The organism is Pseudoalteromonas sp. SANK 73390, assembly GCF_054966645.1.
On the sequence record NZ_ARPN01000035.1, the window covers coordinates 173015 to 230685 of the forward strand.

Consider the following 57671-nt stretch of genomic DNA (forward strand, 5'->3'; position numbering starts at 1 on the left):
TACTCACCGTTAAACGATGCACACTATTTTGGTAATGTTGTATTTGACATGTACAACGATTGGATTGGGTCGCCTCCACTTTCGTTCCAGTTGAAAATGCGTGTTCACTACAGTAATAACTATGAGAATGCATTTTGGGATGGCAGTGCAATGACTTTTGGTGACGGTAAAGATAGATTTTACCCGTTAGTAAGTCTTGACGTCTCTGCACATGAAGTGAGTCATGGTTTCACTGAGCAAAACTCTGGATTAATTTACAGTGGAAAATCAGGAGGACTCAACGAAGCTTTTTCAGATATGTCAGGTGAGGCAGCTGAATTTTATATGAAAAATTCAAATGATTGGTTAGTTGGCCAAGATATATTTAAGTCTCAAGGTGCGCTTCGTTACATGAATAACCCAACGCAAGATGGGCGCTCTATCGATCACCAATCTGACTATACCTCTGGTATGGATGTGCACCACAGCTCAGGCGTATTTAATAAAGCGTTTTATAACCTAGCTACGACTGCGGGCTGGGATACTAAAAAAGCGTTTTTAGTTATGGCTAAAGCCAACCAAGAATATTGGACAGCAAGTACTAATTGGGATTTAGCGGGTAACGGCGCTATTGATGCAGCATGTGATCTTGGTTTTGATACCGATGATGTTAAAGCTGCTTTAGCGGCGGTTGGTGTTACTTCAAGCGCAAGCCCTGGTGGTAATTGTGGTGGCCCAATCACAGATGAAGAAATTTTCAACGGTGTGCCTCGTTCTGGTATCTCAGGTGCAGCAAAAGTGCAGCAGTTCTTTGTACTGAATGTTCCTGCCGGTGCCACTAACTTGAATTTTGCAACTACTGGTGGCACGGGAGACGCAGATCTGTATGTACAGTTTGGTTCAAGACCCTCACTTGAAACATTTGATTGTAAAAGCACTAGTTCGTCATCAACTGAAAGCTGCGCGATTAACAGTGTGCAAGCTGGCACTTACTTTGTAATGGTAGAAGCTTGGAATCAAATTTCCGCAGTGACGTTAACCGGTAGTTTTTCTACTGATACGGGCGGCCCAACTCCAGTTGACCGCACAGAAGCGAATATCTCAGTTGCACGCAATGACTGGGCGCGTTTTACTCAAGAATTAACCGCAGGTTATTCTTCATTAGATGTCACTATTTCAGGTGGAACGGGGGATGCGGACTTATATGTTAACTTTGGTTCTGCATCAACTACGACCAGTTATGAATGTCGTCCGTATAGAAGTGGCAATAGCGAAACTTGCACGATTGCTAACCCGCAAGCAGGCACTTGGCACATAGACTTACGTGGCTACAATGCAGCAAGTGGCGTAACGCTTAATATTAAAGCAAATTAATCTGCGTTTAAGGGAGCATTTGCTCCCTTTTTTATGCAACAGTAAAGGATAATACAACATGAACATAGCAATAACATTGCCCTTAGTGGGAGTAAGTTTACTTGCAAGCTTTGTGGTGACGGCGAATGTGCCAACAGATGAAAAAATTTGGGTAACCATTGACCCTCATGCAGCAAAACACTATCAATTAAAAAATATGATGAGCGGAGTATCGGTAAATACACAAACCAGTGCTCAAGAAAATGCCAGTCTAATGCAAGTTGATGAGGGGATGGTGGAGAAGCTGAGTGCATTTATGCATGATAATTACCATCGCTGTGGTGGCTTTGTGGCGCACAGCTCTTATCAAGAAGCTCAGCAATATTTGGCGCAGCTTGCTGATGTGCAAAAGGGAGATATTAGCCCACAACTCGTTGCTTATACAATTGATAACCCTGAGCGAGTTAACAGTTTGCTAGGTTACATTTCAGCCAACAATTTAACTAATACGGTTAATACACTAAGTGCTTTTCATAACCGTTACTATACGCAGCAAACAGGCGTTGACGCGGCGCAATGGATAAAAGGCCACTGGCAGCAGCTAAGCGCGTCTCGCAGTGACATTAGCGTTGATTATTATAATCATAGTTGGTCGCAGTCATCAGTTGTAGTGACTATTGCTGGAAGTGAAAAAGCGAATGAAATAGTTGTTATTGGCGGTCATTTGGATTCAATCAATTCGTCAAACCCAAGTGCAGGAAGGGCCCCTGGAGCAGATGATAATGCATCAGGTATTGCTGTGTTAACTGAGGCATTGCGTGCAGTTGTAGCCAGTGATTTTAAGCCTAAGCGTACCATTCAAATTATGGGTTATGCGGCTGAAGAAGTCGGACTTCGAGGTTCAAAGGCTATCGCTCAAGCATATAAATCGCAGAATAAAAACGTGGTTGGTATGGTGCAGTTTGATATGTCGGGAAGAAATGGCAGTACACAAGATATTGTGATGATGACTGATTACACTAATGGCGCGCAAAACCAATTTTTAGGTCAGCTTATTGATACTTATTTACCGTCGATAAGCTATGGCTATGATCAATGTGGGTATGGCTGCTCTGATCATGCATCTTGGTATCAGCAAGGTTATGCGGCATCTATGCCATTTGAATCAGCGATGTCTGATGTTAATAGAAAAATTCATACCGTCAATGATACTGAATTTGATGCTAATCATTCTAGTAAATTTGCAAAGTTGGCCGTCACTTACTTGGCAGAGCTTGCAAAAGACGCTGGCACAATTGACCCTGTACCAGATAATAAACTAGAGAATGGCGTTGCCAAATCGGGCATTTCAGGTACGCCTAAACAACAATTGTTTTACACGCTAGAAGTACCTGTAAATAGTTCAGGGCTTAATTTTACAACTGCAGGTGGAACAGGTGATGCAGATTTGTATGTTAAACTTGGCTCTAAGCCTACTCTCGATATGTATGATTGTAAAAGTACCACGTCAACAAGTAATGAGCGCTGCGATATCGCAAATGCCCAAGTCGGTACTTATCATGTGATGGTTGAAGCGTGGAATCAGATAAGCGGTGTGAGTTTAACTGGAAGTTATCAAACTGCAGGGCAAGGTCCGACACCCATTAACCGCCAAGAAAGTAACTTGAACGTAAGTCGTGGTGATTGGATTCGCTTTGAACAGGGTTTAGATGCCGGATACGCAAATTTAACAGTGGCGATATCTGGTGGTACAGGCGATGTCGACCTGTATGTGAAGCATGCAAGCGACGTATCAGACACAATACATGATTGTCGCCCTTATAAAAATGGCAACGTAGAGTCTTGTAGTTTTGACTCTCCTGAGTCAGGCACTTGGTATATTGGCCTTAAAGGTTATAGTAATAGTAGTGGTGTTACACTGACTATTAATGCGCAATAGTGACTAAGTAGCAATTAAGTAAAGCTGGAACTTGCGTCGTTCTGGCTTTACTTAACGATTTATTCACTTTTATCCTTGTTGTTAGCGAAACACTCCTTCATACTCTTTGCAAAATGTTCTAATAAACTTGTGCCATTAACTGTCTTTTGGCTATCTATATGAAAGAAAATAATAACTCTAATACAAATCACTTTTTGCTGTTCTTAGCACCTAGCATATTTTTACTCACGTGTTTAACACAAGCGCCGACTGACTTAAGCCCGCAAGCATGGCGTACCGCTGGCTTGGCAATTTGGCTTGCGATTTGGTGGGTTAGTGAGGTTGTTCCTATTCCTGTTACTTCATTAGTACCATTACTCGCAATACCACTAGCGGGTATTAATGATATTAAATCTGCTTCAAGCTTATATGCCCACCCATTGATATTTTTGTTTCTTGGCGGCTTTTTGATTTCGATTGCTATGGAAAAGTGGCAGTTACACAAACGGATTGCATTACATACTATGCTGCGCTGTGGTAACAATGCGCGCATACAGATTTTAGCCATGATGTTGGTAAGTGGTTTTTTATCTATGTGGATTAACAACACAGCAACGACGCTGATGATGTTGCCGATTGCACTTTCTGTGATCCATGTTTTACAGGAAAACAAAAGCAACTGCGACAACTATGGCAAAGCGTTACTTTTAGCAATCGCTTATAGTGCAAGTATTGGAGGGGTTGGCACTATTATAGGCACTGCACCAAATGCTTTAATGGCTGCCTACTTATGGGAAAATCACCAGATTAAGATTGGTTTTGCACAGTGGATGGTATTGGCTGTGCCTTTTAGTATGCTCATGATTATACTGAGTTGGGTGTGGTTAACGCGCTTTGCGTTTAAGGTTAAAACAACCTCTAGTGAAGTAGATTTAGCCGCGCTTTTTGCCAATCAGCTTAATTCATTGGGAAAAATGTCCTTAGCGGAGAAAAATGTCTTTGTGGTATTTTTGTTTGCCGCGGTAAGTTGGATATTAAGGCCATATTTAGCATTGTGGTCTGGACTTGATATTACCGATACGGGGATTGCTATCGCTGCATCTATACTGTTATTTGTATTACCATCGGGTAAGCCACATCAGCGTATTATGGATTGGCAATCTGCTAACCAGTTACCTTGGGGAATACTACTATTATTTGGCGGTGGATTAACGTTAGCCTCTCAAATTAAAGGCTCAGGATTGGCCGATTATATTGCTAATTCACTCTCTGGTGCGTCATTAGTGCCTATTGTGGTTGGTGTCTTGCTTGTTGCAGCATTAATTTGCTTTTTGACTGAGCTTACCAGCAACACCGCTACAGCAGCTGGTTTTTTGCCTTTACTTGGGCCAATAGCCGAACAAGTGGCAGGTACACCATTAATTTGGGTGATACCAGCCGCTATAGCTGCCAGTTGTGCATTTATGATGCCTGTGGCAACGCCACCTAACGCCATTGTGTTTGGTTCTGGAGAGCTAAAAATTAAAGATATGATTAAAGCGGGTTTTGCTATGAACATCATTGCGATATTATTGATAACAATGCTAACGATGACTGTGGGTGGTTGGCTATTTGGCTTCTGAGAAGCCAAGATATGATTGTGCTTCTTACCTAGTTGCTTTATCGAGTGCCCTAATAACGAAAAAGGATATCTAAACTTATGCAAGTTGAATCAATTTCAGAACTGAATAAGCAGCTGATGGCGATGCAATTGGCTTTTACACAGCATCCTTATATGGATTTATCTTCTCGGCGCGATTTGCTGAACACGCTCAAACATGCTTTGATTGAGCACCAAGCTGATCTCGTTGCTGCAGCTGATAGAGACTTTAATGGTCGAACCGAGTTTGACTCTGTGTTTGGGGATATTATACCTACCATTAGTGCATTAGATTACATGCAAGCGCAACTAAAATCGTGGATGAAGCCGCAAAAAAGAGCATCAGGTCTGCTGTTATGGCCCTCTAAAGCGAGTGTTCAGTACACTCCAAAAGGGGTTGTTGGCGTAATTGCGCCTTGGAACTATCCAATACAACTTGCCTTGTTACCCGTTGCTACTGCATTTGCAGCAGGTAATAAGGTCATGCTAAAACTCAGTGAGTTTACCCCTGAAGTGAATCAGGTGATTAAAAAGGTATTTGCTCATTTGCTTGAGCATTGTACGATTGTTGAAGGAGATCACCACGTAGCTAGCGCATTTTCACAGTTGAAGTTCGATCATCTGTTCTTTACTGGGGCGACTGAAGTCGGCAAAAAAGTAATGGCCAGTGCCGCGCAAAATTTAGTACCTGTAACACTGGAGCTTGGTGGGAAATCTCCTGTTCTCGTCGCAGACGATGCTGATTTAACGCATGCGGCAAAGAGTATTTTATTTGGCAAGTTGCTAAATTGTGGCCAAATATGCGTGGCGCCTGACTATGTGTTAGTCACTAAAGCTCAATCGGAAGCCCTAGTTAAACAATTAAAAGCACAATATACAGCAACTTATAAACTGCAAGAAAATGATAAAAAGTTATCGAGTATCATCAATCAAAAACAGTTTTCACGATTACTAGAAGCATTAACGGATGCGAAAAGTAACGGGGCTACAATATGGCCATTGATGAAAGATGATTACTCAGACCAGCGAATGGGTTTGCACCTAGTTATAAACCCAAGTGCTTCTATGCAAGTAATGCAAAATGAAATTTTTGGTCCCATTTTACCTATTGTTGTGGTTGATAATATTGACGAGGCACTTCAACATATTGAGCTGCATGAAAGGCCGTTAGCAACTTATTTATTCAGTAATGATAAGACCTTAATTGACAGAGTAAGTACGACATTACGTACCGGAACCCTAGCGATTAATGAGACCGTGTTGCAGGTAACCGTCGAAGATTTACCGTTCGGTGGGGTAGGTCATTCAGGTATAGGGCAGTATCATGGCAAAGAAGGCTTTATAACGTTTAGTCACGCAAAGAGTATTCTACACAGCAATGGTAAAACTAAGTTGCGTACCCACATGATGTTTAAGCAATCTAGCCTATTGATTAAGTTGGTTAAAAAGTTGTTCTTTTAAGGAAGCGGCCTTATCTACTTTAGCTGCGGCCAATGCCACTTCAGTTTTAAATTCAAGAGAGTGGTTTCTACGTTTTCTAGTCGTCATCTGTTCCAGTAATTTTGGTTACTATAAAAACGGAATAACCACTTAAAGTGAAGTCAAAAATTGGGGCCAGCTTTTCTATCGGTGACCCTTAAAAGTGCAGGATGCTGTAGTTTTGCTTGGGTAATCATGCTGAAGCTTCTTTTATAATCTCAGCCGTATAACTTTTTACTTTTCTTTTTGTTACTTTACACGTCAATAATTGGACTATTTTTCATTATTAAAGTGCCCAGTCTAGTCAAATCAGTTCAGTTATTAAAAGAGCGATGAATTGAATAGCCCTCAAATTTAAGGGCTATATGTGTGTAGTGATAAGGTTAAAATACTGCAGTACGAGGTCTTATCTCAGGAATGTACTCACGAGCTTGTATTTTGTAGTAAATTGCCGTGGCCCTTTCAGTTGCGCGTTCAATTTGTGAAGGAGAAAGGTGTTTTTCGTCTAAGGCACGGCTTTTAGATGCGGCTTGATTGCCGTTGTATTCTGCAATACTATTCCAAATGTATGACTTTTCAATATTTTTAGTAACACCCAGCCCTTGGTAATACATCAGCGCCATATTAAACTGTGCTAAAGTATAATTACTGGCCGCAGCTTTCTCGTACCAATCCATAGCAGTGTAGTAATCTTTGATCACACCATCGCCATTTGTGTACATGACACCCAAATTAAATTGTGCTGCTGCCAAGTTTTTTTTAGCAGCTCTGGTATACAACTCAACAGCCTTTTGTTTATCTTGCTTAACACCTTGGCCTTGTTCATGCATAACGGCCAAAGAAAACATAGCATCTGCTACGCCTGTGTTTACGGCATCTTGAAAAAGCTGTGCAGCTTTTCGCAAGTTTTTAGGCACCCCATGACCGCCTTGGTACATTTTAGCTAGTTCGTATATTCCGGGGCCGTAACCCATATCAGCTAAATATCTAAATTCTTTTAAAGCGACTTCAAACTGGCCGGCATTTGCCGCTTCAATACCTGATTCTAAGCTTGCATTACTGGGTAATGCCCATGTCAACATACCAACACATAGGGCAATTCTTACTTTTTTATGCCACATGTTACACCTCCTATAATTTGACAATGTCAGTTATGGTGATCAAACGCTTTATAAAGTATCTATCAGATACGCAAACGTTCGCTCACTACGCATTAATGATATGTATTGGACCATTAATAGTGAACTAAGTGCAAGAAAAGAATCCAGCGATGGTTAACTATCAGGTCAGTTTAGGCGAACTAGGTATGACATTTTAATTAAGTCAAAGCTGGTTATTTAAAGGCCGGTCTATTTTTTCATCACAGTGACAGCAATGGTATGTACTGGAACTTCAGGCTTTGCATAACTTAATCGTGTGAGCGCTGTTGTTGTATGATACCTGTCAAGGCCGCTGACCGCGACAGTATTGATACGCTCTAAGTCTAAAAAGCCATCTTGGCAATAGGCACTATCGTCTTCAAGGTAAATATCTGTTATCTGACCTATAACTAGTTCGGTCTGATTCAGTTCAATCGTTTGTGAACTCTTAAACTCGACGGCTATTTTTAATTTGCTCTCTTTTACAAAAGGAGCGATAGAATTTGGCTTGTACTGTGGGTTTAAGCCAACAGCTAAAAACTCAGAGATGTCTTTATCATATCGTGCGGATGTTTGGTGTGCTTGTTCAACGATTTCATCGTTCACATGGTTAATTGTATACTGGCCTGTTTGTAATATATTTTCGAGCGTATGCCTTGGTACACTATGAGGGCGCATTATCATGCCAATTAAAGGAGGGTTTGCACCTAAATGAAAGATTGAACTGACAATTGATAAATTTTCTTTGCCTTGTGCGTCAACGGTACCAATTAAGTTGGCACTTTTAAAACCCGATAATGAGTTAATAAGATGAACACGCGTTTGTTGGTCTAGGTTATTTATATCAGTGGTTGCGAAATGCATCGTAAACCCTTTTTAGTCTGTGTGATTTTTACCAGTTGATTGTTTTGCCTTGCCAATCAATGTAGTCAACTTGCCCGTTAATGTCTCGAGTAGTGATTAACGTACTTAGTTGCTGTGCAACAAAGTTGGGAGTAAATAATTTCCCTTCAGGAACGTTCTTTTGAAAGGGTTTTGATAAATTGGTATCGGTTGTGCCAGGGTGAAATAATACGCACTTGCAGTATTTGGCTCGCCTCGCTAACTCTATCGATGCCGTTTTAACTGCCATATTAAGGGCTGCTTTACTTGCTCTATATGCGTACCATCCACCGAGTTCGTTGTCGTCAATGCTAGCAACACGAGCACTTAAAAAAGTAATAACACAGCGACTCTGTGGCCCAAGCCTCTGGCCTATATATTTTAGCCATAACATAGGTGTAATAGTGTTTGCTTTAAGTATCCAGCTTAAATAATGCTCATTGATATCTTCAAGGCGTTTTTCTGGCGAGAACGCTTCATTATGCAGCTGACCATTAAATACTGTAATACTTTGTGCGGTCTTAATGACTGTACTGAGCGATTGAGTGACTGTCTGTATCTGTTGCTCTGAATTGTCACACTGAAAGTGCTGATGGTTATCAGCTATTGTGTCGTGCACATTCCGGCTAATAGTAATTAAATTATGCGCTGGAAAGAGTTTTTGCTGCTCACGTAAAAATGCATTTGCAATGGAGCCTCCAGCGCCGATGATAATAATTGTATTACCGATCATTTGTTTTACAACCCGATTTATTGCATTGATTAGGCATTAGTAATTTTGAGACTACCATACGATTGTTTGCAAATAACATATAGCAGCCATCAGCCAACCAGCGAATAGGTACTATACGAATGAGTTTGAGCCAGCGATGTTTACCTACGGTTTTCCAAGCTTGATATGTTGCATCAAGGCCTAGCCAAATTTTACCTTGTGAGTCTTTAAAGTGCAGTATTGTTAGTGCCCGGTTTTTATCTATGTCTGGGTTGTTTAAGCTAAAATTTTCTTCATGTAAGTCGATTAACGCTATTTGGTTGTTTTTATCATGAAGCTTTAATTTGTTCATTTCTGCCACACATAAAGGGCAATGGCTATCATAAAATATTTTCATGTCACGCCTGATAATAACTTTGATACAGTAGTTTACGGTCAACAGACAAAAATAGATCGCTCGTAAATCGATTTAATCTCGGTATAGTGAGTAGTATAAAATTTCGACAAAGGATGCATTATGACTGAGCAATATCAAATGTTACGCACTAACGTTAGCATGTTGGGTGAGCTGTTAGGAAAAACAATAAAGCAAGCCCAAGGTCAAAAAGTACTCGATAAAGTAGAACAAATTCGCAAGCTGTCTAAGTCATCACGCAGTGGTAATGAACAAGACAGAGCGTTACTAATCGATACACTTCATGGATTAACAGACGAAGAGTTATTGCCTGTAGCACGTGCCTTTAATCACTTTTTAAATTTAGCAAATGTAGCAGAGCAATTTCATACCATATCAAAACAAGGAGCACCGGATGGTTCGTTAAGTGCATTAAAAAGCACGCTAACGGCGCTTAAGTCACATGTAAGTAGTGGGCAAATAAACTTAAATCAGGCAGCCCAAGTCATCGCTAATTTAAAAATGGATTTAGTACTAACTGCGCATCCAACAGAAGTAACCAGACGTACTATTATCAGCAAGCATGTTGAACTCAGTGAGTGTTTAAAAGCGCTTGAATTACATGAGTTAGATGATCACCAGAGTGAATACTTATTAGATAGAATTGAGCAATTAATTTGCCAAGCTTGGCATACCAATGACATTCGCGATAAACGGCCAACACCACTTGATGAAGCTAAGTGGGGGTTCGCTGTGATAGAGAATAGCCTATGGCATGCAGTCCCAGAGTTTGTAAGGCAATTTCATAGTTATAGTGAAGAGTTACTCGCGCTTAAACTGCCAGAGGATTTCTCTCCCATTACGTTTACTTCTTGGATGGGAGGAGATAGAGACGGTAACCCATTTGTAACAGCACAAGTTACACAAACCGTGTTGGATCATGGCCGTTGGATGGCGCTTGATTTGTATTATCGAGATTTAGATAAACTCAGTGCTGAACTATCAATGCATTGCGCCAGTGCTGAGCTTAAGGAACAAGTTGGTTCACAAAGTGAACCTTATCGTTACTTATTAAAATTGTTGAAGTCGCAAGTGAGTGAAACCATATTTGCGCTTGAGCATAAAATCAAAAATGAACCCTCTAAAAAACAAGACAAAATAACGCATGTTGCGCAATTAAAAGCACCTTTGGAGCTGATTTACCGCTCCCTTTGCGAAGTTAATATGGGTGTAATTGCCAATGGCTTACTCATAGATGTCATCCGCCGGCTAAACTGCTTTGGTGTTAACTTGTGTAAGCTAGATATTCGTCAAGACTCAGCGCGCCATACTGAGGTGTTTAGCGAGTTAACCGGCTACTTGGGGCTTGGCAAATATGCCGATTGGTCTGAACAAGATAAACAAGCATTTTTACTCGCTGAGCTAAACTCACGTCGACCGCTAATTCCAAAACACTGGCAGCCAAGTAGTAATGTGCAAGAGGTGCTAGATACCTTTGCGGTTATAGCCAACCAAGATCAACATGCGTTGGGTATTTATATTATTTCAATGGCACAAAATGCGTCAGATGTTTTGGCTGTAGAGTTGTTACTTCAAGAAAGTGGCTGCAGATTTAAGCTACCTGTCGCACCACTGTTTGAAACGCTTGATGATCTTAATCGCAGCGCACATGTTATGACGGAGTTGTTTGCACAATCTTGGTATAGACAGCACATCAACCGCAAGCAATTTGTTATGATCGGCTACTCAGATTCTGCCAAAGATGCGGGTATGATGGCAGCAGGTTGGGCACAATATAGCGCAATGGAAAAACTGGTCGATATTTGTGAGCAACAGGAAATAGAACTTATTTTATTCCATGGACGTGGCGGTACAATTGGTCGAGGTGGGGCACCTGCTGCCCAAGCGCTGCACTCGCAACCACCAGGGTCACTTAAAAATGGTTTGCGTGTGACAGAGCAAGGTGAAATGATCCGTTTTAAGTTTGGTTTGCCTAAAGTTGCAGTGCAAAGCTTAGCCATTTATAGCAGCGCGATTATTGAAAGTAATTTACTGCCACCGCCGCAGCCGCAAAGCAGTTGGCAAGAAGTAATGGCACTTATCAGTAATGCATCATGTGAGCACTATCGAAGCATCGTACGTGAAAATTCACAATTTGTACCATACTTTAGAATGGCGACGCCCGAAGTTGAATTAGCAAAACTGCCCCTAGGCTCTCGCCCTGCTAAGCGCAACCCCAATGGGGGCGTTGAAAGTCTTCGAGCAATTCCTTGGATTTTTGCATGGAGTCAAAACCGTTTAATGCTACCTGCATGGTTAGGTGCTTTACAGGGCTTACAAGCTGCCGTAGATACTTACTCAGAGCAAACGTTAAAAGACATGAGTGAGCACTGGCCATTTTTTAGAACGCGTTTAGAGATGTTAGAAATGGTGTTCTGTAAAGCGGATAGCTGGTTGAGTGAACATTATGAGCAAGGACTTGTTGAGGATAGCCTCAAACCCTTAGGTAATCAGCTGAGAAATGAACTTGCACAAGCGCGAGACTTGGTACAGCGACTTGCTCCTGATTCAACACTATTATCAGCTCAACCATGGATTAAAGAATCAATTGCCTTGCGAAACCCTTACACTGATCCCCTTAATATGTTGCAGGTTGAATTATTAAATCGGGCACGCTCTGGACAAAGTAATGATATTGATAATGCTTTAATGATTACAATGACAGGGATTGCAGCGGGTATGCGCAATACTGGGTGATGTGATTCTTACTATTAAGTTGCCCCCGTTAGAACCGGGGGCAACCTTAATTGAGAAATACTTCCAAGGTATATACGGCGAAAAGGCGGTGCAATATGTACCTAGAAAGCAATAAAAAGTAGTCCTTTTTACTGGTTTTTGTGTGTAAACACCATCGCTTTGGATTAAAATTGTTGACATTGGTTCTCATTTACATAAAATCGACAGACTGGTTATACCAGATAGTTTTGTACACGCAGACGAAATGAGCTTTCGTTTGTTATTTTTATGTTTGAGGTCCCATGACAACACTCTCTACAAGTATCACATACGACGATACGACATCACTAATTATGATGACGTTGCGCGGTTGCGTAAGTGCAAAGGATGTCGTACATGTGTATCAAATTGCAAATGATTATGCCAAAGCACATAACAGCTCAAAAATTCTAATTGATTTAAGTGACGTTGAGCATCGTTTTGCTGCTATCGATATTGTGGATTTTATGCCAAAAGTAGCACATTGTTTACGGGATTTTACTGTAGCTAGAGTGGTCGGCTTTGAAGGCTACATGCATGACCTATTTTTGCAAAAGGCCAAACGTTACAACGTCAATGCTGAAAATTTTGAGAATTTTAAATCTGCAAAGCAATGGTTGTGTAATTTATAGATTCTGCTTAAACTGTGCTGCCATTAATCAATAATGTTTTAGCGATGGCAGTATTTAATCCGCAGCAATTACAACAACTACAAGAGCAAGCAAAGCGCACTTGCGGTTATTTTTCAAAAGCCCAATTGAGTGAGTTGCAATCTCAATTAAATTGTAGCTTAGACTCTTTACTCAAAGCACTACTTCCTGTTGCAGCTAGCTTCTCTCAAGCGCCAATTTCGCACTTTAATGTCGGCGCAGTGGCTTATGATGAAATTACGCAAAACGCGTATTTGGGCGCTAATCTTGAGTTTTCTCATCAAGCATTAAGTTTAGTCGTTCACGCAGAGCAGTCAGCAATCAATAACGCATGGCTCAATGGGGCTAAAGAAATAAGCTTTATCGCAATAACTGATGCACCCTGCGGCTACTGTAGACAGTTTATGAATGAGCTATCAACTTCAAAGAGGTTGAGTATTATGTTGCCGACTCTGGATACTAAGCTAACTGAGTTACTGCCCAGCTCATTTGGACCACAGGAATTAGACAACCCTGAACGATTACTTGCAAGTAATATAGTGGCAATAAAAAGCTTCTCTAGTGATATAAGCAGCAAGTTACAATCTCACCTTCAACATGCTTATGCACCATATTCAAAGAATTTCGCTGCTGTAGAAATATGCACTCAAACGCATGGCGTATTTTATGGTCGTTATGCAGAAAATGCAGCTTATAACCCAAGCTTGTCTCCGATGCAAAGTGCATTAAGTCAGCTTGCATTGGCTGGGTTGACGATAGAGCATGCAAATGTGGTTGAGGTTACTTTGGTACAAAGTGAAGGGTTTGAAAATCAACAAGCTGTTACAGAGGCGGTATTGGCAAGTTATAACGCAAATATTAAACCTAAATATGTAACCGCAAAGCTTGCTTAATTATAAGCACCATCATATGGCCTCTAAATAAGAGGCCATAAATTCGAGTTTATTTAAGTAGTAGTTCAGCAGCTTTAATAACAACAGCTACTGAGTCATGCTCAACCTTGTCGTGATCAACTGTTGGGATCTCTTGCCTAGTTCTATTAACCAGTACACCCGCAACGCAAGCTGCTTTTAGCCCTAAAGATGCGCACATAGTAAATAATGTGGCAGATTCCATCTCATAGTTCATCACGTTTAGCTTTTGCCACTCTTCGCAGCTACCTTGATACGCTTTGCTGACATAACCAGAGTAGGTATCGTATCGCTCTTGCCCCGGATAAAAGGTGTCACTAGAGGCTGTGATACCCACGTGGTGTGCTATATCTAGTTCTAAACAGGCACTAACCATAGCTTGAGTACAATGAAAGTCTGAAACAGCAGGGTAACTTAGGGGGGCAAAATGTTGGCTGGCACCATCTAGTCGCACAGATGCGGTGCTCACGAGTACATCACCTTCGTTTATATGAGGCTGAATAGCACCCGTTGTACCAATACGTAAGAATGTACGTACACCCAATTGTGCAAGTTCCTCAACAGCAATTGAGGTTGATGGGCCGCCAATGCCAGTTGAGCAAATTACAACAGATTGATTGTTAAGTGTTGCTCTGTAAACATGAAACTCACGAGTTTGCGCTAAACAGATAGGGTCGCTTAGTTTATGAGCTATGCGTTTTGCACGTTCAGGATCGCCCGGTACAATCGCCAGAGTTGCACCGTTAAGTGCTTTTTTATCTAGCCCTAAATGAAATACCTTATCCATAGTAAACCTTATTTTTATCTAAAGCGTAATGTTTGTTATTACTGGCCTTAAAGTACAGGACAGATGTCCGATTTAAGGCTCATAACTGTTTGTCTACTTGCATCTTTTGCTGTGATCTTCTAAACCTAAAGTGTAGCAATATAAGAGGACTTATTATGCCAGCATCTCCACCTATCGATAAAAATAATGAATTTGCACGTTGTTTTGAAAGTAACAAAATTGACACCTTCGCCGCCTTCCATTGGCTGGCACTGGCCTTCAAAGATATGGCCAGGGCTCCAATGTTAAGCCTAATATACGGTTTAGTCTTTACCATCATTCCTGCCACTATAATGTGGTTTGTGTATCAATCTGGAACCCATTTAGTGATTTTACCCGCTGTTGTTGCGTTTGCGCTAATAGGACCTGCTTTTGCGGCGGGACTGTACGATGTTGCTTGGGAGTTAGAAAAAGGCCACAAACCCACTCTGCGCCATAGCTTAAAATCGATGTTTCGCAACCCAGCAGGAGAGTGGGGTTTTGCCATTTTGTTGATGGTAATTATGATAGTTTGGATGCGTTTGGCAGCACTTATTCATGCACTTTACCCTAATGTAGCAAATCCAACTTTTGAACAACTGTCCGCTTTTTTAACATTGGGTAGTATAGTTGGCCTAATAGTCATGGCTGCGGTGTTTGCCATATCTGCATTTACACCACAGATCATGATGGAGAGAAGAGTTGATATTATGACTGCGGTAATAAGTTCAATACACGCAGTTAAAACAAACGTCAGCGCAATGATGGTATGGTGTATGCTCATTGTACTGCTGGTATTAATCGGGTTTTTAACAGGCACAGCTGGGTTTATTATTATTATGCCTTTATTAAGTTATGCCAGTTGGCATGGGTATATTGCAATTATCAAAACTAAAAAGCCAAGAGAGTATGAGTAATCTGTAACTATTCATTTGTCGTGAATATAAAACCACGGCGCTAAAATGCTCTAACAGCGTCGTGGTTGACTTTATGAACGACCATGTTATACCTCCTGAAAGTTCATGTTTATCACTGCGCGACTCATTTGTATTAATCGTTATTATTTAAATAACCTTATGTTTTTAAATAACTTATTTTTACTTGAACGATTTAGTTTGCCAATGCTTGATTTGATATAGCAAGTGCAAATATTGCTTTCTTACTTTGGTTAAAAAATTTAGTCAGCGCATGATTATGCAAGAGTCGTTATCTTTGGAGGTTTAAATGGCAATTACAAAACAACAATTTATACACAAACTTGAGCACTGCTTATGTCCTCCAGGGGATGGCGTATTTACTGTTAATACAGCAAAAGAACGAAAAGACGCCTTGAGAACCAAATTGTATGGTCAAACTGAAGGCGTCGATGCGCTTTGGAAAACGTCTTTAACAGATATTGAGCAAAGTGAACATAAAGCAGTTATTTTGGGGATCAGTTCAGATTGTGGTGGTGGTATTTTAAGAGGTGCGAATTGGGGACCCTTGTTCCTGCGCTCTACGCTGATAGAGCAGCATCCTCAGGTAAATGCCTTTGATCTTGGTGATGTGCGTGTTATTCCGCATTTGTTACATGATAAATACTTAAACGACGCCACAATAAGTAATTGCCAAAAAGCACTTTACCAAAATAGTAACAGCGATTATTACGTATCGCCGTTATCTATTACTGAAGATGTGTGTGATGGTTTTTATCAGCAACACCCAAATAAAGGCATCTTTGGTATTGGTGGTGATCACTCTATAAGCTACCCACTTACAAAGTCCTACCTTAAAGCTAAGCGAGATGAAGGTAAACGTACTGCTATTATTCATTTTGATGCCCACACTGACCTGCTTGTGGAACGGTTAGGAATTGATTTGTGTTTTGGTTCATGGTGTACACATATCTTGGAGTTTTTACCGGCCCCTCACCACCTGATCCAGTTTGGTATTCGTTCAAGTGGTAAAGATAAATCTCATTGGGAGTCAACGTTTGGTGTTAAGCAACATTGGGCCCATGAAATTCGTGAACAAGGTGCAGATGCGATTGTAAAACAAGTAATAGCGCAACTCAAAACAGACAATGTCGATGAGCTTTATGTGAGCTTTGATATTGATGCGTTAGATGAAGAGTTTGCTTCTGCAACTGGCACACCTGAGGGCAATGGTATGACACCAGATGAAGCACTAACCATTCTTCGAGCACTGCGTGAGGAATTTCCAATTACAGGCGCAGATATGATGGAGATAGCGCCGTTTACTGATAGCTCTTTAGTCGGGCAGACAAGCTCAGAAACAACGTTGCGTGAAGGTGCAAAGATATCTGCATTTTTAATTGATGCTATGAATAACGCGTAATCGTAACTTATTACGCATAAAACGGCAGCGAGATCACGCTGCCGTTTTTGTATAAATACTGTGCTAATCATAGCAAATAAGCTATATTTTCTTTTAGTTCACATGGTTACAGGTAGTTATTGAATGCGAGTATGGTTTATGGTTTTGAGCTTTGTTTGTGTTGCTACACAGGCCAATACGCTTAATATCATGACAGAGGAGTTTCCTGATTTTCAATATACCAATAAAGATGGTAAGTTTATTGGTTCGGCAGTTGAAAAGGTTAAAGCTGTTTTAGACAAAGCAGAAATTGACTATGTCTTTAGCATTAATCAATGGTCAGTAACTTACAATGCGGTACAGCGTAATTCTAATAGCTGTATTTTTTCTATTGCTCGCTCTGAGCCTAGAGAAGCGCTATTTGACTGGGTATTTCCTATCAGTCGCTTTACTACGTCATTTTATGGGCTAAGATCTCGCTCTTATGCAATTAATAAGTTAGATGATGTTAAACAGTATAAGACAGCAGTAATAAGGCAAAATTTTAGTCACTTATATCTAAATGATCATGGTTTTGAGGAAGACCAACATCTCATTATGATTTCCAGTTTTGATAAAGTTTTTGAATTACTCACAACTAGAAAAGGCTTAGTTGATTTAGTGATCCTAAGCGATGTTCAATTTGATCACAAAAGTAAAACTCAAAGTGCGACACTTCTTTTAGAAAAAAAATATACGTTATCAAATTTTGGTGCGCAGCTTTACTTTGCATGTAACAAAAAACTAGCACCAAAAGTAAAAGAAAAAATTATTGACGCATACAACGCGCTTTACAAATAAATAGATGGGCTGCTTATGCTACTTTTTTAAAGTGGGCCAAACAAAACTATGAAATGTATCTAGATAAAGCTGTTCTACCTTTTCTCTTGCCCACGGGGTTTTTCGAAGAAACCTTAAGCTTGATTTAACACTGGGATCATGTGTAAAACAGCGAACGTTGATTATTTCTCCCATTGCTTGGAAGCCAAGTTCTTGCTCTAGCTTTATGATAATGTCTTCTAGTTTTACACCATGTAGTGGGTTGTTTGGCTGTTGTGTCATGAAATTACTCAAACGCAAAAGCGTTATTTTACCCTGATTGTCTTTACTGGGTCTAGCCTGATGGGTCGTCCTTGTTCATTTGCTCTTTGCCAAACTAATTGGCTTTGTGGCTGATTTTCATATTTGTGACTACAAATAAAAAGCAGATCGAACTGCTTGATAAGTGCGCCCTCGCTGTATTGTGCACCTTGATACCAACACACCCTTTGTGGAGTTTCTAATAAAGTCACTTTTTCATGATGCGAATCAACTGCAAAGGTGCAAGTTGCTGTTAAAAATAAAGCAGTTAAGTATATATAAACAAGTGATTTCATGGCATAACTCCCAGAGTTGGCTAATCTATAAAATAACGCAGCTTTAATTGCGCTATGTAAACACTATATCGGTAACTATAACAAGATTAAAAGAAAATAAGGGGATCGCAATGGCGTTTGATCAAGATATGATGGCTGAGCTTACTTTGTTGGCCAAATTTCCAAGAACGAGTATGCATCAAGGCATAAAAATACACAGCAGTGCGGAGCAAAATTTACGAGATGCGGCGCAAAGGCTTTTTGATAAAGGTATCATTGATAGCCCAGATGGTGGGTATCTCACCGATCTGGGATTAGACTTGATTTCACATTTAGATCAAGTTCATTGTGCTTTACAATAACTCTACTGTGCGTCAGGTTGGTTTTCTGGTGCGGCATCTTTGAATGCCGCTAATTCATTGCAGCGTTCATAAATAGCAGCTATTTTTGGATATGCTGTCATATCTACTTTAAATCTAATTGCATTGAATACTTGGGGCACTAAACATGCATCGGCTAGAGTCGGTGTATTACCAAAACAAAACTTACTATCACCTAACATAAGCTCAAGTTTTTTAAATCCTTCAATAACCCAATGGCGATACCAAGTGTTTTTTTGCTCATCATCTACACTCAATTCTTGACTTAAATATTTTAAGACACGAAGGTTATCGATTGGGTGAATGTCACAAGCTATGGCATAACAAAAGTTGCGTACCTGTGCTTTTTGCCAAGGATCGCTTGGTAAAAGTGGTGTGTCTGTATGTGTTTCTTCTAACCACTCTAAAATAGCCAAAGATTGTGCTAACACGCCTTGCTCGGTTTCAAGTGCTGGTAATAGCCCTTGTGGATTTTTGCTATTGTAGCTTTCGCTTTGTTGTTCAGACTTTAATAAGTTAACACCGATTAATTCGTGCGAGATATTTTTTAGGTTTAGCGCGATACGCACACGGTACGCCGCAGACGAGCGAAAATAAGTATATAATTTCATTTTGTTATTCCTTAATCACGACAAAAGGCACCCCATAGAGTGCCTTATATAAGTTACGTTTTTACAGCTTACGCGCCTTTATAGTATTTTTTAATACCTTTCCAGCAATCTAAATAGTTTGGTTGACGCTCTTTACCTTCAAGTGCGTACTTAGTTGGCGAAATCACATAGCGAGATTCAAACATAAACGCCAAGGTGTTTTCGTAGCGTTGTGGTTCAAGCTCAGCATTGGACGCTTTCTCGAATACATCCGCTTCAGGGCCGTGTGGAGACATACAGTTGTGTAAACTCATGCCACCCGGTACAAAGCCATGCTCTTTAGCATCGTATACGCCTTCAATTAAGCCCATGAACTCACTCATAATATTACGGTGATAATAAGGCGGACGGAAAGTATTCTCAGCTACCATCCAGCGCGGTGGGAAGATAACAAAGTCTACGTTTGCTACACCTGGCGTGCCTGATGGTGAGGTCAGAACGGTAAAAATTGACGGATCTGGGTGGTCAAAACTTACTGTATTCATCACATTAAAACGTGCTAAGTCATACTTGTATGGAGCACTGTTACCTGTCCATGCAACTACATCAAGTGGTGAGTGGCCAATATCGCAGCAAAATAGATTACCGTTAAATTTAGCTACTAACTCAAAATCGCCTTCTTTGTCTTCAAATGCCGCAACAGGGTATTGGAAGTCACGCTCGTTAGTATAACCATTTGCGCCTACAGGGCCGCGCTCAGGTAAAATTAATGGGTTACCATAATTTTCACAGATATAGCCACGCACTTGCTCACTAATCAGTTCAACAGAGAACTTAATACCACGAGGGATAACTGCGATTTCGCCCGGGCGAATGGCAAGCTTACCGCACTCAGTGTGAAGGACTAGCTCACCTTGTTGTGGTACGAATAGCAACTCACCATCAGCATTGTAGAAGTAACGACCATCCATAGAAGCATTTGCAACGTATACGTGAATACCAATACCTGCTTGACCATTGGCACTGCCGTTCGCTGCCATAGTGACTAAACCATCAACAAAGTCAGTTTTTTCGGCTGGAATATCAATTGGGTTCCAACGTAACATGGTAGGTGGTGTTGGCACTTCAGTAATAGGCGCTGTACGCAACAAGCCATTGTCCATCGCTTGGTAATCGCCTTGCACAACAGAGGGGCGAATGCGATAAAACCAGTTTCTGCGGTTCTCGTCACGTGGTGCAGTAAATGCGGTGGTATTATATTGCTCAGCGTATAGGTCGTACTTTACTTTTTGTGGTGAAAATTGACCAATCGGTAAAGCACCCGGTAATGCTTCGGTTTCAAACTCGTTACCAAAGCCTGTTAGATATTGAAATTCGTTGCTCATATTCTTTAGCTCCTTAGTAGATGCTGTTAATTTACTCTCATGTGAGAGTATTATCAAGTGTCTTTAGCTATTAGTTTTGTATATAATTTTTTACGCATGCATGAGAACGTGGCCAAGAGTTGAGCGAGATGTCATTAAAAATAGATGAATTTTTACCTTATCGGTTAGTAAAACTAGCAAACAAAGTAAGCAGTGCATTTTCTGAGGTGTATTTTGCAGAAGCAGGGTTAACCGTGCCACAGTGGCGTGTGATAGCCCATTTAGCTCAGCAAGAAAGCTGCTCTGCAAAGCGGCTGTGTGATTTAGCCGAAATAGATAAATCAACCATGTCGCGTGCGGTTAAACAGCTAACGGATAAAAACTGGATCGAACTGTGCGCAGACCCAAATGATAAAAGAGCAAAGCAACTGAGCTTAACCAAAGAAGGTGAAGCGTTATATGCGCAGTTATCGCCAAAAGCGCTAGCATGGGAAGAAGAGTTGTTAACGCAATTGAGTAAAGAGGAACGAGCATTGCTAAGCAGAGTAATGGATAAAATAGAGCAGCAGATAGAAAGATAATAAATGAGGAGCCAACACTATCATGTATATTTATTAGAGTTGGCCTTTCATTGTTGCGTGCTTTATTTTTTTAATTTAAAGATCCAATAGAGTAAAATTGCAAGCAAAAAGTTCAGGTAAAGGCTACTTAGCGGTGAGTATTCGTGCCAAAAACTTGCAAGTGAAAAACCTTCAATTTTCCCTCTTAATCCGAATGCAAAAATTACAGAGGTAATAATTGAATAAGTCACAATCACTATTGAGCAGCTATTTATATACTTTTTGTAACTTAGGTTTGAGGCTTTTAAACTTCCAGCTAATATCATTGCTAAACACATCGCGCCTGCACAGTTAAATAGGAACGGGAAGCTGATAGAAAATAGTTCTGAAGACCTTTGATAATTTATGCCACTTCCCATGAATGGCGTTAAAGTCAAATCAATAGCCAAAATAAATGTTAGTGAAAATAATAGAGAAAAATATGCAATTTTGTTTGCGTAATAGTTCATCATAATTCCTTATAAGCTTCATCTTAAACACTATTGCATGGTTTATTTTAATACGTGTACGAACTGTTCAAGTTCAAAAGTCACGCTTGTATTAAGAAAAAGCCAATTCCTTGTGCATCCATATTTTACAGACTTGAAAAACATATAATATTGGTTAATTACTCTTCAAGGCTTTTGTTGTAACGTATTCTTCCTAACTCATTGAGCTTATAACGATAGCTATGATTTGAGCAAAAAGGCCAACATGATGCTGGCCCTTTAATTTATACACCAATTAAATTGAGATTAGAATGTATAACGAATACCGATTTTAGCTCTCCACGCTGAAGAATCGGTAACTTCGGTGTAGTTACGAACGTCAGCACCATTATAGCGAGGTTCGATGATTAGCTTGCCATCATCGTCAAGGCCACCAAAGTCGTAAACGGCTTGGTCTGAATAACGAAGCTTTTTCTCTACACCCCAATCGCTATTGAGTAAATTAGCGAAGTTTTCAACCATTACGTAAAACTCACCTTTGTGATCTTTATAAAAACCAGGGATCTCTTGCTTAAAGCTTACATCCATTGTAGTTACCCAAGGTTGTGTGCCTGTGTTACGGTCTAACAGCTGGCCACGCTCAGAGATACCTGCACGGTTTAATAAGGTTTCAAGTTCTGCCCAAGATAGCTTTGATTCCGCCCAGTTAACGTTAGTATCGTCAGCACCGGTTGGAATATACGCTAAGTAGGCTGTAGAGCTATTAAAGTCACGTGTATCACCTAAGTCACTATCACGAAATTGACCCATTGTGTAGCTAAATGGGCGACCTGAGCGACGCTCAAAGAATACATTGAACTTAGAGGCATAACCATCGAAGAACTCAGTCTTATAGCTCATGGTAATCTTAAAGTTATGCTCAACTTCGTAGTGACCACGGCCAACTAAATCAACATTGCGGCTGTGTACAGTGGCATATTGGTAGTTACTTTGTGCTCGTGATGAGCTACCTGGGTTTACGTCTTCAACATCTTGATGTGTATAGCTTGTTGAAACGTATAGGCCATTGTCCCACTCTTTGGCAAGTGATGTGCTGAAGATGATTGAACGTCCATTCTCATCAGCATTAGTCATCATGATATCGAAGTTATCTTTTAAATCGCCTTCATAAATGCTGTCATAAATAGTACGGCCCGTTGCTGATGTGCCCACTGGCTTAATAGCCGTATTACGCCATACAGCTTCGTTTTCTTTTTTATGATAGGCAAGCTCTGCCGTCCACTTAAAGCCATCGCCGAGTAACTCTGAATCAAACTCGTACTCAAAGCCAACTTGTGCACGAACACTTGAAGGAAGCTCAAAGTTAGGGTCGGTGTAGTTTGTGCTACCAGCACCTTGTACTAATGAATTTTTGATTTCATCTGGTACACGCGTTATGTCTACTTGCTCAACACTTGCAAAGTAATCATTAATTGCATTTTGTGGTGCAGTTACATAGGTAATACCATCATTTTGGAATGATGCGTTGTACCACACATTTGGAATACCGCCTTGAAAACGCCCAATACCGCCGTTAATTGTCAAAGACTCAGTGGCATAATACTTAAAGCCAATACGCGGTAAAATGATATCTAACCCATCAAGGTTTTCTTGGTTAGTGTAGCCATAGGTATTTAAGAAGTTTTGATTAAGTTTAGCTTCATCACTTGATGATAAACGTTCATAACGAAGACCTGCAGTTACTTCTAAATCATCCGTTGGATAAAATTTATCTTCAACATAGAGTGCAAACTGGTTACGCGTAGAGTCGTAAGCCATGTCGTTGGCATTGTTGGTATATGCATTACCATAAGTGAACTGGTAGTTATCACGGTTTAAATGTAGCTTTTTATTTGCAAAGTCTTCTAAGCTTGCAAATGTCCAAGAACCGCGAGAGTTTTCAGCAAATAGATTATATAGGCGCAAATCTTTATATTGAACGCCAAAGCCCAGTTCGTGCTCGCCGAGTAGGTAAGTAGCGTCAAACGTCATTTCTAACGTTTCAGTTTCACCAATGTTATTGTGACGGAACTCGGTTGCGCCAAATTGGAAACCAGGGCCACGGCCGCCTTCAAGGTAAACCTCAATTGCGCCTAAATCTGAGTTTGTAACACTTGTGTTGCTTACATCTTTGTACGCTAGACCAAACTCAGTGGTAAAGTCATCAGACCAATCAGAGTATATCTTAGTTGCAAAGTTGTTGAACTTAGTTGTCATTGTGAAAAGGCTTGAGTTCATTTGTACGGTTGCTACACCGTCTTGAAAATCTCGCGCTTCTTCTTCGTTTTGCCATTGGTACGTGAAGTCTGCACGGTGTGCATCGTTGATGTTCCAACTTAATTTAACAAGAATGCTATCGCTGCTATCTTCAGGGTCGCTACCTAAAGAATCTTCAAGGCCATATACGTTGTTAAGCGTATTGATAAACGTATCGTAGTCTTCTTTGCTTGCGACAAACTCTTTCTCTGCGCCAGCAAAACCGTAACCCAACGATTTTTCTTTTTCCCAAGCATTGTAGTTAACGAAGTAGAATAATTCATCTTCGATGATCGCACCACCGGTACTGAAACCAAGGCGTTTCTCAGTTACTTCAGTCTCTACTTTGTTAGATGAGTATGTTCTGTGTCCGTCTTCATCTAATACAGGATCGCGACCATCAAAAAATTGCTCTATATTTTCTACTTTGCCGCCAAGACTTGGTGAGCTGTGCTCATAAAAGCCAGTGAAGGTATATTCGTTAGAACCTGATTTGGTTACAGCATTGATAGTACCACCACCAAAATTACCTTTTTTAGCAGAGAAAGGTGAAGCGTCTACAGAAATCTGCTCGATTGCATCCAATGCTACAGGTGGCTGTAGAGTAGGGTAACCTTTCTTCGAAAGACCAAAATCATCGTTTTGGCCGATTCCATCAACGGTTAAGTTGTTACTACGTGGGTTGTTACCAGCAATGGTTAGTTCGCCATCACCATTAATGCTTGCTAATGGATTGATACGAGCCACATCTTTAATATCGTTGTTAAAGCTTGGTGCATTTTCAATGGTTTCAGCGCCAAATACGCTGTTTGAACCGCCAGCTTGTTGTACGATTTTATAACCTGTAACTTCAATTTTTTCTACTTGTTGTAGTGGCTGAAGCTGGTTAATGATGCGGTGAGTATCACCAAGCTCAAGGAAGATATTATCTAATTGAGCATCTGTATATTTATCTGAGTCTAGTACGACGCGATAAGGACCGCCAACGCGTAAACCTTTTGCAATGAACGCACCAGAGTCATTCGTTTTAAAAGTACTGATTGTGCCCGTTGGTTCGTGAATAACTGTAACTTTAACGTTAGCAGCGGCATCGCCAGTTGGTGTGGTGATTTTACCGCGCATTGCAGATGAAGTGTCAGCAGCAAATGCACTTGCTGATACGCCAAGAGCGATTGCTAAAGCGCCGGCCACTTTGGTTAAGCGAACGTTTCTCATTGTGTTGTTTCCCGTGTGTTTAGGTTGTTTCAATTTAAAATAAATAAAGCTTAATTACCGCATCCATGTACAAAGTTCATTGAGCCATAATAAAAAGTTTGCCAGTCAATATGATTTTTAATTACACCAAAACACAGTTAGCCTTCCTTGAAGGCTAACTGTGTTGACTTATATGTTTATAAAATCAATCGATAGGAATTACTGCTTAGAAGTTATATTTAACACCAAAGCGAATTTCGTATAACGATGGTTTGATCTCAAAGTCAGTACCTGATGGATTATTAAACTTCTCGAATACGTATTGACCGTTATCGTTGATTGAAGCTGTTACTGCATTTTGCATAGAGTTGCCTTTTTCTAGCGTACCCCAATTATCATTTAATAAGTTGCCTACGTTTTTAATCACGAAGAACGCTGACCCTTTGTGACCTTCAGCAAAACCGCCAAATTCTTGCTCAACTTTAAGGTCAAACGTAACCCACCACTCGCCATCTTGCGAGTTACGGCCTTGAATGTGACCACGTGCTAAGCCTTCGCGCACAACCCAAGCATCGAAAGCTGCTTTGTCAAAGTCATCGCCATATACTACGTTGCTTGCATCAGCATCCGGTACGTATAGCAAATCACGGTTTCTGTCCGCATAGCCAAACATGCTAGAGCGTTGACCTGCAAATGTATATGAATACGGGTTTGTTACGCTTGCTTGACCGAATAAGCTGAACTTAGTGTCTAGGCCATCAAATAACTCTGTGTTATAAGCAAGTGTCATTGTCGCGCGGTGAGGCACTTCATAGTCAGATACTGAACGACTTGGGTTTTGTGGATCTGAAGTGGCGATTCCATGGAAATTTGAGAACGCGACTGAACTGTCCATTGGGTGTACGTCTTGTGCAACGGTGTATGCATATGAGAGTGCAAGGTCAATGCCGTTATCAAATGACTTATTCATACCAAACGACAATACATGGCTATAGCCGTCATCACCTTTCACATTAGTAAGCATTAAATCTGACTCACGTGAGTGAATGTCGTCGTTATAAATTGGACGTCTGTCAGGTGCGGTTTCGTTTGACGCTAGTGCAAGGTTTTTAACAAGTGCTGAGTCTTGTTTATCGGTATATAGATAATCTGCTGTAAATACGTAGTCAGACTCCGTAACGTATGTTGCACCCAAAGAAAACTTCCATTCTGATGGAATTTCAAAGTTTGGATCAGTTACGTTGGTACTATCATCAACACCGCCAGCACCAATGCTATCGTATAACGATTGCGGAATTGCATAGCCGGGTTTGCCACCATCTACAAAGGCAACTGCGTCAGGACCAAGTAATTGTAAGCCACGCGTGTTGTCTTGAATATTACGTACACCATCGTTTGAATAGCTGTTTGAGATCCAAACGTTTGGGTTACCGCCTGAGTACAAGCCAATACCGCCACGCAGTTCTAATTGGTCGTTAAACACCCAGTTAACACCTAAACGCGGCTGTAGTAAATCAACACCGTCTAGGTTTTGCTGGTTTGAAAAACCATAGCGACTGTCAAAATTTGCATTGTAGGCTGGCACATCATCACTGGTGTATTTATCATAACGAAGGCCTGCAGTAATCGTCATGTCGTAGTCGATTAAGTCGAACTTATCTTGGAAGTAAAAAGTATTTAATGCGTACTTAAATTCACCCGCTGCATCTTTTGGGTTGTGAGATGACGCATTACCATAATAAACACGTGCAACACCGTTACGTAGGTCTTCTATGCTCCCAAAACGGTGCTCACCTTCGTTATGCTGTACGAACATATTGAACACATCTAGTTCTTCACGCTCGTAGCCAAAATAAAGTTCATGGTCGTCAAGGTAGTAGGTACCTGCGAGCTTAAGCGATAGGTTATCGTACTTCAATTTGTTCGCTTGACGCGAATCATCAGGTCCGATGTAAACAGTGATATCATCAACATCTACTTGGAACTCACCGAATCCAGATGCTCTATCTAAAGAGGTTTGACGGTTATCTAGCTCTGAGTAGCCAAGACGTACTTCAGTCGTAAATACATCGTTCCAGTCAGAGTATATAGAAGTCACAAAAGACTGCAGCTCGGCACCACGCTCAAAAACGTGATTTGATAATGCGAGTTCGTCTGAATCGGCGTCAGATTGATTTAGTGAAAAACCATCGTTGTAGTTGTATACAAAGCTTGCTCTGTGATCATTGTTGATATTCCAATCAAGTTTCACAAGAATTTTCTCATCTTCAACGGGCATGCTAGGTACCATAGAGCCCGCATCATAACCATATGCGTCCTTTGTAATCGTAATGATTTCATCAATCGCTGTTTTACTGATCTTACCATTTGCATATGGGGTATAAGCGAAGATTTGCGAGCCTTCTAATTTTTCATAGCTCGTAAATAGGAACAAGGTATCTTTGATCAGAGGCATGCCAAAGTTATAGCCATAACGTTTTTCGCTATAGTTACCAGTTGGCTGCGGTTCACCATCGATTTTGTCACCCACAAGCGAATCATTGGTGTAATCGAAGAACACGCCACCAGTTAATTCATTAGTACCAGACTTTGTTACCGCGTTGATGTTACATGACGTAAAACCGCCGTATTGCACGTCAAATGGGGCTAGCTCAACGGCTACTTGTGCAATAGAGTCAAAAGAAAACGGGATACGTTCTGTTGGATAACCGTTGCTATTGAGGCCAAAGTTGTCGTTCATGCGCATACCATCAACAGTTAAGCTGTTGAAGCGAGGGTTACCACCAGCACATTGAATTGCACCAGCGTCACTTTCGTCAATATAAATCCGCGGGTCAGTACGTACAATGTCTTTGATATCACGGTTAATTGCAGGCATGTCTTGAAGATCTGCTAGAGAAAAATGCGTTGCAGGGCCTGTGCCGCCAGATTGCATGGTCATTGGGCGACCTGTTACAACAATCTGCTCCATGTTTTGCTGAGACTTTAGCTGTACCGACAAAGGGTATGTTTTACCTAATGAAAGGTAAATATCTTCAACCATTGTGTCTTCATATTTATCAGAATCAACGATAATTTGGTAAGGGCCACCGACACGTAGGCCTTTTGCAGAAAAAGTACCACTTTCATTAACTAGAGTTGTTTTTACAGAACCTGAAGGGGTGTGAATAATTGTAACTTTCGTGCCTGCTGCTGCATTACCCATAGGGCCAACGACTTGGCCTTTAAGGCCTGACGCCGTGTCATTTGCAAATGCAGCCCCACTTGTTGCTATATTTGCTGCGATTGCAAGTGATAGCGAGGTTTTGCGCAAAAGAGTTTTCATTATGTTGTTTCCCGTTTATTAGAACTTACTAGTTTTTTAATGTCGCAGTTTTAGAAGTCTTTAGCGCTTCTTTGAGTGGCTGCGCGTTTTTATCAAAAATTTGATTCAATAAACCAGCTAATCTAATCCCACTTTGTTGTAGGCGGGTTTTGACTGTTGGCATATATTTGTAAATGTACCCGTAACTTATTTCAGTTTCATTTAAGTTATAAATTTTTTCAGAAATATTATGTGATTCCAGCAACCAATCTGCAGGTTCACTGTCTAAGTACTCTTGTATAATAGCTTTATTTGACGTTTTTATGAAACTTGTAAACTCACTGTAAGAAAGTCGCTCATTTTCAATTAAGCGAGTATCCCATGTACTATGTAAGTTAGTTTTATCACCGAAGAATGTGACGCTAATTTTATTACCACCGTGGTCATCAGCGCGGCCAGCATGAAAAGGTTGGTGGCTGTCGCCAACAAGGTGAACTAAAAAACGCAGCGCAAAGCGCTTTTCGTCTACCGATGTTTTTTCAGATTCTAGGGTATTAATACCATAATAAATGCCATCAAGAATGTTCTTCACTTGCTCTTTTGAAGAAATATTGTGATGAACATGCTGATGCATGTTGTCAGCGTCTTTTATATTTATATAGTGCCATTTAGATGACTTCTTTTTCCAAAAAGTACTTTTGTTAGAGCGCATTTCGTCCGCCCAAGTTGATACTTCAGCAAGTGAATCGCCTTCTAATAATGGCTTTAGTGCGTGGGCGGTAGTAGAAGTAAGGTGCTGCGTTGCTAATTCGCCAACTATTCGGTGGCCGTTTTGGCCCCAAGCGAGTACTTGTGATGAGGTAACAATCGCCGTGGCGATCAGCAAGTTAGATATATTTTTTGTTAACATGACTTTTTACTCTGCGTAAAATGCGATAGGCAATCGCTATTTCAATAAGGTCAATTGTCCGTGTTTTTCAACAAAACAAAAGGAGTCAATGGTATTCATAATTTCTTGTTAATAAATTATATTAAACAATAGCTTATATTGATTAAGTAAAATTACCCATTGTAATAAGTAAGGAAAATTGTTGTAATGGAGGGGTTTATAGAACAAGAAGCGTTGAGTTTTGAATAATATCTATATTTTGCATAAAAAAACGACATTCTTTGTAGTGTTTTTACTCTTGTTGATATTTACCTGGGCATCGCCCAATGTACTGGTTAACAGTGAATTAAATAAGCTTTCACCTGTAAGTGCCTATTCGTATACATGTAAAATTAATCGCGAATCAAACTTAAGGGTCTTTAGAGTACATGTCCCGCTGCAGGGGCTAGCTAAAAAACTTTATGATACATTGTGTGATAACAATGTATTGGCTAAGCAATATGACTCGGTGGAAATATACTGGGGTGGAAGCCTTGCTGGACAAATAGAGTTTTTAGCCAAAGGTATTGCTGATTTGATTTTAAGCAAAGATAACGTGATGGAAGCGATGATGGCAGAGTCTACCCAACATTACATGCCATTAATAGGCTATCCAAGTTACACCGCGTTTTTTATTTCATCCAGAGAGAAACCGAAGATTGAGAAAGCATATTTTCTCGATAAAACCATTGGCTTAGTCGATTACCCAACTAGTCGATCAGGTCATATTTTGCCTAAACAAGTGTTTAAGCGCTTAGATATAGATTTATCAACGCTGAACGTGGTTTATGCAAGCTCTCACAGTGCGCTTAGAGAGTTACTGTCTAAAGGTGACGTAGATATCATTGCCTCTTATTGGCAAGAGCGCGATCAGCAGCGGTTTTCGCAAAACTATATTACTCCAATTGCAGACAATGTAACAGGGAGTAAGTGGTATCTCAAAATGGTTGATGAAAACACCGATTTAGCCTGTGCATTACAAAATACGATTAGCGATGTAGTAAATAAAATGCAATCTAATTATTTCAGTGGTTTAAATCACTACTGGCAATGTGAATCCGTGCCCTATGGCTTAATTGAAGGTAAAGCAAGTGAAGAATAAGCAGCGCCTATTGTTCAGCTTAATATTACTGGTTGTAATATTTTGCTTATTATTCAGCTTTTCACAAAGTTTGCTTATTAAGCGAGATGCAAAATTGGATTTGAGAACGTTGGCTGCGAGAGTCGCATTAGACCTAGAGATGTTGCCAATTGCAGATCCTTTATTTAATTATAGTGGCGATAAAAAAAGAACCGCTAAATATATATTAGAAATTAATGATAAGCTCCAACTGAATAAGTCTCGTATTACTGTGCTTGATATTGTTAGCGTAGGAAGTACAAACAAAGCACCCCGAGAAAATGCCTATTTATTAAAATCAGCACATAAGAATGTTGCACTGCTTTATGATATAAACACCCAACACAGTTGGATAAGCTATATTGTACCTGTTACCTTCGCAATTATGGCGTGGGTATTGTTCATTAGGACCTTTATTTTAAATCGCCAACACTCTAAAGAACAGCCAATTAGCACTGAGCTACATAAGCCTAAGCTAGTTGTTAACCTACACACTAAATGCATCCACTTAAGCAATAATGAGTCGCAACAGACCCAGCTTGCGAACAAGCCGCTGTGTTTTTACATTGCACTGGTAGAGTTTTGTGATAAAAATGCAGATGTTGTATTAAACCCAAATAAAGAAGCGCCCGAGGCGCTATTAATAATTGCAAATAGGTATTTTGAGCGTTTAACGGTGCTAGGGCATACCGTTAGGAAGAAACCAAACTTCTCTAACAGCTTAGAAAAAACCCTAAGTGAAATACGCGCTGCATTGGATGAAACTTTGGCAGGGCATCCCGATTTAAAAGCTAAGTATTATCCTCCAAAAGCATATGGAGAAGGGTCTCGTTCTAAATTACACAGCTATGGGTTATCTGAAATTAGCTTTGATGATGTTCAAGTAATAGGAAAGTAGTTAGGGAGGCTATAAACGCCTCCCTTAAATTAAAGTGAATTGACTTTAATAGGTGAGTATTTTTGTAAATAGGCTTTTAGTACGTCAGCGTCAGTCATGCTGGTTGGCTTAAAGCCCTCTAAAGATGATAGGTTAGGGTAGCCATCGCCACCTGCTGCATTGTAGCTATTGATACTCATACGATAGCGAGCATTTAAGTTCAGTGGTTCATTATTTATCATAATATTACTTAATTCCCCATCGATTATGTCAAATGAGAGTTTATGATATTGTAAATAAGCACCTGAATCTGGGGGGAAGCGGGCGACAATATTTAAATAGTCATATAAGTCAGCGCCGCTCCATTGCATTACAGTAATACGATTTTTAAATGGGTGTACTTTTAAAACGTCTTTATAACTCACTTCACCAGTATCAATGCTGTGGCGAATACCACCACCGCTTATGATGCCAAAATCTGCATCGACCGAGCTCATTTGCGCTTTGATAATTAAAGTCGCCAAGTTACTTTGTTTAAAACGTACTGTTGAACGTTTTCCATCTAGGTAACCATCAACATAGCCAACACTACCTTTGAGCTTTTGCTCTCCAAACGTTTGGTATGGTTTTAAAAAAGCCTTTAGTTCAGGGTCTGGCTGAATGTAATCGTTGATATATTCACCATCGGCATTTTTTAAGTTGACAGGAATTAGCTCATAACTGAGCAGTGTTTTGACACCGTTTTCAATTTTAAACTCAGCTTTGCCAACATACTTTCCCCATTCATGTGCTTGCATTATCCACACACCGTTTTGTTGATCAGGTGCGCAGGCTTTGCCAGGCGCAAACTGGTTATCTGGCTTACCTTGAGCATCGATACAAACAGGCTCTTGAGAATGGCCACCAATTATCATATCAATGGTATTAGGCGCTATATTTCGTGCCAATGTTACGTCACCAGGGGCGTTTATACCAAAACTCGCGTCATGAAAGTGGCCCATATGTGTAACTGCTATTACTACATCAACATGATGTTTAGCTTTGAGTGAATCAACAACAGAGCTAAGCGCAGCAGCAGGCTCGACAAAAATAAGGTCGCCTAAGTACTGCGGGTTAGCTATTTTGGCGGTATCTGTGGTGGTTAAACCAACAATAGCTATTGATAACCCTTGCTTATTAACAATCGTGTAAGGCTGATAAGCGTGGCTATTGTCTGCGGCATGTAAAATATTTGCAGAAAGTAGCGGGAAATTAGCCCACTTTTGTTGTTGCTCAAGTACGTTAAGGGGATTGTCAAACTCATGGTTACCGATTGCCATAGCATCATAGCCTAGCAAGCTCATTGCTTTGAAATCGGGTTCGGCTAACTGTAAATCTGATTCTGGTATACCTGTATTGATATCACCCCCAGACAATAGCAAAACGGCATGACCTTTTTGCTTTGCTTGAGTACGCAGGTTATCTAATAAGGTCTTACGAGCAGCCATACCATATTCGCCTTGTTCGTTATGCCAAAAGCGACCATGGTTATCATTGGTGTGTAAAACAGTTAGAAACTGGGGGCTACCTGAAGGTGAAAGCTGACAAGAAGATAGTAAGATGCAAGTAAGCATCGCAAAAATAATGCGCATATAACTCTTTATAAGGGTAAACTAACTATGCGCCTATTTTAAACTAAAAACTCTAAAGAGAAACCTATAAAATTATGAATTTTTAGTGTTTTTGAAAGTGGCTAATACGGCATCTTCACGGCGTAACAATTCTTGCCTTGCTAGCTGTGATTTATCGTGATTTATTTCAACCATCCAATTTAAAAAGCTAGCTGGTAATCTTGTATATGGTTCCCCTACATGAAGGCCAAAGTCACATATTGGCATTTCATTGTTCATTATTATTATCCTCTATGTTTGTATGCGCTACATGCTAACAAAATACACAGTTAATTAAAGAACAAAACGTTACATATTTAAGGTTTTTAATACCAATTGGTTATATTAATGTTGCCAGTAGAGATAACCACTGTAGAAAAACAAGCCCGCAGCCAATTAAAAACAGTCTAAAGCGTGTTTTTATATGATTGCTAGTAATATGTACAATGCTATGAGCTATGCGGGTAACTACAAACAACAAGCTACTGATGGCAAAAAACCAACCAGCACTATTTAAATGTAATGCTAATAGAGCCACTACAAAAAATAGTATCGGCACTTCAAATTGGTTCTCAAAGTTTCGACTGGCTAACAATACCGCCTCTGGTGCGTGGTTTAGTTGCATGGTTTTGAAGTCTTCTTTTTTGAGGTTACCCTCACGCGCCGCTGCAAAGCGCCTGCGACCCATAATAATCATTATCCAAAAAGTGAGAGTGGTTTGTACAAACATCGAAATGATAACAATAAATGTTGGTGAGATGAGCATAATACATAGTCCTTGGTTTACAGAGTGTTACAATCAATTCTGTTTAGTGGTTGCAAATTGTAACCATAGTAAAGACTATGGGTATTATAAGGCAAATATAAAATGGAATGGTTATGAAAAAGTTTCTAGCTGTTGGTGTATTTACTCTTTTGATAAGTACGGCATGCACTAATTTAAATGATAAAAGTAATGTCAGTGCAAAACAGACCGCGCTGATCAGTGACAAGCTGATTACTAGCCCAAATGATGACCGTGATTATCTGACAATGACTTTAGATAACGGTATTGAAGTTATTTTGGTTTCAGACTCAAGTATTGAAAAATCTGCCGCTGCGCTCAGTGTGGGTGTAGGTATGTTACAAGACCCAATGATGCAACAAGGTATGGCGCATTATTTGGAGCACATGTTATTTTTGGGAACTGAGCGTTTCCCTCAAACCAATGGTTACTCTGATTTTATGAGTGAAAATGGTGGTGCGCATAATGCTTACACTTGGCTTGATATCACGAACTACATGTTTAAAGTTAATAATGATGCTTATGATGAGGCATTAGAGCGTTTTTCGGACTTCTTTAAGGCACCTAAGCTTTATCCCGAGTACGCAGATAAAGAACGAAATGCGGTTAATGCCGAATGGTCTATGCGCAAAGAGTCAGATTATTCAGGGCAGTATAAGCTAGCGCGAAACATGCTAGGAGAGCACCCAGCGAACCGATTTATCATTGGTAATACGCAAACGCTTAGTGATAAAAAAGACAGTAACCTACACAAAGAAACCGTCGATTTTTATAACCGCTACTACAGCGCTAACATAATGAAAGTAGCCATGATCTCAAATGAATCTTTGGCTGAAATGGCAAGTAAGGCAAATAAACATTTTTCAACAATAAAAAATAAAAACATTGCGAAGCCTGAAGTTAATACAAAAATAGACTTTACAAAATTAGCTAAAAAGCGTGTTCACTATAAATCTAATGAAGATGTAAAACAGTTAAAAATTGACTTTACGATAGAGAATAACCAAGACCAATTTGCAGTTAAACCAAATTACTTTATCACCTATTTGATTAGTAATGAAATGCAGGGAAGTCCCGCTCAAGTATTAAAAAAGCAGGGTTTAATATCTCAACTTGCCGCTTATTCATCTGTTGATGTTTATGGTAATTACGGCACTTTGCTAGTAGATATTGAACTGACCGATAAAGGGATGGAAAACCGCGAAACAGTGGTTGCGACAGTAATGCAATATATTAATTTGATTAAACGTGAAGGAATAGATAGTAAATATTTTGATGAAATCAGAACCTCGCTTAATAATCAGTTCCTTTTCTTAGAAAAAGGTGATGAATTTAGATATGTGAGTAATTTATCCGGTAGTATGCAAGACTACCCAATTAATCACGCAATTAATGCACCTTACTATTATGCAAAATTTGATAAAGAAGCAATTGAACGTGTTTTAGAACAACTGACTAGCGAACATTTGCGCGTCTGGTATATCAGTAAAGATGAACCAACAGACAGTGCTCTGCATTTTTATGATGGACAATATAAGATAACTGATATTACCGAACAGGAAATAGAAAGTTGGAAAATACCCAGTCAATTTGCACTTGAACTTCCGAGTGTAAATAAATTACTACCAGAGCAATTTGCAATAAAAACGACACCAGAGCAAGCGAACAAGGGGGTTCAAAAAGTATTTGATGAGCCTGGTCTTACTATTTGGCATGCGCCAAGTGAGCGGTTTATGCACCAACCAAAAGGCAACTTAGATATATACATTAACTCACCAGAGCCGATGACAAATATCAAAGCGGATGTTGCATTGTCTGTTTGGTCTGATTTGTTCGCTATTGCGCAAAGCAGGCTTCAGACTGAAGCAAATGTAGCGGGTATGTCACTAAGACTATCTCAAAACATTGGTCTGGTTTTAAATGTGTCAGGGTTTACGGATAAACAACCACAATTACTTTCTCAAGCAATGCAAAATTTGAAATTGTCAGTGACTCAAGAAGAGTTCGAGCAGGCATTAGACAGGTATCGTCGTTCAATCATAAACCAAGGGCAACAGCGCCCAATGAACCAAGTGTTTGGAAAATACAGCAGCCTAGTTAAATCTGGGAGTTATGATCCCAATCTGTTGCTCAAAACCGCACAAAACTTGTCGTTGAATGAATTTAACATTATCCAAAACCAGTTATTAAAGCAAAATCAAGTTAGAGTGTTTGGTTTTGGCAATTATAGTCAAAGTGATTTAGAAGCGGTTGCAAAAGTTATTAAGCAAGCTCTACCTAATAGATTGCATGTTACCGAGTACACTAAAGTTAAGTATTGGCAGCCTAAAGAAGGCGAAACGTTTGTGTGGCAAGAAGATATTGATTTGGCAGATGTAGCACTGATAGATGTTTTGGTCCACCCTAAACCTGGGTTTATACAAAAAGCTGCTGCAAGGGTATTGGTAAGGCATTTACGCAATCATATTTTTGATACTTTACGTACACAAGAGCAGTTGGCATATATGGTAGGAGCTACGTCAGCGAGCATAGACGAATATTCTGCGTTAGCAATTTATATACAGACACCCGTGAAAGATGTTCAGAGTATGCAACAGCGTTTTGATAGCTATAAAAAGGAATATGGCAAAGTACTTGCGGATCTTGATAATGAAACATTTTTACAGTTAAAAAATGCCAGCATAGTGTCATTGAAAGAAACCCCTAAAAACTTAAGTGACGAAATATCGCCACTGATAAATGACTGGTATAAAGAAAACTTTGATTATGACTCTAAGGATAAACTTGTTGCAGCGCTTGAAGAAGTGACTTTAGCGGATGTGAAAGCTTATTATCAACAAACGATGCTAAATGACAACGCATCTCGGCTGAATGTTCAAATGCGTGGACACAAGTTTAAAAATAAACCTTTTGCGCAGTTACCAAATCAAACTAAATTGTCATCTATCGAAGATTTTTATCGACGTATTGCTTATCAGCATTAAGCAACAAACCAGCATGCGCTTGTGAGCACATGCTGGTTTTTAAAAAAGGTCTAAAGCATGAATATATTACACACAAAAAGGCTTGTTGTTCGTAAAGCAACGATGGAAGATGTTGACTTTATTTTAGCCTTACTAAATCAGCGTAGTTTTATAGATAACATTGCTGATAAACAAGTTCACACTTTGGAAGATGCACAAAACTATATTCAGGGTGCATTTTTAGATGCTTATGAGTTAGGGGATAAGGCACCCTATATTGTTACTTTACAAGAAGGCACAGCCATAGGGGTTGCAGGGTTTTATCAAAGACCTATTTTCGATTTACCTGATCTTGGCTACGCATTTATCGACCAATACACAGGTTACGGCTACGCAAAAGAAGCTTGCTTGGCATTGCTTGAGTTTGCGAAATATAAACTAAACATTGAAGCTATTCTGGCGATTACTTCTGCTACAAACCAGCCTAGCATCAAACTATTACTTGGACTTGGGTTGAAGTTTCAATCTAAAGTTGTGCTTGATAAGTCGATGGAAGAGTCTAATTTGTATCGGCTGGACTTTTAGTTAATAGGGTTAGTTTTGTGGCAATCTGGTTTGCCAAATTTAGCCAAGATGTTTGCAGTGCGTTGACAAGCGCTGAAAACCCATTACTGCTAAGTTCTGTTGAGAGAGTAAACATATGGTGAGTTAATAACTTGTTTCCTTCACTTGTCTGCTCATATATATACCATCGGCCACTTATCACAGTCCCTACTTCATCATGTCCTGCAAAGTCATTTACCTCAACGCTTAGTAACAAAGCTGAGTTATTTGAAGATGGTACTTTGCTACTCGTTACTTGCCATTGAATTAACTGGTTTTGCAAAGCTTGCTGCAGGGTTTTATCGAGCATATAGTTTGGATTTTCAGCCCAAAAATGGTTCTGTGCAATGGATACTTTGTTTTTGTCCAAAAGCTGTACAATACCCTGCTGGTCGCTCACTCCAACAACCTTGACCTGATTTACTTTCAGAACCCGGCTGTTACTAGTGAATGAATCGTTTTTTAGTTCACTAGGCTGAAACTCAAAACTGTAGTAATTCTTTTTACTTTTGTTAGGTGTACTACAAGCACATAGCAAAATAACGACTAAAGCAATCCCAATTAAACGCATTTATTTTTTCCTAGGTTCAGGGTCATTTATCGTTGGTTTGTTAAAAATAAGCATATTAGGTTGTTCATTTAAGCCTTTAGCAAAGGGTTTTAAAGTATTAGATAAGTTTTCCAATTCTTCAAGGGTATCGGTTAGTTGTTCAACCATAGTGGAGTCTTGTTGGTAATGCGTTAGCGTTTGTTCAAATTGCTTTAAGCTAGATGTTAATTGTGTAAGCGTTGTGCTTATATTATCTAAATTTTCGTTTACTTTAATTGCTGTACCATTTTGGTTAAAAGAGCCAATTAATTGATTCATTTCCATTGCTGTTTTCCTATATTCTTTTAACGTTCCATCAAGTTGTGTCAATGTGTTATCTAAAGGCAGATCGTTAAACTTATTCAACAGCTTAGTAACCTGCTCAGAAAGTGCCGTAAAACCACTAGATACACTTGGTAGTGTTGGGTAGAGCGACGTTGTCATAGCGTTTATTTTTGGTGCATCAGGGTAGAAATCTAACTCTATATACACCGCACCTGTTAACATATTGCCACTTTTTAGTGATGCTCTCAATCCATTTCTAATCCATTGTTCTATATTTTTTTGCCAATAAGCTTTGGCTAAGTCACTTTTCTCAAAAAGGCGGCCGTATTCGATACGTATCAATACCGGAATAGAGGTGTTGCCTTGTTGAAAATATAGTGGTTGGCCATCGCGTTGTAGTTGTGCCGGAGCTTGCTCAACGGTGCCAATGCGCATACCTCTATATTCGACCGGTGCGCCAGGGCTGAGCCCACGAATAGATTGCTCAAACTCAATAAGGTAAAAATCAAAATCATCAAATCGCTGCTCTAGGGCAGTGGAAAAGTTTTTATGCAGCGTAAAACTAGATTGGCCAATAGCAATATCAGAAGGCGCTTGATTTGGCGGGTAATCGATAGATATTCCGCCTTTAATAAGCTTAGACAAACTACCTGTAGAGACGTCTATTCCTTGTGTAGATAAGTTCACTGACACACCAGATGCAACCCAAAAGATCATATTTTGGGTTATAAGCTGATCATAAGGGGAGAAAACAAAGACTCCGTATTCCATGGCTAGGTTATTTATATTGAAATTGGTAGACTCTATTTGACCTACCTTAAAGTTGCGAAAGTATATGCCTGTACCAATCTCTAATACCTCAGCATTTTTTGCTTTTAGCTTATAACGTTTACCATCAATATCAGCACCAATTAATGCAGGCTCGTCTTGAAGCGTGAACAGCGAAGACTGCACCTGACTTGTTCCAGGTTCTAGTTCAAGGTAAACACCTGATAACAAGGTACTCATTCCAGAGATACCTGATTCATCAATCCGAGGTTTTACGACCCATATTTTGGCATCTTCAGTTAGAAGGGGTTCGTATATATTATCAATTTGAACTTTTGCGATAACGGCACTTTGGTCAATTTGCAACCGAAGTGACTGAACTAAACCGATTTTGACACTGCGAACCATAACTTGAGTTTTGCCAGCAACAATACCATCAGCATTCGACATTTTGACAAATATAGTATGGCCTTTGTTGATTTGATGTTGGTATAACATCCAAAGAGTAACGCACAAGGCAATAATGGGTATAAACCAGATGAGAGAAAACTTAGGCTTATTTTCTATGTGAGCATATTCATTCATGGTTATTAAATTTATCCCATAAGATTCTTGGATCAAAACTATGTACGGCCATCAATTGACACAGTACCATTATAGCGAAAAACGCGATGCCAATATGTGGCTCAACTGATAATATGCCACCAAGTTGGACGAGTGAAACGAGTATGATCACGACAAATACATCAATCATTGACCATTTACCCATAAACTCCAGCCAGCGATATAAAATACTAGCGCGCTTGGGGTTAGTACACTTTTTGGTCTCCATGATTAAATAAAAAAGTGCCAATGCTTTTAGAATAGGAATACAAATGCTGGCGGCAAAAATGATGATTGCGATAGGGTATGACTCATCTTGCCATAAAATAACGATGCCAGAGAATATGGTCGCAAAGGTATTTTGACCGAGGTTAATTGTATTCATAATAGGTAAAAAGTTTGCAGGCACCATTAGCACTAATGCCGTCATCATCCAAGCCATGGCACGGGCGTTGGCTTGTGGGTTTCGATAGTACGTTTTCGCATAGCAACGAGGGCAGTGTTGCTCTGAGGTAAGCTGTCTACACACATGGCATTGTTTAAGTGATTGCGATTTGGCACTGTGCCCGCACATCAGTGGTTTAGGCTCAAATTGCGCTTGTTGGCGTTGCCAAAGTTCGTTTTCATCTATCAATGTTAGTAATTCAATAAAGCAAAACACAAATAACACGTAGGACCAAAACCCAAGGCCGAGTGTTAATTCAGCATAAGCCATCAATTTAAAAGCACTGACTAAAACAGCAACAAGAAAAATGTCGGCTAAATTGAGTGGTGTAATGTAGCTTAGTAGCTTCGAGATTTTGCGTGCATTATGTGGATTTAACTTAGTCCAAATATCACTTTGAGTGATTAACACCATCGTACATACCAATAGTGGCATAATTAAGATTGTAAATATGAATACGCTGGCTAATACGGAGTTATAATTGCTTCCCAATAAAAGAAAGGCATCCCACAGGCTGATTTCTTGTTTTAATCCGTGTTGACTAAATGATATAAACGAGGGATATAGACTAGAGAATAAAAATAGCAAAGATGCGATGCTAAAGGCACTGATCCATTGTTGTTGGTTGTTCCTACAACTTAATAATTGGGCACGGCAATAAGGGCATATCGCCCGCTGTTGTTGGCCAATATGACCGACATTGATTAGTTTGTCGCATTGTTTACATGCCAGTATCACTTGGTAATCACATAAAACATAAAGTTGTGGTGTTACGTTAGTGTGCTGTAATTATTAGGCCAGTGCAAATGTCAATTTACGAAAGATGTTTAAAACCATAAGCTATGCACAGCTGCAATAGGTAGATATAGGCAATAAACTTCATTAAGCTGTGCTTAATTTAAGCGTGTTATAGTGGCTAGTCTAAAATCTACTTTGGAAGGACTGAATGAATCGTAACATACTTTTGTTTATAAGTTGCTTATGTTTTACAAGTTTGAGTGGTGCTAAATCTTGGTCACAAGATCAAGTGGTGGTTGCTGCCAGTGCATATTTGCCCCCATATGTTATTCCTGATGATAATACGGGTATACAAATGGAAATTCTAAAACAAGCATTCAAGCAACAGGGCATTAGCAATATTGTGGTTCGTTACATGTCAAATAAAAGAGCTGAACTTGAATTGAAAAATGGTAATGTTGATGTTGCACTTAACTTACCAAGCAGTTCACCAGAACATATTTATCAAAGCGACAGTTTGCTCAGCTATCAAAACGTCGCCATTTCTTTAGCGTCTAAAAATTACATAATAGAAACCATAAAAGGTTTAAGCGGTAAAAATGTTTTAGCATTCCAAAATGCAGCTGGGTTTTTAGATGCCCCTTTTGAAGAGGCTAAACAGGCATTTAGCTCATACAATGAGGTCGTAAATCAAGAAGCTCAAGTACAGCATTTGATGAAAAATTGGGTTGATGTCATTATCTTAGAAAGACGAATCTTTCTTTATTATTTAAATCAATATGAGAAGAGTAACCCTGTTTTTCCTTATCAAATACACCCTATATTTTCGCAAGCGCCAAGGCCTGCTTTTTTTAACAATGAGAAGCTAAAAAACTTGTTCAATAAAGGGCTTGCAAGTCTAGTAAAAAGTGGTCAATACCGTACCATCATGATTTATAATGGTACGGATTACAGTAATTTAGATATACATAAGTTTTAAAGAGTTGACAACATAGCCAACTCAAGTTAGTCAAACAATGCGACTGTTTGGCGTGTTAAGGCAAGCAGCTGGCCATTACTACTCCAAATAGTGCCGTCCTCTAAACCGTAGCCATCTTTACAGTGATGAGTAATGGCTTCAAAACCAAGCCATTGGTCAGCTGCAAGATTTGGTGCTTGAACAAATTCTAAATACCAAGACATGCTGCTTGCAGGTGCTGGTTGCTGGAACATTTGTAGTAAAGTTGGCGGCCAAGCATCGGTCAGCGCGATAATATGTGCTTCGTGCATTTGCTGTTGAGACTCTTTGAATCGCATCCAGCCACCTAAATGTGAAGAGTCAGCTCCTGTAAATGGCATATTACCTTGTTGTGGGCATAAAGCGACATGTTGGAAAAACTCGGGCATAACCCCTTTTTGATAAGGCAATATGTGTTTTTCATTAACAGGGGCTAGTGTTATCTCCTTTGAAACATCAACGCGTATGTTTGAATTGCGATTGGCACCAAAGCATGCTTGTGCTATCACGCATATCTGCTGATTTTGTATCACCTTTGCCATTACTTGGCTGCTATTTTTACCTTCACGCAATATTTCCACTTCAATACTAAAATCGCACTCAGATAAAAGTGGGCCAACAAAGTTAGTGCTTAAAGAAAGCAATCGGCGCTCGTTGCTAATATGCGGCCTAATTGCCTGATAAATAAGTGCAGCAGATAAGCCGCCGAATGCGGTTCGGCCTTGACACCAACTGGCAGGGAACTGCATGACGCCTTTGCCAAGCTTTGTGGCTTGCATTAATAATTGTTCAAAATGCATTAGAACCTCTTAAAATTTATTGTGCATATTGAATTAGGTTATAGCATAGCTCGTGAGGTCAGACCAGTGTGGTAATTAATACACTTAGCTTAAATATTGGCTTTTTGGTTAAAAATGGCTCAAACAAGCTTAAAAGTAAAAAAACAAATTTTTTTTACTTTTAAGCTTGAATTCGATTTTGTTGCCCCTATCTACAATGCATCTAACAGAACAACGAATTTTGAAGTCGGAGAAGATTCATGGGTAAAATTATTGGAATCGATTTAGGTACTACTAACTCTTGTGTAGCAGTACTTGATGGTGATAAAGCGCGCGTTATCGAAAATGCAGAGGGTGATCGTACAACCCCTTCAATTATTGCATTTACAGCTGAAGGTGAAACACTTGTTGGTCAACCAGCTAAGCGCCAAGCGGTAACAAATCCGCAAAACACGGTATACGCAATTAAACGTTTGATTGGTCGTCGCTTTGAAGACGAAGAAGTACAACGTGATATCGGTATTATGCCTTTTAAAATTGTTAAGGCTGATAACGGTGATGCGTGGGTTGAAGTGCGTGGCGAAAAACGTGCAGCACCACAAATATCAGCAGAAGTACTGAAAAAGATGAAAAAAACAGCGGAAGACTTCTTAGGTGAAGAAGTGACTGAAGCTGTAATTACAGTACCTGCATATTTTAACGATTCACAGCGTCAAGCAACAAAAGATGCTGGCCGTATCGCTGGTTTAGAAGTTAAACGTATCATCAATGAGCCTACCGCTGCAGCACTTGCTTACGGTATGGATAAAAAGCAAGGTGATAACGTAGTAGCAGTATATGATTTAGGTGGTGGTACATTCGATATCTCTATCATCGAAATTGATGAAGTTGAAGGCGAGCACACATTTGAAGTATTAGCGACGAATGGTGATACACACTTAGGTGGTGAGGACTTTGATAACCGAGTTATTAATTACCTTGTTGCAGAATTCAAAAAAGATCAAGGTATTGACCTTAAGACTGACCCGCTAGCAATGCAGCGTGTTAAAGAAGCCGCTGAAAAAGCGAAGATTGAACTATCTTCTGCACAGCACACTGAGGTTAACTTACCTTATGTAACAGCTGATGCTTCTGGTCCTAAGCATATGAACGTTAAATTGACTCGTGCTAAGCTTGAATCATTAGTTGAAGATTTAGTAACTCAATCAATTGAGCCACTAAAACGTGCACTGGCTGATGCAGATTTATCTGTAGGCGATGTTAATGACATCATTTTAGTGGGTGGCCAAACACGTATGCCACTAGTACAAAAAACGGTTGCAGAGTTCTTTGGTAAAGAACCTCGTAAAGATGTTAACCCAGATGAAGCAGTGGCTGTTGGTGCTGCAGTTCAAGGTGGCGTACTTGCAGGTGATGTGAAAGACGTATTGTTACTAGACGTATGTCCACTGTCATTAGGTATTGAGACAATGGGTCAAGTGATGACTGCATTGATTGAGAAAAACACCACGATTCCTACTAAGAAATCGCAAACTTTCTCAACCGCTGAAGATAATCAGGCTGCAGTAACAATTCACGTACTACAGGGTGAGCGTAAGCGCTCTAGCGATAACAAGTCTCTTGGTCAATTTAACCTGGAAGGTATTCGCCCTGCACAACGTGGTGCACCACAAATTGAAGTAACTTTTGATGTAGATGCTGATGGTATCTTACATGTATCTGCAAAAGATAAAGATACAGGTAAAGAGCAGAAAATCACGATTCAAGCCTCTTCAGGTCTCAGTGATGATGAAGTAGAGAAAATGGTACGTGATGCTGAAGCAAATGCTGAAGACGATAAAAAGTTTGAAGAATTAGTTTCTTCACGTAACCAAGCTGATGCTATGGTTCACGGTACGCGTAAGCAAGTTGAAGAAGCTGGTGACGACTTACCAAGTGAAGATAAAGAAGCAATTGAAGCTGCATTAACTGAACTTGAAACTGCTATCAAAGGCGAAAGTAAAGAAGAGATAGATGTTAAAGTGCAGGCACTTGCTGAAAAGTCACAAAAGCTAATGGAAATTGCTCAGGCTAAGGCTCAACCAGGCCAAGCAGCTCCAGAAGGCGGTGCACAACAAAGTTCAGCTAAGCAAGACGATGACGTTGTTGATGCTGAGTTTGAAGAAGTTAAAGACGACAAGTAATTGTTGACTTGTAAGGGCGCGCTGGCGATTTTCGCTTGACGCGCCCTTAGTGTATGTAAATTTAGGCTATTTTTAGCCGCCTTGGTGAGTGTAAGCTCACCATCGAACTAGAGTAATGTGATAACTATGTCAAAACGTGATTATTACGAAGTACTAGGCGTTAGCAAAGATGCCAGCGAACGTGACATAAAAAAAGCGTATAAACGCTTGGCGATGAAGTACCACCCAGACCGTACAGCCGGTGATGCCGAATTAGAAACAAAGTTTAAAGAAGTAAAAGAAGCTTACGAAGTACTAACTGATAGCCAAAAGCGTCAGATGTATGACCAATACGGGCATGCAGCCTTTGATCAAAATGGCGGTGGCCAAGGCGGCTTCGGTGGCGGTCAAGGTGACTTTGGCGACATTTTTGGTGACGTATTCGGTGATATTTTTGGTGGTGGGGGTGGCCGTCGTCAGTCTCGTCAGCAGCGCGGTGCAGATCTTCGTTACAATATGGATTTGTCGCTTGAAGAAGCGGTACGCGGTAAGAATGCTGAAATTAAAGTGCCTACGTGGGTTAGTTGTAGCCCATGCGATGGCAGTGGTGCAAAAGCCGGCTCTAAGCCAAAAACATGTACAACATGTCATGGTGCGGGCCAAGTGCAAATGCGTCAAGGCTTCTTTGCTGTGCAGCAAACTTGTCCAACGTGTCAGGGAACGGGTTCAATCATCTCAGACCCATGTAATAAGTGTCATGGTCAAGGCCGTGTAGAAAAAACCAAAACATTGTCTGTTAAAATTCCAGCTGGCGTCGATACAGGCGATCGAATTCGCTTATCAGGTGAAGGTGAAGCGGGTATGCATGGTGCACCTGCCGGTGATCTATATGTACAGGTTTCTGTGCGTGAACACCCAATCTTTGTGCGTGATGGTAATAATTTGTACTGCGAAGTGCCTATTAGTTTTAGCACTGCGGCACTAGGTGGTGAAATTGAAGTACCTACTTTAGATGGCCGAGCAAACCTTAAGATCCCTGCAGAAAGTCAAACAGGTAAAATGTTCCGTATGCGTGGTAAAGGCGTTAAGTCAGTACGCAGCGGCGCTGTGGGAGACTTGATCTGTAAGGTAGTAATTGAAACACCGGTTAACTTAAACGATCGTCAAAAAGAGTTACTAAAAGAGTTTGAAGAGAGCATGGGAGGTGAAAATAGTAATAACCGCCCTAAAGCACAAGGCTTTTTTGATGGTGTTAAAAAGTTCTTTGACGACTTAACCAAATAACGATAAAACACTCATCGTATAAAAAGCGGCGCATTTAAATTGCGCCGTTTTTGTTTATAATACGTTAGTTTAGTAGTGATAGAGTTATTTGATTATTTTGACTCATCACATAAAGCCGTGTTTATAACCTGATAGCCCATACTTAGAATCACACGTAGGTTGCCACTGTAGATTTTATATCATTTTCATGAAATTGAGCGCGTTAGCGTCATTATTACTACCATCATAAAAAGCCACGCATGTTTATTATGATGGATGCCTCTTTGTTTTCATGCAATATTACACTGTTTTAATATATAAAATTTTTATGCTTATCTAACTTTATAAGTAAGGGAAAATTATGACGCCAGCAATAAAAATGCTTGAAAAATATAAAATCAAATATGAAATTTTGAAGTTTGAGCATGACCCTCACGATCAAAGCTTTGCTAACGAAGCGGCAGAAAAGTTGAATTTACAAGCTGAGCAGGTTTTTAAAACGTTATTAGTAGATGTTGATGGGGTATTACACGTTGCAGTGCTGCCCGCTACACGGCAAGTTGATTTAAAAGCGTTTGCTAAAGCTTGCAAAGGTAAAAAAGCGATGTTGGCAGATACAAAAAAAGCACAAAATACGACCGGGTATTTGATTGGTGGCATCAGCCCTTTTGCGCAAAAAAAGTGTTTAAATACCTTATTGCACAGTGATGCTAAACGGTTTGAGACAATTTATGTGAGTGCAGGTAAGCGTGGGCTTGAGGTGGCCGTAGCACCTAGTGTGATCAACAAGCTATGCAATGCAAAGTTGGGGGATTTTTGAGCGCCATAGATGTGGGTTGTGTTAGCGCTTCTTTTAATATCAGTTACCCGCGTAAAACAGGTAACTGCTTAATCTAGTTCGTATTATAACAGTTTAATTGGTGAGGCTTGTAAGTGTTAATCTTGACAGGCACCTTTTGTACAGCCCCAAACACCTTCACTTATGTTGCACTGCCTATAATTTGTTATCTGTATATACTTGCCGCCTGCAACATGGGGTGTTTGAGCCGGTGGTAATGGTGATTTATTTGTTAGGTTTTTTAATTTTTTAAATTTTATTTTCATTTTTAATTTCCTTTTATATTCACATTGAATATAAAACATACAGCACTGATATTTGCATTGCAATATTTTAAAATTCATATTTTTGGATTAATTCTTAGGTTCTAACAGCATAAAATTTGAGGCAGTTTCTGAACCACTCTTTAGCACAATTAAACAGGGGTCGTGTATTTAGCCCCTAATTTAATTTTTTCGCTGAAGGTAATAAGTCAATAGCATGTTTATTATAGGTTTTATTTCAAAGTGAAACATACCAGTGCTTACTAATTACGCGTCAAGCCCTGTTGCTACTTTTAGGTAAACTCTTCGATAAGTTATAGCATAATCATTGATAAATTATTCATAAAAAGTATGTTTTTTATGCTTGCTGGCTTGACCTCTGACCAATGTGTTCTAGCTTTAATTGTTACTAATTTGTAATAATTGGAGTATATATATGAAACAACATGTTTTGGCGGCCTTGGTTGGCTTATTTACGTTATTTTCACAGGCGACATACTGCAATGAGCGTCTTGAGTATCCCGTGGTTTTGGTGCATGGCCTATTTGGTTTTGACAATCTATTGGGGGTCGATTATTTCTATCGTGTACCATCAGTGATACAAGACGAAGGGGCAGTTGTATATGTCGCAGAAGTATCATCGGCACATAATTCTGAATTACGTGGGGAGCAGCTACTTGAGCAAGTTGCACTCATACGCGCAATAACGGGCAAAGACAAAGTCAATTTGATTGGTCACAGCCAAGGCGCACAAACTATACGGTATGTTGCATCAATTCAGCCACAATGGGTAGCTTCAGCAACCAGTGTGGGTGGTGTGAATTGGGGTAGTCGCTTTGCTGATGTGGTTAGAGGTGGGGTTGATAGTGGGTCCTTCTCTGAGGCTTTTTTGGCGTCATTAGCCAATGGTCTAGCGGGTTTAATAGACTTACTTTCAGGTAAAGCAACGGCACCAAAAGATGCGCTTGAAGCACTTGCGGCTCTTACAACTGAGGGGTCGTTGGCGTTTAATCAAAAATATCCAGAAGGGATACCTGCAACTTACTGTGGTCAAACCAATGCCTTGGCGGATAACGGTGTTTACTACTTTTCATGGAGTGGTAGTAAAGCATGGACTAATATGTTTGATCCAGCGGACAGTGCCTTATTACTTTTCTCTCAGGTTTTTAATGAGGCAAATGATGGCTTAGTATCAGCGTGTTCAAGCAACTTAGGTCAGGTTATAGGGAATAACTTTAAAATGAACCATTTAGATCAAGTGAACCAAACTATTGGCATACATCACTTGTTTGAAACCGACCCACTGACTTTGTACCGTCAACATATTCGTAGATTAAAAGGTTTGAATTTATGAAAAACTGGGGTCTTGCGTTTGTAATATTGAGCTTATGTATATTTGTTTTTTACGGACAATATTATCAAGGTAAAAACAAACAGGAACAGGCGCTAGCACAACGCAATGCTGAACCTTATTCAAATGTACTGTACGAGCATGAGACCCCAAAAATTAGCGAAATTAAAGTTAAACCTTGGCTCACAATTGAGCGTTGTAGCCCAGTTGTTTTAGATGATAAATTTATTATAGATGATTGGCTATTGGCTTTACAAAATAGAGCAAAGCAAAACCAATGGCGTGAATATTTATCACAACTTAATACCTGCTTACATCATTATGTTCAAAGTTATATGGACTATAAACGCGCACTGCAAGAAGTAGATGATAACCTAAATATATTTGAACGAAATACGCTGTTAAAAGCATTACAGCTAGAATACTTTTCGCCACAAACGATTGCTCTTTGGTTTGAAGAAGAAAATCAATGGAACGAACAAGCATTACAGCGCTGGCGTATTTTAGCTGATAGACGTTTAAGTGAGCAGCATCAACAACAGCTTATTGAACAACATATTAGTCAATTACCTGAGCAAGAAAGGCAGCTCATCCAGTCAAGCTCACGATTGCATCAACTTGCTAAGAATTGGCAACAACAAGATTTTAATCAACTCAGTTCACAGTATGGCGAAGCAGCTACGCAAAGGATTATTGAATTACAAAAGAAAACAAGGCAATGGCAAAGTAAACTAACCAAATTTAAAAAATTACGAGCTAAAATAGCAGCTAAAGCGCTTACATCAGCACACAAAGTCAGTGCTATTGAGAAATTAAAGAACACTCTTTTTGACGTCAATGAGCAAAAACGTTTGTCGGTTGCGCTAACGGAACTTGAAAATAGCCATTAATTATAAAATAAACGTTAAACCCAGCGCTAAACAAAACTTGTGGTTATATTATAGTCACTGATTAGACTAATTAATTGCTCGATATTGAAAAACTTCTTCTAATGGTAATCCAAACACAGATGCTATTTTAAAAGCAACTTCTAAGGAGGGGGAGTATTTATTTGCTTCAATAGCCATAACGGTTTGCCGAGTAACACCAATGGCTTCGGCTAACTGCTTTTGAGTCATTTCATTTTGTAAAAACCGTAATGTGCGAATAGAATTGGTTATTGCATATTCACTCATAGATATTACCTGTTCTGCCTTTATATAGTTGTGCTGCGTAATATGTTATTTCTCCAATTAAAAATGAGGCGACTAAGACATGCATTGGTAGATAAGGTATGTTGTACTCAATAGCAGGGCCCCATCCGTTCGCTTCAATTTGATACTGGAAAATAGCAATACAAATACCTGTTTGTAATATATACGCTTTGTATTTGTAACCAATTAAGTCTATTTGCTTTTCTCGAACATCGAGTGGTTGTTTTAATTCGTTATCACTAATAAATGCAAGTAATAAATAACTTAAAATCATCAGTACCACAGAGTAAGTCAACACCTCCAATAGTAGCCCTGATAACCAAGAGACTGAGGCAAGTTGCTCAGTAGTCGCATTCAGTAAACTGTGTACATAAATATACGAAATATAAACGCTGACGAATAAGTCAATACTGAGCGTAAGTTCCCTAAAACTTATGCTTTGTAATAGTTCTTTAAACTGCTGTGAGCGAGTCATTTATAATTAACCTCAGGTAAAATATTTTTGACACCACGAAGCCTAAGGTGTTTATTTGTTCATATCAAAAATTTTTTACCGAAAGTTGGTTATATTTGACGCATAGAAGGTTATTTTGTCTTATTGAGCATATCTTGTAACGACTCAATAATTTTTATAGTTGCGTGAGAGTTTAATATTTTCTCTTTTATTTGTAGCCATTTACGTTTCCAAAAATTCTTTTTTACTTTAGCGGCTCCAGATGCAGCGCTAATGTCACTGTCAAATTCAAGATCTTGCTCAATATAATAAGGCATTAAAGAATAGACAGGCACTTTGGTTTCCCATACGTGTTGTAAGTCGGTATCGACAGGGCGGGCAAACTGCTCTGTTGCAGCTAGTAAAGCCTTTGCGCCTTCATAACTAATCGCTTGGGCACAACATCCTGTCATCGCTTTTTTATGTACAACAAGGCTAAACGTGTCGTTCAGGTGATGTGAAAACGCGATAGGGCGAGTACGATTTTCATAGGCGGCAAGCTTAAGTACTTGCCAGTCTATTTTTAAGCTTTCGATTGTTGCAAACACGTCATGTAAATTACCGACCAACCTAAAATCGTCTTCCATCACGATGGCGTAAGGGTGCTTGTTATCAACAATGGCTTGCCATGCTTTACGGTGGCTCATATAGCAGCCAATCTCACCTTTACTTAATTGACGATAAAAGCGTTTTTTATTTAATAGGGGCTGATAATTTTTTATTAATTCTATGTCGCTTAAGGTCTTACCATATACACCAGACACTCTATTAAAATTAATTGTTTGTTCGTTTAATCGTATGCTGCTTTTTTCTAATCGCTCAGTGCTCTGATCTAGGTTGATTAAAAATATTGGAGGTTGTGTGTTCATTATCTGCAGCTCTTTGATAGCGGTTATTTAGCGCGTGTTATAGCAAGCATAAAACAGTGAATTATAAATAGAGTCGTATTCAACGTTTTACCAAAGCACGCTTACAATTAAGTGCTAAGGATACCATGGTAAAACGCAATGACTAGCTCTAGGGTTTTTTATGGCGATTTTCTAGACAATTAACCACATCACTTAGGTTACTGTCCGAGCGTTGTAATAAAACGAGTAGGTGATACAGTAAATCTGCGGACTCATTGATAAGCTCATTTTTATCTTGTTTCATGGCAGCCAGTGCAACTTCTACACCTTCTTCCCCTACTTTTTGACAGCTTCGGCTAATATCTTTTGAGAATAATGATGCCGTATAACTGGTACTTGGGTCATCATTTTTGCGCGAGACTATCACTTGCTCTAATTGTGCTAAAAAGCCAGTGGTAGGCTTAGCTTCACCAAAGCAACTTTGTGTGCCTAAGTGGCATGTTGGGCCAGCAGGTAACGCTAACACTAAGATTGAGTCATTATCACAGTCAGTATGTGCGCTTATTAGCTTTAATACGTTGTTAGACTCTTCGCCTTTGGTCCAGAGCCGCTCTTTTGAGCGTGAATAAAAGGTCACCAATTGCTTTTCAAATGTGGCAGCAATGGCTGCATGATTCATAAAGCCTTGCATTAGTATTTGTCCTGTTGCCGCATCTTGTACAATCGCTGGCATTAATGGACTCTTTTCAAAATCAAGTATTGTTAAGTTATCTGGGGTTAATTGCATAATCGCACCGCCACTTGTTTATCGTTTAAATAGGTTTTTAATTGGCTAATATCAATGATATTCTTATGAAATACGCTGGCAGCAAGTGCACCGTCTACTTGGCTTTGCGTAAAAACATCAGCAAAGTCTTGCATTGTGCCAGCGCCGCCTGAGGCAATTAATGGAATATCGCACATTCGTCTTATCAGGCTTAACTGAGCATTATCATATCCCTTGCGTACACCGTCTTGATTCATGCAGTTAAGCACTATTTCACCTGCGCCGAGTGCTTGCACCATCTCTACCCATTGCTGCGTTTTATAACGCGTACGGCTTGAAGCATTAGGATCTCCTGTTAATTGATAAACTAAATAGTCGCCAGTCGTTTCATCATAAAAGCTGTCAATCCCAACCACCACACATTGCTTACCAAACTCATCATGCAACTCTTTTATCAATTGTGGTCTTGCAATTGCTGGGCTATTGATACTAATTTTGTCTGCGCCTTGTTCTAGCACTTTTGCTGCATCAGCCACCGATTTAATGCCGCCAGCAACACAAAAAGGTATATCTATGTGTTTGGCTATATCGCTCACCCAGCTCACATCTAGTAAACGCTTTTCAACGCTGGCGCTTATTTCATAAAAGACTAACTCATCAGCCCCTGCCTTACTATAAAGTTGCGCAAGCTCTAAAATATCGCCGACAACTTCATGGCCTTTAAATTTCACGCCCTTGACGACCTGACCATTTTTCACATCTAAACAGGGAATTATGCGTTTTGATAGCATGTAAGTGCCTCCTCGGTGGTAAATGCACCATCAAGTAATGATTTACCTAGAATAATACCGCCTACACCAATGTCGCTGAGCTTCTTTATATCTTTCAACGAACTCACACCACCTGATGCTTGCACTTTAATATTGGTATTATGTGCAACCAGTTGTGTGTAAAGCTCAAATGATGGTCCTGTCATAGTACCGTCTTTACTGATGTCCGTGCATAAAAAGTCAAGCACGCCAAGCTGATAATAATAATCAATGAGCTCAAATAAGTTATCTTCACCATCAGCGAGCCAGCCATGAGTCGCTGGAGCCCAGCCTGTGGCGGTTTTGTTAACATCAAGGGCAATTACAAAACGTTCTGCGCCAAATTCTTGTATCCACTTTGCTACCTCTTGGCGTTTATCAACCGCCATTGAGCCAATAACCACTTGGTTTGCCCCAGCTTCTAGCCATTGTTTAACATCATCAAAACGACGAATACCGCCGCCTACTTGATAGGGTACATTGAGTGCTTTCGTGGCTTGTTGAATTTGTTGCCACTGCTTTTTTTGTGGGTCGCGCGCGCCTTCTAAATCTACTAAATGCAATTTTTGTGCGCCGCTGTTTTGATATTGCTGTAATCGAGCAGCAAGCTCAAATGGATAAAATTGTGCGGTATCATATTTACCCTGATATAGGCGCACAATTTGATTTTGTAATACGTCTAACGCTGGAATAATCATGTTTTTCCTTTAGGGCAATTGCCAGTCAATAAAGTTTTGTAAAAGCTGTGCACCTACTTTGGCGCTGCGCTCAGGGTGAAATTGCATACCTGCATAATTATCGTTAGCAACAATAGCGGAAAACGCTCTACCATATTCACATTGCGCCAATGAAGAATCATTGGGTGTATGTGCAAAACTATGTACAAAATAAACTTGCTGGTGTTGATCTATTCTTTTGGTTAATGGGTGCGCTTTAATATTGTTTAGGTTATTCCAGCCCATATGAGGCGAAGTCAGCGCGCCAACCTCTAATAGCTGAACATTACCTGGGATCATACCTAAGCATGTAACATCACCTTCGTTGGTGTGTTCACACAAAAGTTGCATGCCCAAACAAATTCCCATTAGAGGTTTATCATATTCTGCAATTGCTTGCGGCCAACCACCTTGCTTTAAACGTTCCATGGCAACTTTTGCATGACCAACCCCCGGCAGTATTGCACGTTCAAAGTGTTGCAATTGAGCAGGGTCGGTTATCACTTCTGGTGTAACACCTAAACGCTCAAATGCAAATCGCACCGAATTAATGTTGGCACAGCCTGTGTTAATAATGGCTATCATAAACACCCCTTGGAACTGGCAGTTTGTTGCTGTAAATCTTGACTAATGGCCATTCGTAAAGCACGCGAAAATGCTTTAAATAAACCTTCAACTTGGTGGTGACAATTGCCATCAGTAACCGACAAAATAAGGCTCACTTGGGCGTTATCTGCAAGCGACTGAAAAAAGTGTTCTACCATTTGTACATCTAAATCACCGACTTTTTCACGGCTAAAATTTGCATTAAGTACAAACGATGCACGACCCGACAAATCGAGTTGGCATTCGGCTTTACATTCATCCATTGGCAATGCAAAACCATAACGCGCTATTTGCGATTTCGTACCAAGGGCTGTTTTTAAAACTTGGCCCAATGCAATGCCTACATCTTCTACTAAGTGGTGCTCATCAATGTGTAAGTCGCCGCTGGCTTGCACGGTTAATCCAATATTGGCATGCGTTCTTATTTGGTCCAGCATATGGTCAAAAAAGCCTAAGCCAGTACTTATTTTACCATTGGCGCTTTGATCTAAATTAGCGGCTACTGTTATTTGAGTTTCTTTAGTATTGCGGGCCACGCTTGCTTGGCGGTTTTGTGTTGTTAGCTTGGTGACAATCTCAGGCCAGTTATTTGTGTACAATATGCCTTCAACGCATAAATTTTGTGCAAGGCCTATATCGGTTTGACGGTCTCCAATAACATAAGAGCGTGCTAAGTCTACTTTTCCTGAACGCATTAACTTAGTAAGTAAGCCCGTTTTAGGCTTTCTGCATTGGCAATTATCTTCATCAAAGTGTGGGCAAATTAAAACGTCCTCAAAGACAATACCTTGACTCACAAAAATGTCCATCATCCTATCTTGTGCAATATCAAAATCAGGGGTAGGAAAACTATCAGTCCCTAGACCATCTTGATTAGATACCATTATAAGTTTGTAACCTGCAGCTTGTAATTGCAGTAGTGCAGGGATAACGTTTGGTAATAATACCAACTTTTCAAGGCTATCAACTTGTTTGTCGGTGATAGGCTCGTCAATTAAAGTGCCGTCACGGTCTATAAATAAATAGGGATTACTCATGGTTGCTCCTTTACTGCTCTGTGCCAAGGTTTTCAAGCCAAAGCTTTACTTGTTCTAATTCTTGCTCATTACCAATGGAGATCCGTAGCCAATTATTTTGCTCATACAAAGTAAACGGGCGCATGATAAGACCGCTTTGCATCGCACTATCAATGTCTTCCTTTTGTTTAAATTGCACGGTAACAAAGTTACCTTCACCATTTAAAACGGTATTAACTGCTGAACACGATTTTAACCATTGAACTAATGCCGCTTTGGCTCGGTTTAAAATGGTGACTTGTCTGCGCATTTGGGTAATGGCATCACTTTGTAGTGCTTGCTCGGCTATTTGCGCAACTACCCGAGAAACAGGGTAGGGGGCAATGACTTTGCGAACAGGTTTGAGTAGCTCGGTATTGGCGAGCATAAAGCCAGTTCGTAAGCCGGCTAATGCAAATGCTTTTGACAAAGTGCGTAGTACCACGATGTTGTTAAAGTCTTGCAATAGTGAAGCGGCTGACTTTTCGGGGCAAAATTCTATATATGCCTCATCAACTACCACAATGGCTTTATCTGCCAAAGCGATTGCTATTGCAGAAATTTTATCAAGCTCTGTTAGGCTACCTGTGGGGTTGTTTGGATTACATATAAACACTAATTTACTGTCGCCAATTGCGCTGGTTATTTGCTCAGCAGTGCCTTCTAGTAACAATTTTTGTGTAAGTGCATTAATTGCGATGTTATGTGTATCAGCCGTGACCTTGTACATGCCATAGGTTGGTAAAAACAACGCAATACTATCTTTGTTACTTTCACAATAACTGCGTACCAGCAGCTCTATGCCTTCGTCGGCACCACGGGTCATAAGTACTTGCTCGGTATTTAATCCCGCATATTTTGCATACGCATTAATCACATTATTTGGCTGTGGATCTGGGTAACGGTTTAGGTCTGATAAGCTCAACTCAAAGGTTTTGGTATAGGGGCTTTCGTTTGCATTTAACCATGTTGTACCCGTTAGCTTTTGACTTTTAGCCGAGCTATATGCTGCTAATGCACTGATATTGTTAGGCAGTAAGTTCTGTGGAAATTCTGACTTAGTCATTTTTCATCGCCTCTAAACGTACACTTACTGCATTAGCGTGAGCATCTAGTCCTTCAGCTTGTGCCAAAGGTAATATTGCTGAGCTCAAGCTTTTAAGCCCTTGAGGGGTAATACTTTGCACTGTATAAGTCCTAAAAAAATCTAATAAATTTAAACTTGAATATACTTTTGAGTAGCCATAAGTCGGCAGTACATGGTTTGTACCTGACGCATAATCGCCTGCAGACTCCGGCGTGTAGTCGCCAACAAATACAGAGCCTGCATTTTGTACCATTGGTAAATACGGCGTTGCGTCAGCTAATTGTAAGATTAAGTGCTCCGGTCCATATTGTGCAGAAATATCAAAAGCTTGCTGTAGCGAGTCTACTTGAATTAAAGCGCTGTTTTCCATGGCCCTTTGAGCTATCTCAGTTCTAGAAAGTGCCTTGAGCTGCTTATTTAACGCCTGCTGGGTTTGCGTTATTATCTGTGCACTGTTAGATAACAAAATAACTTGCGAGTCTGCGCCATGTTCAGCTTGAGAGAGTAAATCTGCAGCAATAAACTCAGGGTTAGCACGTTCATCTGCAATTATAAGTACTTCAGATGGGCCTGCAGGCATATCAATTGCAAACCCAGTTTGTGTTTGGCTCAATAGCTGTTTAGCCATCGTTACATAACTATTGCCTGGACCAAATATTTTGTTCACCTTGGGCACACTGGGTGTACCGATTGCCATGGCCGCAATTGCACCCGCGCCACCACTTTCAATGATTGTAGTTATACCGCACAGTTTTGCTGCGTACAAAATGGCAGGTGAAATAAGGCTATCGCCATTAACAGGTGTTGCTAAAACCACTGTTCTAGCACCACTTAATTGCGCACACACACCTTGCATTAGTACTGAAGAAGGCAAAGGCGCACTACCGCCAGGAACGTAAAGACCAATAGCATCAATAGCTTGATATTTAAGTTCGCATTCAACTCCCGGTGCAGTGGTAATCTTCATATCTTGTGGCAATTGCGCTTGGTGAAACGTTTTTATATTGCTATACGCTTGCTCAATTGCTGATTTTAATTCAGGCGTTAATTGCTCTGCACTGTCATTGATTTCTTGTAGTGGTACCACTAAACGCGGGTTGCTTCGTTTATCAAACAGCTCTGCATACTTTAGTAATGCTTGATCACCTTGCGCTTTTACTTCTTCGATAATTTGTAACACGCTAGTTTCTACTGCTTTGCTGGCTATAACAGCAGGGCGAGTTAGCAAAGCCTGCTGAGTTTGCTCAGTTTCCTCATTCCACCTGATCACCTTAGTTACTCCATCATTTTTTCAATTGGCATAACCAAAATAGAGTTTGCACCGAGTGCCTTTAACTCTTCCATAGTTTCCCAAAATAACGTTTCAGTACTAACCATATGTAGTGCTACATAATCATCACTGCCAGCAAGCGCGAGTAATGTAGGTTGTCCAGTGCCTGGCAGTAATTCGCAGATGGCATCGAGTTTGTTTTTTGGCGCGTGCAGCATAATGTATTTGCTTTCTTTGGCTTGTTTAACACCTTTTAGACGTGGCATGAGCTTGTCGATTAATGCTAATTTAGTAGTGTCAGT

53 protein-coding genes (2 of these 53 running past the window's edge) are annotated in these 57671 nt (G+C 40.0%); 22 read left to right on the forward strand and 31 right to left on the reverse strand.

All coding sequences use genetic code 11. The annotated features are described in order from the left end of the window. The 4 genes from SANK73390_RS03305 to SANK73390_RS03320 form a co-directional block, all read left to right on the forward strand. Nucleotides 1–1353, forward strand: partial view of a M4 family metallopeptidase gene (locus tag SANK73390_RS03305; RefSeq protein WP_462763498.1) — the 3' portion only. Its footprint begins 840 nt before the window's first position; the window shows 1353 of its 2193 coding nt (coding positions 841–2193); the start codon falls outside the window, past its left edge; the stop codon is at nt 1351–1353. A 58-nt stretch (nt 1354–1411) separates the two neighbouring features. Beyond that, nucleotides 1412–3271 carry a M28 family metallopeptidase gene (locus tag SANK73390_RS03310; RefSeq protein WP_462763501.1) on the forward strand — a complete coding sequence of 620 codons (1860 nt, stop codon included), beginning with the start codon at nt 1412–1414 and terminating at the stop codon, nt 3269–3271. Nucleotides 3272–3429: 158 nt separating this feature from the next. Further along, entirely contained in the window at nt 3430–4872 is a 1443-nt protein-coding gene (locus SANK73390_RS03315) for an SLC13 family permease (protein WP_261591438.1), read from the forward strand. 77 nt (nt 4873–4949) lie between these two features. Then, nucleotides 4950–6350: a coniferyl aldehyde dehydrogenase gene (locus tag SANK73390_RS03320; RefSeq protein WP_462763504.1), complete on the forward strand. Its 1401-nt coding sequence runs from the start codon at nt 4950–4952 to the stop codon at nt 6348–6350. A gap of 401 nt (nt 6351–6751) precedes the next feature. Here SANK73390_RS03320 and SANK73390_RS03325 read toward each other — a convergent pair whose 3' ends face one another. The 4 genes from SANK73390_RS03325 to SANK73390_RS03340 all read right to left on the reverse strand — a co-directional run bounded on the left by SANK73390_RS03325 (nt 6752) and on the right by SANK73390_RS03340 (nt 9498). After that, nucleotides 6752–7489 (reverse strand): tetratricopeptide repeat protein, encoded by a 738-nt coding sequence (locus SANK73390_RS03325; RefSeq protein ID WP_462763506.1) that lies wholly within the window; start codon nt 7487–7489, stop codon nt 6752–6754. Between the two features lie 228 nt (nt 7490–7717). After that, entirely contained in the window at nt 7718–8371 is a 654-nt protein-coding gene (locus SANK73390_RS03330; protein ID WP_462763509.1) for a flavin reductase family protein, read from the reverse strand. A gap of 28 nt (nt 8372–8399) precedes the next feature. Beyond that, a complete protein-coding gene (locus tag SANK73390_RS03335; protein ID WP_462763512.1) occupies nt 8400–9122 on the reverse strand; it encodes an SDR family oxidoreductase in 723 nt (240 codons plus the stop codon). Next, complete coding sequence (locus SANK73390_RS03340) at nt 9112–9498, reverse strand: thiol-disulfide oxidoreductase DCC family protein (RefSeq protein ID WP_462763515.1); 387 nt, start codon at nt 9496–9498, stop codon at nt 9112–9114. Before SANK73390_RS03340 ends, SANK73390_RS03335 begins: the two co-directional genes overlap by 11 nt. A 120-nt stretch (nt 9499–9618) precedes the next feature. On the opposite strand from SANK73390_RS03340, the gene ppc reads away from it, so the two are divergent. The 3 genes from ppc to cdd all read left to right on the forward strand — a co-directional run bounded on the left by ppc (nt 9619) and on the right by cdd (nt 13813). Beyond that, nucleotides 9619–12252 carry a phosphoenolpyruvate carboxylase gene (gene ppc / locus SANK73390_RS03345; protein ID WP_462763518.1) on the forward strand — a complete coding sequence of 878 codons (2634 nt, stop codon included), beginning with the start codon at nt 9619–9621 and terminating at the stop codon, nt 12250–12252. Between the two features lie 281 nt (nt 12253–12533). Beyond that, the gene (locus SANK73390_RS03350) at nt 12534–12902 is read left to right on the forward strand and encodes a hypothetical protein (RefSeq protein WP_261591447.1); all 369 of its coding nucleotides are present in this window, start codon (nt 12534–12536) and stop codon (nt 12900–12902) included. A 44-nt stretch (nt 12903–12946) separates the two neighbouring features. Continuing rightward, on the forward strand, nt 12947–13813 hold the full coding sequence (cdd, locus tag SANK73390_RS03355; RefSeq protein WP_462763521.1) for a cytidine deaminase: 867 nt from the start codon (nt 12947–12949) through the stop codon (nt 13811–13813). A 49-nt stretch (nt 13814–13862) separates the two neighbouring features. Here cdd and udp read toward each other — a convergent pair whose 3' ends face one another. Further along, nucleotides 13863–14618 (reverse strand): uridine phosphorylase, encoded by a 756-nt coding sequence (gene udp, locus SANK73390_RS03360; protein ID WP_462763524.1) that lies wholly within the window; start codon nt 14616–14618, stop codon nt 13863–13865. A 155-nt stretch (nt 14619–14773) separates the two neighbouring features. Between udp and SANK73390_RS03365 the strand changes: the two genes are divergently transcribed. The 3 genes from SANK73390_RS03365 (at nt 14774) to SANK73390_RS03375 (ending at nt 17792) form a co-directional block, all read left to right on the forward strand. Then, nucleotides 14774–15553, forward strand: coding sequence for a DUF2189 domain-containing protein (locus SANK73390_RS03365; RefSeq protein WP_261591450.1), 780 nt, complete (start codon nt 14774–14776; stop codon nt 15551–15553). 307 nt (nt 15554–15860) lie between these two features. Then, nucleotides 15861–16973 carry an arginase family protein gene (locus tag SANK73390_RS03370; protein WP_462763527.1) on the forward strand — a complete coding sequence of 371 codons (1113 nt, stop codon included), beginning with the start codon at nt 15861–15863 and terminating at the stop codon, nt 16971–16973. 123 nt (nt 16974–17096) lie between these two features. Then, nucleotides 17097–17792 carry a substrate-binding periplasmic protein gene (locus tag SANK73390_RS03375; protein WP_462763530.1) on the forward strand — a complete coding sequence of 232 codons (696 nt, stop codon included), beginning with the start codon at nt 17097–17099 and terminating at the stop codon, nt 17790–17792. Between the two features lie 18 nt (nt 17793–17810). Here the strand turns inward: SANK73390_RS03375 and SANK73390_RS03380 are convergent, their stop codons facing one another. Both SANK73390_RS03380 and SANK73390_RS03385 read right to left on the reverse strand, forming a co-directional pair. After that, a complete protein-coding gene (locus SANK73390_RS03380; RefSeq protein WP_462763533.1) occupies nt 17811–18053 on the reverse strand; it encodes a VF530 family protein in 243 nt (80 codons plus the stop codon). Nucleotides 18054–18076: 23 nt separating this feature from the next. Beyond that, complete coding sequence (locus SANK73390_RS03385; protein ID WP_261591454.1) at nt 18077–18367, reverse strand: YnjH family protein; 291 nt, start codon at nt 18365–18367, stop codon at nt 18077–18079. A 110-nt stretch (nt 18368–18477) separates the two neighbouring features. On the opposite strand from SANK73390_RS03385, the gene SANK73390_RS03390 reads away from it, so the two are divergent. Beyond that, nucleotides 18478–18708: a TIGR02647 family protein gene (locus SANK73390_RS03390; RefSeq protein WP_261591455.1), complete on the forward strand. Its 231-nt coding sequence runs from the start codon at nt 18478–18480 to the stop codon at nt 18706–18708. Between the two features lie 2 nt (nt 18709–18710). Here the strand turns inward: SANK73390_RS03390 and maiA are convergent, their stop codons facing one another. Both maiA and hmgA read right to left on the reverse strand, forming a co-directional pair. Further along, nucleotides 18711–19337, reverse strand: coding sequence for a maleylacetoacetate isomerase (maiA, locus tag SANK73390_RS03395; protein ID WP_462763536.1), 627 nt, complete (start codon nt 19335–19337; stop codon nt 18711–18713). Between the two features lie 68 nt (nt 19338–19405). Then, a complete protein-coding gene (gene hmgA / locus SANK73390_RS03400; protein ID WP_261591457.1) occupies nt 19406–20701 on the reverse strand; it encodes a homogentisate 1,2-dioxygenase in 1296 nt (431 codons plus the stop codon). Between the two features lie 128 nt (nt 20702–20829). Between hmgA and SANK73390_RS03405 the strand changes: the two genes are divergently transcribed. Then, nucleotides 20830–21261 carry a MarR family winged helix-turn-helix transcriptional regulator gene (locus SANK73390_RS03405; protein ID WP_462763539.1) on the forward strand — a complete coding sequence of 144 codons (432 nt, stop codon included), beginning with the start codon at nt 20830–20832 and terminating at the stop codon, nt 21259–21261. 773 nt (nt 21262–22034) lie between these two features. Here SANK73390_RS03405 and SANK73390_RS03410 read toward each other — a convergent pair. The 3 genes from SANK73390_RS03410 to SANK73390_RS03420 all read right to left on the reverse strand — a co-directional run bounded on the left by SANK73390_RS03410 (nt 22035) and on the right by SANK73390_RS03420 (nt 29431). Continuing rightward, complete coding sequence (locus SANK73390_RS03410; RefSeq protein WP_462763542.1) at nt 22035–25238, reverse strand: TonB-dependent receptor; 3204 nt, start codon at nt 25236–25238, stop codon at nt 22035–22037. Between the two features lie 205 nt (nt 25239–25443). Continuing rightward, nucleotides 25444–28542 carry a TonB-dependent receptor gene (locus SANK73390_RS03415; protein ID WP_462763545.1) on the reverse strand — a complete coding sequence of 1033 codons (3099 nt, stop codon included), beginning with the start codon at nt 28540–28542 and terminating at the stop codon, nt 25444–25446. 28 nt (nt 28543–28570) lie between these two features. Next, entirely contained in the window at nt 28571–29431 is an 861-nt protein-coding gene (locus SANK73390_RS03420; protein ID WP_462763548.1) for a S1/P1 nuclease, read from the reverse strand. 220 nt (nt 29432–29651) lie between these two features. On the opposite strand from SANK73390_RS03420, the gene SANK73390_RS03425 reads away from it, so the two are divergent. Beyond that, nucleotides 29652–30551 (forward strand): PhnD/SsuA/transferrin family substrate-binding protein, encoded by a 900-nt coding sequence (locus tag SANK73390_RS03425; protein ID WP_462763550.1) that lies wholly within the window; start codon nt 29652–29654, stop codon nt 30549–30551. Continuing rightward, entirely contained in the window at nt 30541–31467 is a 927-nt protein-coding gene (locus SANK73390_RS03430; RefSeq protein ID WP_462763553.1) for a hypothetical protein, read from the forward strand. The genes SANK73390_RS03425 and SANK73390_RS03430 overlap by 11 nt, the downstream gene beginning before the upstream one ends. A gap of 29 nt (nt 31468–31496) precedes the next feature. Here SANK73390_RS03430 and ushA read toward each other — a convergent pair whose 3' ends face one another. The 3 genes from ushA to SANK73390_RS03445 form a co-directional block, all read right to left on the reverse strand. Beyond that, complete coding sequence (gene ushA / locus SANK73390_RS03435; RefSeq protein WP_462763556.1) at nt 31497–33077, reverse strand: bifunctional UDP-sugar hydrolase/5'-nucleotidase UshA; 1581 nt, start codon at nt 33075–33077, stop codon at nt 31497–31499. Between the two features lie 72 nt (nt 33078–33149). Continuing rightward, nucleotides 33150–33335, reverse strand: coding sequence for a hypothetical protein (locus SANK73390_RS03440; RefSeq protein WP_462763559.1), 186 nt, complete (start codon nt 33333–33335; stop codon nt 33150–33152). A 100-nt stretch (nt 33336–33435) separates the two neighbouring features. Then, on the reverse strand, nt 33436–33861 hold the full coding sequence (locus tag SANK73390_RS03445; RefSeq protein WP_462763562.1) for an MAPEG family protein: 426 nt from the start codon (nt 33859–33861) through the stop codon (nt 33436–33438). 113 nt (nt 33862–33974) lie between these two features. On the opposite strand from SANK73390_RS03445, the gene SANK73390_RS03450 reads away from it, so the two are divergent. Both SANK73390_RS03450 and SANK73390_RS03455 read left to right on the forward strand, forming a co-directional pair. Further along, nucleotides 33975–36863, forward strand: a complete 2889-nt coding sequence (locus SANK73390_RS03450) for an insulinase family protein (protein WP_462763565.1) — start codon at nt 33975–33977, stop codon at nt 36861–36863. Between the two features lie 57 nt (nt 36864–36920). Beyond that, nucleotides 36921–37427, forward strand: coding sequence for a GNAT family N-acetyltransferase (locus tag SANK73390_RS03455; RefSeq protein WP_462763567.1), 507 nt, complete (start codon nt 36921–36923; stop codon nt 37425–37427). Here the strand turns inward: SANK73390_RS03455 and SANK73390_RS03460 are convergent. The 3 genes from SANK73390_RS03460 to SANK73390_RS03470 are packed head-to-tail and all read right to left on the reverse strand — an operon-like array spanning nt 37402 to nt 40873. Then, a complete protein-coding gene (locus SANK73390_RS03460) occupies nt 37402–38016 on the reverse strand; it encodes a PqiC family protein (protein WP_462763570.1) in 615 nt (204 codons plus the stop codon). The two genes, SANK73390_RS03455 and SANK73390_RS03460, sit on opposite strands and share 26 nt — an antisense overlap. Further along, nucleotides 38017–39672, reverse strand: coding sequence for an intermembrane transport protein PqiB (pqiB, locus tag SANK73390_RS03465; RefSeq protein ID WP_462763572.1), 1656 nt, complete (start codon nt 39670–39672; stop codon nt 38017–38019). Continuing rightward, on the reverse strand, nt 39665–40873 hold the full coding sequence (locus tag SANK73390_RS03470; protein WP_462763575.1) for a PqiA/YebS family transporter subunit: 1209 nt from the start codon (nt 40871–40873) through the stop codon (nt 39665–39667). Before SANK73390_RS03470 ends, pqiB begins: the two co-directional genes overlap by 8 nt. Before the next feature lie 208 nt (nt 40874–41081). Between SANK73390_RS03470 and SANK73390_RS03475 the strand changes: the two genes are divergently transcribed. Next, nucleotides 41082–41852 (forward strand): substrate-binding periplasmic protein, encoded by a 771-nt coding sequence (locus SANK73390_RS03475; protein WP_462763577.1) that lies wholly within the window; start codon nt 41082–41084, stop codon nt 41850–41852. 26 nt (nt 41853–41878) lie between these two features. Here the strand turns inward: SANK73390_RS03475 and SANK73390_RS03480 are convergent, their stop codons facing one another. Beyond that, entirely contained in the window at nt 41879–42670 is a 792-nt protein-coding gene (locus SANK73390_RS03480) for a thioesterase family protein (RefSeq protein ID WP_462763579.1), read from the reverse strand. A gap of 239 nt (nt 42671–42909) precedes the next feature. On the opposite strand from SANK73390_RS03480, the gene dnaK reads away from it, so the two are divergent. From dnaK to ybaK, 3 genes are all read left to right on the forward strand, one after another. Beyond that, the gene (gene dnaK, locus SANK73390_RS03485; RefSeq protein WP_462763581.1) at nt 42910–44832 is read left to right on the forward strand and encodes a molecular chaperone DnaK; all 1923 of its coding nucleotides are present in this window, start codon (nt 42910–42912) and stop codon (nt 44830–44832) included. A gap of 126 nt (nt 44833–44958) precedes the next feature. After that, nucleotides 44959–46095: a molecular chaperone DnaJ gene (gene dnaJ, locus SANK73390_RS03490; RefSeq protein WP_462763584.1), complete on the forward strand. Its 1137-nt coding sequence runs from the start codon at nt 44959–44961 to the stop codon at nt 46093–46095. Between the two features lie 340 nt (nt 46096–46435). Further along, a complete protein-coding gene (gene ybaK / locus SANK73390_RS03495; RefSeq protein ID WP_462763586.1) occupies nt 46436–46894 on the forward strand; it encodes a Cys-tRNA(Pro) deacylase in 459 nt (152 codons plus the stop codon). 116 nt (nt 46895–47010) lie between these two features. Here the strand turns inward: ybaK and SANK73390_RS03500 are convergent, their stop codons facing one another. Then, nucleotides 47011–47178 carry a hypothetical protein gene (locus SANK73390_RS03500; RefSeq protein WP_462763588.1) on the reverse strand — a complete coding sequence of 56 codons (168 nt, stop codon included), beginning with the start codon at nt 47176–47178 and terminating at the stop codon, nt 47011–47013. 433 nt (nt 47179–47611) lie between these two features. On the opposite strand from SANK73390_RS03500, the gene SANK73390_RS03505 reads away from it, so the two are divergent. Next, on the forward strand, nt 47612–48529 hold the full coding sequence (locus SANK73390_RS03505; RefSeq protein ID WP_462763591.1) for an esterase/lipase family protein: 918 nt from the start codon (nt 47612–47614) through the stop codon (nt 48527–48529). After that, nucleotides 48526–49416, forward strand: a complete 891-nt coding sequence (locus SANK73390_RS03510; protein WP_462763594.1) for a lipase chaperone — start codon at nt 48526–48528, stop codon at nt 49414–49416. The genes SANK73390_RS03505 and SANK73390_RS03510 overlap by 4 nt, the downstream gene beginning before the upstream one ends. A gap of 66 nt (nt 49417–49482) precedes the next feature. On the opposite strand, the gene SANK73390_RS03515 is transcribed toward SANK73390_RS03510, so the two are convergent. The 11 genes from SANK73390_RS03515 to hisG form a co-directional block, all read right to left on the reverse strand. After that, nucleotides 49483–49701: a helix-turn-helix transcriptional regulator gene (locus SANK73390_RS03515; protein ID WP_462763597.1), complete on the reverse strand. Its 219-nt coding sequence runs from the start codon at nt 49699–49701 to the stop codon at nt 49483–49485. Continuing rightward, the gene (locus tag SANK73390_RS03520) at nt 49694–50194 is read right to left on the reverse strand and encodes a hypothetical protein (RefSeq protein WP_462763600.1); all 501 of its coding nucleotides are present in this window, start codon (nt 50192–50194) and stop codon (nt 49694–49696) included. Before SANK73390_RS03520 ends, SANK73390_RS03515 begins: the two co-directional genes overlap by 8 nt. A 110-nt stretch (nt 50195–50304) precedes the next feature. Continuing rightward, complete coding sequence (locus tag SANK73390_RS03525; protein WP_462763603.1) at nt 50305–51081, reverse strand: glycosyltransferase family 25 protein; 777 nt, start codon at nt 51079–51081, stop codon at nt 50305–50307. Between the two features lie 148 nt (nt 51082–51229). Then, on the reverse strand, nt 51230–51847 hold the full coding sequence (hisIE, locus tag SANK73390_RS03530; RefSeq protein ID WP_462763606.1) for a bifunctional phosphoribosyl-AMP cyclohydrolase/phosphoribosyl-ATP diphosphatase HisIE: 618 nt from the start codon (nt 51845–51847) through the stop codon (nt 51230–51232). Continuing rightward, on the reverse strand, nt 51838–52617 hold the full coding sequence (hisF, locus tag SANK73390_RS03535) for an imidazole glycerol phosphate synthase subunit HisF (protein ID WP_462763608.1): 780 nt from the start codon (nt 52615–52617) through the stop codon (nt 51838–51840). Before hisF ends, hisIE begins: the two co-directional genes overlap by 10 nt. Next, nucleotides 52599–53333: a 1-(5-phosphoribosyl)-5-[(5-phosphoribosylamino)methylideneamino]imidazole-4-carboxamide isomerase gene (gene hisA, locus SANK73390_RS03540; RefSeq protein ID WP_462763610.1), complete on the reverse strand. Its 735-nt coding sequence runs from the start codon at nt 53331–53333 to the stop codon at nt 52599–52601. The genes hisF and hisA overlap by 19 nt, the downstream gene beginning before the upstream one ends. A 9-nt stretch (nt 53334–53342) precedes the next feature. Next, the gene (gene hisH / locus SANK73390_RS03545; protein WP_462763612.1) at nt 53343–53936 is read right to left on the reverse strand and encodes an imidazole glycerol phosphate synthase subunit HisH; all 594 of its coding nucleotides are present in this window, start codon (nt 53934–53936) and stop codon (nt 53343–53345) included. Continuing rightward, the gene (hisB, locus tag SANK73390_RS03550; protein ID WP_462763615.1) at nt 53933–54994 is read right to left on the reverse strand and encodes a bifunctional histidinol-phosphatase/imidazoleglycerol-phosphate dehydratase HisB; all 1062 of its coding nucleotides are present in this window, start codon (nt 54992–54994) and stop codon (nt 53933–53935) included. Before hisB ends, hisH begins: the two co-directional genes overlap by 4 nt. A 10-nt stretch (nt 54995–55004) precedes the next feature. Further along, nucleotides 55005–56078, reverse strand: coding sequence for a histidinol-phosphate transaminase (hisC, locus tag SANK73390_RS03555; protein ID WP_462763618.1), 1074 nt, complete (start codon nt 56076–56078; stop codon nt 55005–55007). After that, complete coding sequence (gene hisD / locus SANK73390_RS03560) at nt 56071–57369, reverse strand: histidinol dehydrogenase (RefSeq protein WP_462763620.1); 1299 nt, start codon at nt 57367–57369, stop codon at nt 56071–56073. The genes hisC and hisD overlap by 8 nt, the downstream gene beginning before the upstream one ends. A gap of 5 nt (nt 57370–57374) precedes the next feature. Continuing rightward, nucleotides 57375–57671, reverse strand: the 3' portion of a protein-coding gene (gene hisG, locus SANK73390_RS03565) for an ATP phosphoribosyltransferase (protein ID WP_261591539.1). 603 nt of this gene lie beyond the right edge of the window; only the last 297 of its 900 coding nucleotides appear in the window; the start codon falls outside the window, past its right edge; its stop codon occupies nt 57375–57377.

What these genes read in the sequence shown, in the direction of transcription:
- hisC (WP_462763618.1), bottom strand. Translation starts at nt 56,078, where the DNA reads ATGACTAAGTCAGAATTTCCACAGAACTTACTGCCTAACAATATCAGT.
- SANK73390_RS03475 (WP_462763577.1), top strand. Translation starts at nt 41,082, where the DNA reads ATGAATCGTAACATACTTTTGTTTATAAGTTGCTTATGTTTTACAAGT.
- SANK73390_RS03380 (WP_462763533.1), bottom strand. Translation starts at nt 18,053, where the DNA reads ATGACACAACAGCCAAACAACCCACTACATGGTGTAAAACTAGAAGAC.
- SANK73390_RS03405 (WP_462763539.1), top strand. Translation starts at nt 20,830, where the DNA reads ATGTCATTAAAAATAGATGAATTTTTACCTTATCGGTTAGTAAAACTA.
- SANK73390_RS03525 (WP_462763603.1), bottom strand. Translation starts at nt 51,081, where the DNA reads ATGAACACACAACCTCCAATATTTTTAATCAACCTAGATCAGAGCACT.
- SANK73390_RS03415 (WP_462763545.1), bottom strand. Translation starts at nt 28,542, where the DNA reads ATGAAAACTCTTTTGCGCAAAACCTCGCTATCACTTGCAATCGCAGCA.
- SANK73390_RS03340 (WP_462763515.1), bottom strand. Translation starts at nt 9,498, where the DNA reads ATGAAAATATTTTATGATAGCCATTGCCCTTTATGTGTGGCAGAAATG.
- SANK73390_RS03520 (WP_462763600.1), bottom strand. Translation starts at nt 50,194, where the DNA reads ATGACTCGCTCACAGCAGTTTAAAGAACTATTACAAAGCATAAGTTTT.
- SANK73390_RS03375 (WP_462763530.1), top strand. Translation starts at nt 17,097, where the DNA reads ATGCGAGTATGGTTTATGGTTTTGAGCTTTGTTTGTGTTGCTACACAG.
- SANK73390_RS03445 (WP_462763562.1), bottom strand. Translation starts at nt 33,861, where the DNA reads ATGCTCATCTCACCAACATTTATTGTTATCATTTCGATGTTTGTACAA.
- SANK73390_RS03450 (WP_462763565.1), top strand. Translation starts at nt 33,975, where the DNA reads ATGAAAAAGTTTCTAGCTGTTGGTGTATTTACTCTTTTGATAAGTACG.
- dnaJ (WP_462763584.1), top strand. Translation starts at nt 44,959, where the DNA reads ATGTCAAAACGTGATTATTACGAAGTACTAGGCGTTAGCAAAGATGCC.
- SANK73390_RS03330 (WP_462763509.1), bottom strand. Translation starts at nt 8,371, where the DNA reads ATGCATTTCGCAACCACTGATATAAATAACCTAGACCAACAAACGCGT.
- SANK73390_RS03365 (WP_261591450.1), top strand. Translation starts at nt 14,774, where the DNA reads ATGCCAGCATCTCCACCTATCGATAAAAATAATGAATTTGCACGTTGT.
- SANK73390_RS03500 (WP_462763588.1), bottom strand. Translation starts at nt 47,178, where the DNA reads ATGAAAATAAAATTTAAAAAATTAAAAAACCTAACAAATAAATCACCA.
- hisIE (WP_462763606.1), bottom strand. Translation starts at nt 51,847, where the DNA reads ATGCAATTAACCCCAGATAACTTAACAATACTTGATTTTGAAAAGAGT.
- SANK73390_RS03385 (WP_261591454.1), bottom strand. Translation starts at nt 18,367, where the DNA reads ATGAAATCACTTGTTTATATATACTTAACTGCTTTATTTTTAACAGCA.
- SANK73390_RS03350 (WP_261591447.1), top strand. Translation starts at nt 12,534, where the DNA reads ATGACAACACTCTCTACAAGTATCACATACGACGATACGACATCACTA.
- SANK73390_RS03420 (WP_462763548.1), bottom strand. Translation starts at nt 29,431, where the DNA reads ATGTTAACAAAAAATATATCTAACTTGCTGATCGCCACGGCGATTGTT.
- ybaK (WP_462763586.1), top strand. Translation starts at nt 46,436, where the DNA reads ATGACGCCAGCAATAAAAATGCTTGAAAAATATAAAATCAAATATGAA.
- ushA (WP_462763556.1), bottom strand. Translation starts at nt 33,077, where the DNA reads ATGCGCATTATTTTTGCGATGCTTACTTGCATCTTACTATCTTCTTGT.
- SANK73390_RS03480 (WP_462763579.1), bottom strand. Translation starts at nt 42,670, where the DNA reads ATGCATTTTGAACAATTATTAATGCAAGCCACAAAGCTTGGCAAAGGC.
- SANK73390_RS03515 (WP_462763597.1), bottom strand. Translation starts at nt 49,701, where the DNA reads ATGAGTGAATATGCAATAACCAATTCTATTCGCACATTACGGTTTTTA.
- SANK73390_RS03335 (WP_462763512.1), bottom strand. Translation starts at nt 9,122, where the DNA reads ATGATCGGTAATACAATTATTATCATCGGCGCTGGAGGCTCCATTGCA.
- hisH (WP_462763612.1), bottom strand. Translation starts at nt 53,936, where the DNA reads ATGATAGCCATTATTAACACAGGCTGTGCCAACATTAATTCGGTGCGA.
- hisA (WP_462763610.1), bottom strand. Translation starts at nt 53,333, where the DNA reads ATGATTATTCCAGCGTTAGACGTATTACAAAATCAAATTGTGCGCCTA.
- cdd (WP_462763521.1), top strand. Translation starts at nt 12,947, where the DNA reads ATGGCAGTATTTAATCCGCAGCAATTACAACAACTACAAGAGCAAGCA.
- SANK73390_RS03320 (WP_462763504.1), top strand. Translation starts at nt 4,950, where the DNA reads ATGCAAGTTGAATCAATTTCAGAACTGAATAAGCAGCTGATGGCGATG.
- SANK73390_RS03505 (WP_462763591.1), top strand. Translation starts at nt 47,612, where the DNA reads ATGAAACAACATGTTTTGGCGGCCTTGGTTGGCTTATTTACGTTATTT.
- pqiB (WP_462763572.1), bottom strand. Translation starts at nt 39,672, where the DNA reads ATGAATGAATATGCTCACATAGAAAATAAGCCTAAGTTTTCTCTCATC.
- ppc (WP_462763518.1), top strand. Translation starts at nt 9,619, where the DNA reads ATGACTGAGCAATATCAAATGTTACGCACTAACGTTAGCATGTTGGGT.
- SANK73390_RS03410 (WP_462763542.1), bottom strand. Translation starts at nt 25,238, where the DNA reads ATGAGAAACGTTCGCTTAACCAAAGTGGCCGGCGCTTTAGCAATCGCT.
- SANK73390_RS03390 (WP_261591455.1), top strand. Translation starts at nt 18,478, where the DNA reads ATGGCGTTTGATCAAGATATGATGGCTGAGCTTACTTTGTTGGCCAAA.
- SANK73390_RS03370 (WP_462763527.1), top strand. Translation starts at nt 15,861, where the DNA reads ATGGCAATTACAAAACAACAATTTATACACAAACTTGAGCACTGCTTA.
- SANK73390_RS03440 (WP_462763559.1), bottom strand. Translation starts at nt 33,335, where the DNA reads ATGAACAATGAAATGCCAATATGTGACTTTGGCCTTCATGTAGGGGAA.
- SANK73390_RS03455 (WP_462763567.1), top strand. Translation starts at nt 36,921, where the DNA reads ATGAATATATTACACACAAAAAGGCTTGTTGTTCGTAAAGCAACGATG.
- SANK73390_RS03310 (WP_462763501.1), top strand. Translation starts at nt 1,412, where the DNA reads ATGAACATAGCAATAACATTGCCCTTAGTGGGAGTAAGTTTACTTGCA.
- hisB (WP_462763615.1), bottom strand. Translation starts at nt 54,994, where the DNA reads ATGAGTAATCCCTATTTATTTATAGACCGTGACGGCACTTTAATTGAC.
- hmgA (WP_261591457.1), bottom strand. Translation starts at nt 20,701, where the DNA reads ATGAGCAACGAATTTCAATATCTAACAGGCTTTGGTAACGAGTTTGAA.
- SANK73390_RS03325 (WP_462763506.1), bottom strand. Translation starts at nt 7,489, where the DNA reads ATGTGGCATAAAAAAGTAAGAATTGCCCTATGTGTTGGTATGTTGACA.
- SANK73390_RS03460 (WP_462763570.1), bottom strand. Translation starts at nt 38,016, where the DNA reads ATGCGTTTAATTGGGATTGCTTTAGTCGTTATTTTGCTATGTGCTTGT.
- SANK73390_RS03510 (WP_462763594.1), top strand. Translation starts at nt 48,526, where the DNA reads ATGAAAAACTGGGGTCTTGCGTTTGTAATATTGAGCTTATGTATATTT.
- maiA (WP_462763536.1), bottom strand. Translation starts at nt 19,337, where the DNA reads ATGAAATTATATACTTATTTTCGCTCGTCTGCGGCGTACCGTGTGCGT.
- SANK73390_RS03315 (WP_261591438.1), top strand. Translation starts at nt 3,430, where the DNA reads ATGAAAGAAAATAATAACTCTAATACAAATCACTTTTTGCTGTTCTTA.
- dnaK (WP_462763581.1), top strand. Translation starts at nt 42,910, where the DNA reads ATGGGTAAAATTATTGGAATCGATTTAGGTACTACTAACTCTTGTGTA.
- hisF (WP_462763608.1), bottom strand. Translation starts at nt 52,617, where the DNA reads ATGCTATCAAAACGCATAATTCCCTGTTTAGATGTGAAAAATGGTCAG.
- udp (WP_462763524.1), bottom strand. Translation starts at nt 14,618, where the DNA reads ATGGATAAGGTATTTCATTTAGGGCTAGATAAAAAAGCACTTAACGGT.